Origin of the sequence: Saccharopolyspora sp. NPDC050389 (assembly GCF_040655595.1) — a bacterium.
Lineage (GTDB): Bacteria > Actinomycetota > Actinomycetes > Mycobacteriales > Pseudonocardiaceae > Saccharopolyspora.
This window is the reverse complement of record NZ_JBFAKG010000024.1, coordinates 1-55,844: the sequence shown is the minus strand read 5'-3', so window position 1 is coordinate 55,844 and position 55,844 is coordinate 1. Positions and strand designations below refer to the sequence as shown.

General features: G+C 70.5%; 54 protein-coding genes and 1 pseudogene (1 of these 55 running past the window's edge). 30 read left to right on the top strand and 25 right to left on the bottom strand.

Translation table 11 applies throughout. The annotated features are described in order from the left end of the window. The 5 genes from AB0I53_RS17825 to paaI all read right to left on the bottom strand — a co-directional run. A protein-coding gene (locus tag AB0I53_RS17825) for a phytoene/squalene synthase family protein (protein ID WP_358603546.1) crosses the window boundary here: on the bottom strand, positions 1 to 511 show its 5' portion. Its footprint begins 461 nt before the window's first position; the window shows 511 of its 972 coding nt (coding positions 1-511); the start codon lies at positions 509 to 511; the stop codon falls past the left edge of the window. A 126-nt stretch (positions 512 to 637) separates the two neighbouring features. Then, the gene (locus tag AB0I53_RS17820) at positions 638 to 1,273 is read right to left on the bottom strand and encodes a hypothetical protein (protein ID WP_358603543.1); all 636 of its coding nucleotides are present in this window, start codon (positions 1,271 to 1,273) and stop codon (positions 638 to 640) included. Between the two features lie 468 nt (positions 1,274 to 1,741). Continuing rightward, the gene (locus tag AB0I53_RS17815; RefSeq protein ID WP_358603540.1) at positions 1,742 to 2,389 is read right to left on the bottom strand and encodes a TetR/AcrR family transcriptional regulator; all 648 of its coding nucleotides are present in this window, start codon (positions 2,387 to 2,389) and stop codon (positions 1,742 to 1,744) included. Between the two features lie 13 nt (positions 2,390 to 2,402). Next, positions 2,403 to 3,746: a phenylacetate--CoA ligase PaaK gene (paaK, locus tag AB0I53_RS17810; protein WP_358603538.1), complete on the bottom strand. Its 1,344-nt coding sequence runs from the start codon at positions 3,744 to 3,746 to the stop codon at positions 2,403 to 2,405. Beyond that, complete coding sequence (gene paaI / locus AB0I53_RS17805; RefSeq protein WP_358603711.1) at positions 3,743 to 4,144, bottom strand: hydroxyphenylacetyl-CoA thioesterase PaaI; 402 nt, start codon at positions 4,142 to 4,144, stop codon at positions 3,743 to 3,745. Before paaI ends, paaK begins: the two co-directional genes overlap by 4 nt. Positions 4,145 to 4,391: 247 nt before the next feature. On the opposite strand from paaI, the gene paaZ reads away from it, so the two are divergent. Genes paaZ through paaE form a run of 6 tightly spaced genes read left to right on the top strand, consistent with a single transcriptional unit; the run spans position 4,392 to position 10,243 of the window. Beyond that, positions 4,392 to 6,440: a phenylacetic acid degradation bifunctional protein PaaZ gene (gene paaZ, locus AB0I53_RS17800; protein ID WP_358603535.1), complete on the top strand. Its 2,049-nt coding sequence runs from the start codon at positions 4,392 to 4,394 to the stop codon at positions 6,438 to 6,440. Beyond that, entirely contained in the window at positions 6,437 to 7,402 is a 966-nt protein-coding gene (gene paaA, locus AB0I53_RS17795; RefSeq protein ID WP_358603532.1) for a 1,2-phenylacetyl-CoA epoxidase subunit PaaA, read from the top strand. Before paaZ ends, paaA begins: the two co-directional genes overlap by 4 nt. After that, entirely contained in the window at positions 7,399 to 7,710 is a 312-nt protein-coding gene (gene paaB / locus AB0I53_RS17790; protein ID WP_358603529.1) for a 1,2-phenylacetyl-CoA epoxidase subunit PaaB, read from the top strand. Before paaA ends, paaB begins: the two co-directional genes overlap by 4 nt. Before the next feature lie 10 nt (positions 7,711 to 7,720). Then, a complete protein-coding gene (gene paaC, locus AB0I53_RS17785; RefSeq protein ID WP_358603526.1) occupies positions 7,721 to 8,611 on the top strand; it encodes a 1,2-phenylacetyl-CoA epoxidase subunit PaaC in 891 nt (296 codons plus the stop codon). Then, complete coding sequence (paaD, locus tag AB0I53_RS17780; protein ID WP_358603524.1) at positions 8,605 to 9,123, top strand: 1,2-phenylacetyl-CoA epoxidase subunit PaaD; 519 nt, start codon at positions 8,605 to 8,607, stop codon at positions 9,121 to 9,123. The genes paaC and paaD overlap by 7 nt, the downstream gene beginning before the upstream one ends. A gap of 1 nt (position 9,124) precedes the next feature. After that, positions 9,125 to 10,243: a 1,2-phenylacetyl-CoA epoxidase subunit PaaE gene (paaE, locus tag AB0I53_RS17775; RefSeq protein WP_358603522.1), complete on the top strand. Its 1,119-nt coding sequence runs from the start codon at positions 9,125 to 9,127 to the stop codon at positions 10,241 to 10,243. 19 nt (positions 10,244 to 10,262) lie between these two features. Here the strand turns inward: paaE and AB0I53_RS17770 are convergent, their stop codons facing one another. The 5 genes from AB0I53_RS17770 to AB0I53_RS17750 form a co-directional block, all read right to left on the bottom strand. Next, complete coding sequence (locus AB0I53_RS17770) at positions 10,263 to 10,805, bottom strand: FAD-dependent oxidoreductase (protein ID WP_358603519.1); 543 nt, start codon at positions 10,803 to 10,805, stop codon at positions 10,263 to 10,265. Positions 10,806 to 10,924: 119 nt separating this feature from the next. After that, a complete protein-coding gene (locus tag AB0I53_RS17765) occupies positions 10,925 to 11,890 on the bottom strand; it encodes a Ku protein (protein WP_358603516.1) in 966 nt (321 codons plus the stop codon). A gap of 81 nt (positions 11,891 to 11,971) precedes the next feature. Continuing rightward, complete coding sequence (selB, locus tag AB0I53_RS17760; protein WP_358603513.1) at positions 11,972 to 13,792, bottom strand: selenocysteine-specific translation elongation factor; 1,821 nt, start codon at positions 13,790 to 13,792, stop codon at positions 11,972 to 11,974. After that, complete coding sequence (gene selA / locus AB0I53_RS17755) at positions 13,792 to 15,081, bottom strand: L-seryl-tRNA(Sec) selenium transferase (protein WP_358603510.1); 1,290 nt, start codon at positions 15,079 to 15,081, stop codon at positions 13,792 to 13,794. Before selA ends, selB begins: the two co-directional genes overlap by 1 nt. A gap of 325 nt (positions 15,082 to 15,406) precedes the next feature. Next, a complete protein-coding gene (locus AB0I53_RS17750) occupies positions 15,407 to 15,769 on the bottom strand; it encodes a helix-turn-helix domain-containing protein (protein ID WP_358603507.1) in 363 nt (120 codons plus the stop codon). 243 nt (positions 15,770 to 16,012) lie between these two features. Between AB0I53_RS17750 and AB0I53_RS17745 the strand changes: the two genes are divergently transcribed. The 4 genes from AB0I53_RS17745 to AB0I53_RS17730 all read left to right on the top strand — a co-directional run bounded on the left by AB0I53_RS17745 (position 16,013) and on the right by AB0I53_RS17730 (position 20,448). Next, positions 16,013 to 17,782, top strand: coding sequence for an SDR family oxidoreductase (locus AB0I53_RS17745; RefSeq protein ID WP_358603504.1), 1,770 nt, complete (start codon positions 16,013 to 16,015; stop codon positions 17,780 to 17,782). Positions 17,783 to 17,798: 16 nt separating this feature from the next. After that, positions 17,799 to 18,680 carry a metal-dependent hydrolase gene (locus AB0I53_RS17740; protein WP_358603501.1) on the top strand — a complete coding sequence of 294 codons (882 nt, stop codon included), beginning with the start codon at positions 17,799 to 17,801 and terminating at the stop codon, positions 18,678 to 18,680. Further along, positions 18,680 to 19,735 carry a PDR/VanB family oxidoreductase gene (locus tag AB0I53_RS17735; protein ID WP_358603498.1) on the top strand — a complete coding sequence of 352 codons (1,056 nt, stop codon included), beginning with the start codon at positions 18,680 to 18,682 and terminating at the stop codon, positions 19,733 to 19,735. Before AB0I53_RS17740 ends, AB0I53_RS17735 begins: the two co-directional genes overlap by 1 nt. An 86-nt stretch (positions 19,736 to 19,821) precedes the next feature. Next, complete coding sequence (locus tag AB0I53_RS17730) at positions 19,822 to 20,448, top strand: pyridoxamine 5'-phosphate oxidase family protein (RefSeq protein ID WP_358603495.1); 627 nt, start codon at positions 19,822 to 19,824, stop codon at positions 20,446 to 20,448. Here the strand turns inward: AB0I53_RS17730 and AB0I53_RS17725 are convergent. Then, positions 20,442 to 21,047: a helix-turn-helix domain-containing protein gene (locus tag AB0I53_RS17725; protein WP_358603493.1), complete on the bottom strand. Its 606-nt coding sequence runs from the start codon at positions 21,045 to 21,047 to the stop codon at positions 20,442 to 20,444. The genes AB0I53_RS17730 and AB0I53_RS17725 overlap by 7 nt on opposite strands. A 170-nt stretch (positions 21,048 to 21,217) precedes the next feature. Here AB0I53_RS17725 and AB0I53_RS17720 point away from each other — a divergent pair, with 170 nt between their 5' ends. The 7 genes from AB0I53_RS17720 (at position 21,218) to AB0I53_RS17690 (ending at position 31,578) form a co-directional block, all read left to right on the top strand. Continuing rightward, positions 21,218 to 22,795, top strand: coding sequence for an MFS transporter (locus tag AB0I53_RS17720; RefSeq protein WP_358603490.1), 1,578 nt, complete (start codon positions 21,218 to 21,220; stop codon positions 22,793 to 22,795). Between the two features lie 112 nt (positions 22,796 to 22,907). Next, positions 22,908 to 26,183: a formate dehydrogenase gene (gene fdh / locus AB0I53_RS17715; RefSeq protein WP_358603487.1), complete on the top strand. Its 3,276-nt coding sequence runs from the start codon at positions 22,908 to 22,910 to the stop codon at positions 26,181 to 26,183. 4 nt (positions 26,184 to 26,187) lie between these two features. Continuing rightward, positions 26,188 to 27,048 carry a 4Fe-4S dicluster domain-containing protein gene (locus AB0I53_RS17710; RefSeq protein WP_358603484.1) on the top strand — a complete coding sequence of 287 codons (861 nt, stop codon included), beginning with the start codon at positions 26,188 to 26,190 and terminating at the stop codon, positions 27,046 to 27,048. After that, a complete protein-coding gene (nrfD, locus tag AB0I53_RS17705; protein WP_358603481.1) occupies positions 27,045 to 27,944 on the top strand; it encodes an NrfD/PsrC family molybdoenzyme membrane anchor subunit in 900 nt (299 codons plus the stop codon). The genes AB0I53_RS17710 and nrfD overlap by 4 nt, the downstream gene beginning before the upstream one ends. 66 nt (positions 27,945 to 28,010) lie before the next feature. Then, entirely contained in the window at positions 28,011 to 28,535 is a 525-nt protein-coding gene (locus AB0I53_RS17700; protein ID WP_358603479.1) for a PadR family transcriptional regulator, read from the top strand. Then, entirely contained in the window at positions 28,532 to 29,242 is a 711-nt protein-coding gene (locus tag AB0I53_RS17695; protein WP_358603477.1) for an ABC transporter ATP-binding protein, read from the top strand. Before AB0I53_RS17700 ends, AB0I53_RS17695 begins: the two co-directional genes overlap by 4 nt. Next, a complete protein-coding gene (locus tag AB0I53_RS17690) occupies positions 29,239 to 31,578 on the top strand; it encodes an FtsX-like permease family protein (RefSeq protein ID WP_358603474.1) in 2,340 nt (779 codons plus the stop codon). The genes AB0I53_RS17695 and AB0I53_RS17690 overlap by 4 nt, the downstream gene beginning before the upstream one ends. A gap of 169 nt (positions 31,579 to 31,747) precedes the next feature. On the opposite strand, the gene AB0I53_RS17685 is transcribed toward AB0I53_RS17690, so the two are convergent. Further along, on the bottom strand, positions 31,748 to 32,203 hold the full coding sequence (locus AB0I53_RS17685) for an NUDIX domain-containing protein (protein WP_358603471.1): 456 nt from the start codon (positions 32,201 to 32,203) through the stop codon (positions 31,748 to 31,750). 542 nt (positions 32,204 to 32,745) lie between these two features. Here AB0I53_RS17685 and AB0I53_RS17680 point away from each other — a divergent pair. From AB0I53_RS17680 to AB0I53_RS17665, 4 genes are all read left to right on the top strand, one after another. Then, entirely contained in the window at positions 32,746 to 33,384 is a 639-nt protein-coding gene (locus AB0I53_RS17680; protein ID WP_358603468.1) for a transglycosylase family protein, read from the top strand. Positions 33,385 to 33,956: 572 nt separating this feature from the next. Then, a complete protein-coding gene (locus AB0I53_RS17675; protein WP_358603465.1) occupies positions 33,957 to 34,133 on the top strand; it encodes a hypothetical protein in 177 nt (58 codons plus the stop codon). A gap of 64 nt (positions 34,134 to 34,197) precedes the next feature. Continuing rightward, positions 34,198 to 35,535 (top strand): MurT ligase domain-containing protein, encoded by a 1,338-nt coding sequence (locus AB0I53_RS17670; protein ID WP_358603462.1) that lies wholly within the window; start codon positions 34,198 to 34,200, stop codon positions 35,533 to 35,535. Next, positions 35,535 to 36,257: a glutamine amidotransferase gene (locus AB0I53_RS17665; protein ID WP_358603708.1), complete on the top strand. Its 723-nt coding sequence runs from the start codon at positions 35,535 to 35,537 to the stop codon at positions 36,255 to 36,257. Before AB0I53_RS17670 ends, AB0I53_RS17665 begins: the two co-directional genes overlap by 1 nt. 3 nt (positions 36,258 to 36,260) lie before the next feature. Here AB0I53_RS17665 and murJ read toward each other — a convergent pair whose 3' ends face one another. After that, positions 36,261 to 37,886, bottom strand: a complete 1,626-nt coding sequence (gene murJ / locus AB0I53_RS17660; protein ID WP_358603459.1) for a murein biosynthesis integral membrane protein MurJ — start codon at positions 37,884 to 37,886, stop codon at positions 36,261 to 36,263. 121 nt (positions 37,887 to 38,007) lie between these two features. Here murJ and AB0I53_RS17655 point away from each other — a divergent pair, with 121 nt between their 5' ends. Further along, a complete protein-coding gene (locus AB0I53_RS17655) occupies positions 38,008 to 38,481 on the top strand; it encodes a DUF1232 domain-containing protein (RefSeq protein WP_358603456.1) in 474 nt (157 codons plus the stop codon). 3 nt (positions 38,482 to 38,484) lie between these two features. Here the strand turns inward: AB0I53_RS17655 and AB0I53_RS17650 are convergent, their stop codons facing one another. After that, entirely contained in the window at positions 38,485 to 38,916 is a 432-nt protein-coding gene (locus tag AB0I53_RS17650; protein ID WP_358603453.1) for a DoxX family protein, read from the bottom strand. Between the two features lie 142 nt (positions 38,917 to 39,058). Beyond that, the gene (locus tag AB0I53_RS17645; RefSeq protein ID WP_358603450.1) at positions 39,059 to 40,216 is read right to left on the bottom strand and encodes an acyl-CoA dehydrogenase; all 1,158 of its coding nucleotides are present in this window, start codon (positions 40,214 to 40,216) and stop codon (positions 39,059 to 39,061) included. Between the two features lie 134 nt (positions 40,217 to 40,350). Here AB0I53_RS17645 and AB0I53_RS17640 point away from each other — a divergent pair, with 134 nt between their 5' ends. Continuing rightward, complete coding sequence (locus AB0I53_RS17640; protein WP_358603447.1) at positions 40,351 to 41,094, top strand: TetR family transcriptional regulator; 744 nt, start codon at positions 40,351 to 40,353, stop codon at positions 41,092 to 41,094. A 156-nt stretch (positions 41,095 to 41,250) separates the two neighbouring features. On the opposite strand, the gene AB0I53_RS17635 is transcribed toward AB0I53_RS17640, so the two are convergent. Beyond that, on the bottom strand, positions 41,251 to 42,210 hold the full coding sequence (locus tag AB0I53_RS17635) for an LLM class F420-dependent oxidoreductase (RefSeq protein ID WP_358603444.1): 960 nt from the start codon (positions 42,208 to 42,210) through the stop codon (positions 41,251 to 41,253). Positions 42,211 to 42,420: 210 nt separating this feature from the next. Between AB0I53_RS17635 and AB0I53_RS17630 the strand changes: the two genes are divergently transcribed. Both AB0I53_RS17630 and AB0I53_RS17625 read left to right on the top strand, forming a co-directional pair. After that, positions 42,421 to 42,936 (top strand): GNAT family N-acetyltransferase, encoded by a 516-nt coding sequence (locus tag AB0I53_RS17630; protein ID WP_358603441.1) that lies wholly within the window; start codon positions 42,421 to 42,423, stop codon positions 42,934 to 42,936. 134 nt (positions 42,937 to 43,070) lie between these two features. Further along, the gene (locus AB0I53_RS17625) at positions 43,071 to 43,586 is read left to right on the top strand and encodes a GNAT family N-acetyltransferase (RefSeq protein ID WP_358603438.1); all 516 of its coding nucleotides are present in this window, start codon (positions 43,071 to 43,073) and stop codon (positions 43,584 to 43,586) included. Between the two features lie 9 nt (positions 43,587 to 43,595). On the opposite strand, the gene AB0I53_RS17620 is transcribed toward AB0I53_RS17625, so the two are convergent. From AB0I53_RS17620 to AB0I53_RS17610, 3 genes are all read right to left on the bottom strand, one after another. After that, a complete protein-coding gene (locus AB0I53_RS17620; RefSeq protein ID WP_358603436.1) occupies positions 43,596 to 44,807 on the bottom strand; it encodes a pyridoxal-phosphate dependent enzyme in 1,212 nt (403 codons plus the stop codon). A gap of 53 nt (positions 44,808 to 44,860) precedes the next feature. Then, entirely contained in the window at positions 44,861 to 45,022 is a 162-nt protein-coding gene (locus AB0I53_RS17615; RefSeq protein ID WP_358603433.1) for a hypothetical protein, read from the bottom strand. 210 nt (positions 45,023 to 45,232) lie between these two features. Continuing rightward, positions 45,233 to 46,783 carry a D-aminoacylase gene (locus AB0I53_RS17610; RefSeq protein WP_358603430.1) on the bottom strand — a complete coding sequence of 517 codons (1,551 nt, stop codon included), beginning with the start codon at positions 46,781 to 46,783 and terminating at the stop codon, positions 45,233 to 45,235. A gap of 84 nt (positions 46,784 to 46,867) precedes the next feature. Here AB0I53_RS17610 and AB0I53_RS17605 point away from each other — a divergent pair, with 84 nt between their 5' ends. Beyond that, positions 46,868 to 47,917 (top strand): biotin/lipoate A/B protein ligase family protein, encoded by a 1,050-nt coding sequence (locus AB0I53_RS17605; protein ID WP_358603427.1) that lies wholly within the window; start codon positions 46,868 to 46,870, stop codon positions 47,915 to 47,917. A gap of 49 nt (positions 47,918 to 47,966) precedes the next feature. On the opposite strand, the gene AB0I53_RS17600 is transcribed toward AB0I53_RS17605, so the two are convergent. The 3 genes from AB0I53_RS17600 to AB0I53_RS17590 all read right to left on the bottom strand — a co-directional run bounded on the left by AB0I53_RS17600 (position 47,967) and on the right by AB0I53_RS17590 (position 50,248). After that, a complete protein-coding gene (locus tag AB0I53_RS17600; RefSeq protein ID WP_358603424.1) occupies positions 47,967 to 48,185 on the bottom strand; it encodes a DUF5703 family protein in 219 nt (72 codons plus the stop codon). Continuing rightward, positions 48,182 to 49,162 (bottom strand): hypothetical protein, encoded by a 981-nt coding sequence (locus AB0I53_RS17595; RefSeq protein ID WP_358603422.1) that lies wholly within the window; start codon positions 49,160 to 49,162, stop codon positions 48,182 to 48,184. Before AB0I53_RS17595 ends, AB0I53_RS17600 begins: the two co-directional genes overlap by 4 nt. 102 nt (positions 49,163 to 49,264) lie before the next feature. Then, entirely contained in the window at positions 49,265 to 50,248 is a 984-nt protein-coding gene (locus AB0I53_RS17590; protein ID WP_358603419.1) for an aldo/keto reductase, read from the bottom strand. Between the two features lie 281 nt (positions 50,249 to 50,529). Between AB0I53_RS17590 and AB0I53_RS17585 the strand changes: the two genes are divergently transcribed. Together AB0I53_RS17585 and AB0I53_RS17580 are read left to right on the top strand one after the other, a co-directional pair. Beyond that, positions 50,530 to 51,360: an undecaprenyl-diphosphate phosphatase gene (locus AB0I53_RS17585; protein ID WP_358603705.1), complete on the top strand. Its 831-nt coding sequence runs from the start codon at positions 50,530 to 50,532 to the stop codon at positions 51,358 to 51,360. Between the two features lie 107 nt (positions 51,361 to 51,467). Further along, positions 51,468 to 52,148 (top strand): histidine phosphatase family protein, encoded by a 681-nt coding sequence (locus AB0I53_RS17580; RefSeq protein ID WP_358603416.1) that lies wholly within the window; start codon positions 51,468 to 51,470, stop codon positions 52,146 to 52,148. Between the two features lie 6 nt (positions 52,149 to 52,154). Here the strand turns inward: AB0I53_RS17580 and AB0I53_RS17575 are convergent, their stop codons facing one another. The 3 genes from AB0I53_RS17575 to AB0I53_RS17565 all read right to left on the bottom strand — a co-directional run bounded on the left by AB0I53_RS17575 (position 52,155) and on the right by AB0I53_RS17565 (position 54,170). Beyond that, entirely contained in the window at positions 52,155 to 53,000 is an 846-nt protein-coding gene (locus AB0I53_RS17575; protein WP_358603413.1) for a hypothetical protein, read from the bottom strand. Beyond that, positions 52,994 to 53,527 (bottom strand): hypothetical protein, encoded by a 534-nt coding sequence (locus AB0I53_RS17570; protein WP_358603410.1) that lies wholly within the window; start codon positions 53,525 to 53,527, stop codon positions 52,994 to 52,996. The genes AB0I53_RS17575 and AB0I53_RS17570 overlap by 7 nt, the downstream gene beginning before the upstream one ends. 370 nt (positions 53,528 to 53,897) lie before the next feature. Then, positions 53,898 to 54,170 (bottom strand): helix-turn-helix transcriptional regulator, encoded by a 273-nt coding sequence (locus AB0I53_RS17565; protein ID WP_358603407.1) that lies wholly within the window; start codon positions 54,168 to 54,170, stop codon positions 53,898 to 53,900. Between the two features lie 57 nt (positions 54,171 to 54,227). Here AB0I53_RS17565 and map point away from each other — a divergent pair, with 57 nt between their 5' ends. Together map and AB0I53_RS17555 are read left to right on the top strand one after the other, a co-directional pair. After that, positions 54,228 to 54,995 carry a type I methionyl aminopeptidase gene (gene map, locus AB0I53_RS17560; RefSeq protein WP_358603404.1) on the top strand — a complete coding sequence of 256 codons (768 nt, stop codon included), beginning with the start codon at positions 54,228 to 54,230 and terminating at the stop codon, positions 54,993 to 54,995. Positions 54,996 to 55,325: 330 nt separating this feature from the next. Beyond that, a pseudogene (locus AB0I53_RS17555) lies at positions 55,326 to 55,844 on the top strand (glycosyl transferase); the annotation flags it as partial.

Sequence of the window (55,844 nt, the reverse complement as noted above, 5' to 3'; positions counted from 1 at the left end):
GGCACACCGTGCCGAGCACCGGGAGCAGCTGGAGGCCGATCACCGCCGCCGAGCCGTGGATGTAGGCGTCCAGCGCCGCCCGCGTCGGGTAGCCGTGGACGGTCAGGTCCATCCGCATCGAGGCCATGAAGTCGGTGAACAGCGCCGGGTCGATGCCGTGCCGGGCGACGGTGTCGATGAGCGCGGCCAGGATCGGGTCGTCGCTGCGTCCGGCGCGCAGGCCCGCGCGCAGCTCGCCGTCCAGCTGGTCCAGCGCCTGCTGCCGGTCCGGCACGGTCCGCTGCTGGTCGGTGTCGTCGACGATGTCGTCCACCCACCGTGCGAAACCGTAGAGCGCGTGCACCGAAGGCCGCTGCGGCGGCGTCAGCAGCCGGGTCGCGAGGAAGTAGGTGCGCCCATGCGCGGCGTTGAGCATCCGGCACCGCTGGTAGGCGGGGCGCAGCTGCGGCCGGACGCCCGCGGCGTCGAGCTCGCGGCGCGCCGCCACTCGCGGCCAGGTGCCCGTGTCCATACCGGGCATCTCAGCACACGGAGTGCGCGAGCGTGCGCACGGTGGGCATCCGCGGTGAACCCGGTCACTACGGTCTGAGTCCTATTAGGACGGTTCAGCTGGCTCGTTGCGCGCGCGCCGCCGGATTCAGCCGAGCCCGCTCTCGGCCAGGGCCTCGTCGAGGCCGTCGAGCAGGACGACGCCCAGGGTGTTCGCCACCGAACCGGAGGCCAGTTCGCCGCGCAGCCGGAAGGCGAGCAGCCGCACCCGGCGCGGATCCGGCCGGTCCTGCCGCACGGCCTCGCACAGCCGCCTGGCGATGAGTTCGATCTCGACGGTGTCGCCGTAGCGGGCGTGCACCGTGGGCAACGCCAGCAACACGACCTTGGCCACCCGGGTCAGCCCGGTGAAGTCCGGGCGTGCCGCGGGAGCGGGCGCAGGCTGGGCGGGCACCACCGGATCCGCCGGGCGCTCGTCGAGCACCGCGACCGACTGCGACCTGGCCCATGAGCCGACGTCGCCGCCGTGCCTGCCCGCGCAGATCAGCCCGGATCCGGTCAGCCCGGCGCGGGCGGGCGCGCCCTGCCACCCGGTGCCGCTGGTGGCGATCAGCTCCTGTTCGCGCAGGGTCTGCACGACGTCGGCGAGCTCCGCCCACGAAGGCTGCAGCGCGGCCGCCTCGGCCGCCGGGCTGCCGAAGAAATCCGCGACCTCGGGCCGGAAGCGGTCGTCCTCGTACAGGTACCGGAGGAAGGCGCGAGCGATCGACTCAAGCCTGGACACGGTTGGCCTCCAGAATGCTCGTCCAGAGTGCAGGGCGAGAGGGAGGGCGGACCCGGGTCCTGCCGAAGACCGCACCGGCACGCAGCCGGTTCCGGATTTTTGGTGCCGCTGTCCCCAGTTTCAGCGGATCCGCCGCGCGGCCGCCGGGTCCCGGGCGGCCACATCGGAGGAGCCTAAGCGGACCAGGGCCGTGATCGCAGGGGTCTTTCGTCACCCACAAGCTGCGGATTTCGGCGCCGCCGCGTAACTGTCCACTGTGTTCAACACGGTCGGGAACCGCGCCGCTGCGGCGAACGTGACTGGAGTGACTCGGGGGACCGCCGGTCGCAACCCACATCCAAGCCACGACCGACGGCCGGTCGCGCGCACGAAATCCCCTCTGCGTTCCGCGCGCGCGGCGGGCGCTCCAGATCGCCCACGGGATCGGGACCCGCGTGGGAGATCGTCATGACGCCAAGATCGGGAAATTTATTTCGCGCGAGTCCCGGGGGTTTCCGGCGCGCGGTCGTCGGCGCCGGTGCGCAGCCCGTCGAAGGCGATCTTGGTGACCGCGTCGGCGACCTGCGCGGCCCGCAGGCCGCGGCTGGGCCGGTACCACTCGATGATCGAGTTGACCATGCCGAACAGCAGGCGGCTGGTCAGCGCCGGGTCGACGTCCGGGCGGATGCTGCCCTCCGCCTCGGCCTGCCGGACCAGCTCGCTGACCACCTGGTCGAACTCGCGGCGCCGGGTCAGCGCCTGCCGCTCGATCCTGGTGTTGCCGCGCACCCGCAGCAGCAGCGTGACGAACGGCAGCTCGTCGACCAGCACCTCGATGCTGCGCCGGACCACGTGTTCGAGCCGGTCGATGGCCTTGCCGGTGGTCGACGCCTCTTCCTCGGTGACCGCGAACAGCGCGTCCAGGGCCCGGTTGACGCTCAGCCGCAGCAGCTCGTCCTTGCTGGACACGTGGTAGTAGATCGCCGACTTGGTGATGCCCAGCCGCTGGGAGAGGTCCTCCATGCTGGTGCCCTCGTAGCCGCGTTCGTTGAACACCCGGACGGAGACGTCCAGCAGCCTGCCGAGGTCGTAGCCCGGCCGGCCTCGGCGATTCGCGCGACCAGTGTTCCCCGACATGGCTCGCAGTATTTCAGCCGGCGGATCGGGGTTCGCGGCGGTCCACCACGCGGCGCAACTTGCCGACCGAACGCTCCAGCGTGTCCGGGTCCACCACGGCGACCTCGGTGCTGACGCCGACGCCGTCCTTGATCGCGCGGACCAGCTCGGCGGCGGCCGGATCCCGGCGGTCGGCGGGGCAGTCGGTGCGCGCCTCGACGCGCACCGTCATCTCGTCCATCCGGCCCGCGCGGGTGAGTACCAGCTGGAAGTGCGGCGACAGCCCCTCGGTGCGCAGCACCAGCTCCTCGATCTGGGTGGGGTAGACGTTGACGCCGCGCAGGATGATCATGTCGTCGGTGCGGCCGGTCACCTTGGTCATCCGGCGCATCGGCCGGGCCGTGCCGGGCAGCAGCCGGGTGAGGTCGCGGGTGCGGTAGCGGATGACCGGCATGGCCTCCTTGGTCAGCGAGGTGAACACCAGCTCGCCTTCGACGCCGTCGGGCAGCACCTCCTCGGTGAACGGGTCGATCACCTCGGGGTAGAAGTGGTCCTCCCAGATGTGCAGCCCGTCCTTGGTCTCCACGCACTCGTTGGCCACGCCGGGCCCCATCACCTCGGACAGGCCGTAGATGTCGACCGCGTCGATGTCCAGCCGCTCCTCGATCTCCTGCCGCATCTGCTCGGTCCACGGCTCGGCGCCGAAGATGCCGATCTTCAGCGACGTGCCGCGCGGGTCGATGCCCTGGCGCTCGAACTCGTCGACGAGGGTGAGCAGGTAGGACGGGGTGACCATGATGATCTCGGGCCGGAAGTCCTGGATGATCTGCACCTGCCGGGCGGTCATCCCGCCGGAGGCCGGGATCACGGTGCAGCCGAGCCGCTCGGCGCCGTAGTGCGCGCCGAGCCCGCCGGTGAACAGGCCGTACCCGTATGCGACGTGCACCTTGTGGCCCGGCCGCCCGCCGGCGGCGCGGATGGAGCGCGCCACCATGTCGGCCCAGATGTCCAGGTCCGGCTCGGTGTAGCCGACGACGGTGGGGTTGCCGGTGGTGCCGCTGGAGGCGTGCAGCCGGCGGACCTGCTCCATCGGCACGGCGAACATGCCGAACGGGTAGCTCTCGCGCAGGTCCTGCTTGGTGGTGTGCGGGAACTTCGCCAGGTCGGCCAGGCTCCGGCAGTCCTCCGGCCGGACGCCCGCCGCGTCGAACTTGCGGCGGTACAGCGGCACGTTCTCGTAGGCGTGGCGCAGGGTGCGCTGCAGCCGCTCCAGCTGCACCGCGGCGAGCTCGTCGGCGGAGTACCGCTCGGCGGGGTCGAGATCGGCCGGATCCGGCGCGGCGCCGAGCCGGCGCGGGGCGCCCGTCGTCGCTGTCATGGCTTGGCTCCCTCGGGCTGGTTGTCGGGCGCGCCGTTCAGCGACCGGCTGTGGCCCCGGAATTCGGCGATCAGCTCGTCGCCGCGGTGCACCGACACGTCGTAGATCCCGCTGCGGCCGAAGCGGGTTCGCTCCTCGGCGCGGGCGACCAGCAGGTCGCCGCCGCGGGCGGGGCGGATGAAAGTGATGTCCGCGCGCGCCGCGACGGTCGTCGGGCCGTGGCTGTTGCAGGCGCAGGCGAAGGTCGTGTCGGCCAGCAGGAAGATGTAGCCGCCGTGGGCGATCCCGTGGCCGTTGACCATCGCGTCGGTGATCCGCATCCGGGCCCGGGCGAATCCGCTGCCGGTCTCGACGAGCTCGATGCCCAGCGCCTGCGAGGCGCGGTCGTCGTCGAACATGGCCTGGGCCGGGTTGCGCGTCGTCGCGCCGGGCTCCTGCACTGGGGTTCACCGCCTCGTTACCGAACGAATAGTCGGTAATTAATACCGCGCAGTCGGACGCTGTCAAGGGTTCTCGCCTGGGCCGGTGTTTCTGGCTCGGTAAAGCAGAATTTAGCTGCATCGGGTGGTGTGCGACACCGGTCGCCGGTGGTACTTTTTCGAACGAACGGTCAGTTAAAGAACCAGCCTGAGGAGGTCGGGCCGCATGGCTGCCCTGCGGAGCTACGTCAACGGTGCCTGGCACGCGCCAGCGGACAACGGGGTGCCGTTGCGCGATGCGGTGACCGGTGAGGAGGTCGCGCGGGTCTCCTCGGCCGGGATCGACATGGCCGCGGTGCTGGCCCACGGGCGCGGCAGCGGCGGCCCGGCGCTGGCCGAGCTGACGTTCCACCAGCGCGCCGCGCTGCTGAAGAGCCTCGCGTCGCACCTGCGCGAGCACCGCGAGGAGCTGTACGCGCTGTCGGCCCGCACCGGGGCCACGCTCGGCGACTCCAAGTTCGACATCGACGGCGGCATCGGGGTGCTGTTCGGCTACTCCAGCAAGGGCCGCCGGGAGCTGCCCAACGGCACCGTCTACGTCGACGGCGCGATCGAGCCGCTGAGCAAGGGCGGCACGTTCGTCGGGCAGCACGTCTGCACGCCGCTGCGGGGCGTCGCGGTGCAGATCAACGCGTTCAACTTCCCGGTGTGGGGGCCGCTGGAGAAGTTCGCGCCCGCGTTCCTGGCCGGGGTGCCCAGCCTGATCAAGCCGGCCAGCCAGACCGCGTACCTCACGCACCGGCTGGTGGAGCTGATGGTCGGCTCCGGGCTCCTGCCGGAGGGCTCGCTGCAGCTGATCTGCGGCGGCGTCGGCGACCTGTTCGAGCACCTCACCGACCAGGACCTGGTGTCGTTCACCGGTTCGGCCGCGACCGGGCAGCGGTTGCGCGCCCACCCCGTGGTGGCGGCGAACTCGGTGCGGTTCAACGTGGAGGCCGACTCGCTGAACTGCTCGATCCTGGGCCCGGACGCCGCGCCCGGCACCGAGGAGTTCGACCTGTTCGTCAAGCAGCTGGTCACCGAGATGACGGTCAAGGCCGGGCAGAAGTGCACCGCGATCCGGCGGGCGCTGGTGCCGGCGAACCGGATCGACGACGTGGTGGCGGCCGCCAAGGCGCGGCTGGAGAAGGTCGTCGTCGGCAATCCCGCCTCGCCGGAGGTGCGGATGGGCGCGCTGGCGAGCCTGGAGCAGCGCGAGGAGGTCCGGCGGTCGCTGAAGGCGCTGCTGGAGACCGGGACCCTGGTGCATGGCGACCCCGAGCGCGTCGAAGTGGTCGACGCCGACGCGGAGCGCGGCGCGTTCCTGCCGCCGCTGCTGGTCCGCTGCGACGACCCGGACCAGCCGCAGCCGCACGAGGTGGAGGCCTTCGGCCCGGTGAGCACAGTGCTGCCGTACGAGACGACGGCGCAGGCCGTGGAGCTGGCGCGGCGCGGCATGGGCAGCCTCGTCGGTTCCGTGGTGACCGCCGATGCGGAGTTCGCCCGCGAGGTGGTGCTGGGCGCGGCGTCGCGGCACGGCCGGATGCTCGTGCTGAACCGGGACAACGCCAAGGAGAACACCGGGCACGGCTCGCCGCTGCCCGCCTTGGTCCACGGTGGACCGGGCCGGGCCGGCGGCGGCGAGGAGATGGGCGGCGTTCGCGGCGTGCTGCACCACATGCAGCGGACCGCGGTGCAGGCCGACCCGGCGACGCTGACCGCGATCACCGGGCAGTGGGTGCCCGGAACTCCGCGCAACACCACCGAAGAGCACCCGTTCCGCAAGCACCTCGACGAGCTGCGCATCGGCGACACGGTGGTCGCCGGGCCGCGCACCGTGACGCTGGCGGACGTCGAGCACTTCGCCGAGTTCACCGGCGACACCTTCTACGCGCACACCGACGAGGAAGCGGCGAAGGCAAACCCGTTCTTCGACGGCCGGGTCGCGCACGGCTACCTGGTGGTGTCCTTCGCCGCCGGGCTGTTCGTGGACCCGGACCCGGGGCCGGTGCTGGCCAACTACGGGCTGGAGAACCTCCGGTTCCTCACACCGACCTACCCGGGCGACGAGATCACCGTGACGATGACCGCCAAGCAGATCACGCCGCGGGTCGGCGCCGAGCACGGCGAGGTCCGCTGGGACGTGGACGTGACCAACCAGGACGGCGCCTCGGTGGCCAAGTACGACGTGCTGACGCTGGTCGCCAAGCGGCCGGGGGAGCAGGGGGCGTCATGACGAGCACCGTGGACCGGCTCGGCGACGCCGAGCTGCAGCAGCACTTCGACGAGCGGATCGCGCACGATCAGCGCATCGAGCCGCGGGACTGGATGCCGGAGGGCTACCGCAAGAACCTGGTGCGCCAGATCGCCCAGCACGCGCACTCCGAGATCATCGGCATGCAGCCGGAGGGCAACTGGCTGACCAGGGCCCCGAGCCTGCGGCGCAAGGCGATCCTGCTGGCGAAGGTGCAGGACGAGGCCGGGCACGGGCTCTACCTGTACTCGGCGGCCGAGACGCTCGGCGTGGACCGCGCGGAGCTGACCGAGAAGCTCATCGACCGCCGGCAGAAGTACTCGTCGATCTTCAACTACCCGACGCTGACCTTCGCCGACATCGGCGTCATCGGATGGCTGGTCGACGGGGCGGCGATCTGCAACCAGGTGCCGCTGTGCCGCAGCTCCTTCGGGCCCTACGCGCGGGCCATGGTGCGGATCTGCAAGGAGGAGTCGTTCCACCAGCGGCAGGGCTACGAGCTGCTGATGACGATGATGCGCGGCACCGACGAGCAGCGGGAGATGGTGCAGGACGCGACGAACCGCTGGTGGTGGCCGTCGCTGATGATGTTCGGCCCGCCGGACGGCGACTCGCCCAACACCCAGCAGTCCATGGCCTGGCGGATCAAGCGGCACACCAACGACGAGCTCCGGCAGAAGTTCGTCGACATGTCCGTGCCGCAGGCGGAAGCGCTGGGCGTCACGCTGCCCGATCCCGCACTGCGCTGGAACGACGAGCGCGGGCACTACGACTTCGGCGAGCCGGACTGGTCCGAGCTCAAGCGGGTGATCGCCGGGCACGGGCCGTGCAACGAGGAGCGGCTGGCCCGGCGCCGGGCCGCGCACGAGGAGGGGCAGTGGGTGCGCGACGCGGCGACCGCCCACGCCGCCAAGCAAGCCGCACGCGAGGAGGTCGCGCGATGAGTTGGGACGCCGAGACCGGTGCGCCGCGGTCCGCGTGGCCGCTGTTCGAGGTTTTCGTCCGCGGCAAGCGGGGTTTGAACCACGTGCACGTGGGCTCCCTGCACGCCGCGGACGAGGAGATGGCGCTGCACAACGCCCGCAACCTCTACACGCGCCGCAACGAGGGCGTGAGCATCTGGGTGGTGCGGGCGGACGCGATCACCGCGTCCAGCCCGGACGAGAAGGACCCGTTCTTCGCGCCCAGCGGCGACAAGGTGTACCGGCACCCAACGTTCTACCGCATTCCCGACAACGTCCCGCACATGTGAGGTCGGCCTGATGTCGTTCGACAACGCCTACGAGGCGCTGACCGCAGCGGAGCCCGACGGCGAGTCCCGCTGGGCCTTCGGCACCGGCTTCGACGACCCGCTGTCCGGAGTGGACACCACGCTGCCGGACGGCGTCGACGGCGCCGCGTTCGCCCGGTACTGCCTGATGCTCGGCGACGACGCGCTGATCGCCTCGCAGCGGCTGACCGAGTGGGTCACCCGCGCGCCTGAGCTGGAGGACGAGCTAGCGCTGGCCAACATCGCGCTCGACCTGCTGGGCCAGGCGCGGCTGCTGCTGGCCCGCGCCGGGCAGGCGGACGGCAGCGGGCGCGGGGAGGACGAGCTCGCGTACTTCCGCGATGAGCGGGAGTTCCGCAACGTGCGGCTGATCGAGCCGCCGAACGGCGACTTCGCGCAGACCATCGCCCGGCTGCTGGTGTTCGCGACGTGGCGGCTGGCGTTGTTCGCCCGGCTCGCCGAGTCCCGCGACCCGGTGCTGGCGGCGATCGCGGCCAAGGGCGTCAAGGAGCTGGCCTACCACCGCGAGTACGTGGCGCAGTGGACGGTCCGGCTCGGCGACGGCACCGAGGTGTCGCACGCGCGGATGCAGCAGGGGCTCGACGAGGTGTGGCCGCTGGTCGACGAGCTGTTCGCGCCGAACGCGACCGACCGGGAGATGGTCGCGGCCGGTGTCGGCACCGACCCGGCGCAGGCGCGCGCCGAGTTCGACGACGTCCTGGACCAGGTCATCGCCGCGGCCACGCTCCGGCGTCCCGACGCATCGGCGCTGGCCGGCGTGGCCGGGCGGACCGGCCGGGACGGCATCCACACCGAACACCTGGGCTACCTGCTGGCCGAACTGCAGAGCCTGGCCCGAGCACACCCGGAGGCGACGTGGTGACGAGCACGAAGCCGGACCTCCGGCACGCCCGCGCGGTCGCCGAGTCGGTCACCGACCCGGAGCTGCCGGTGCTGACGCTGGCCGACCTCGGAGTCCTGCGCGACGTCGAGATGGCCGGGGACGGAACGGTGGTCGTGTCGATCACGCCCACCTACTCCGGTTGCCCGGCGATGCGCGAGATGCGCGCGGACCTCAGCAGCCGGCTGCGCGAAGCCGGTTTCGCCGACGTCGAGGTGCGCACGGTGCTGGACCCGCCGTGGACCACCGACTGGATCAGCGCGACTGGCCGGCGGAAGCTCGCCGAGTACGGCATCGCCCCGCCGGGCGCCGCCCCTCGGCACGCGCCCGGCCCGGTGCCGCTGACGCTGACGGCGCCGCGCACCCGGGTCCGCTGCCCGCAGTGCGGTTCGCCGGACACCGAGCAGGTCTCGCAGTTCGGCGCGACGGCGTGCAAGGCGCTGCGCCGATGCCGCTCGTGCCGCGAACCCTTCGAGCACATCAAGGAGATCTGACGTGGTCCGTCCCGCCTCCGTCGACGCGCCCGCACCGGCCGCCACCGCGCGGCCCGGCCGCCGTCGCACGACCTTCCACCCGCTGCGGGTCAGCCACGTGGAGCGGCTGTGCGAGGACGCGGTCGCGGTCAGCTTCGACGTCCCGCCGGAGCTCACCGAGGAGTTCGCGTTCCGGCCGGGCCAGTCGCTGACGCTGCGCCGCCGGGTGGACGGCCGCGAGGAGCGCCGGTCGTATTCGATCTGCGCCCCGCACGGCGCCGCGCCGCGGATCGGCGTGCGCCACGTGCCGGGCGGGCTGTTCTCCAGCTGGCTGGTGCGAGAGGTGCGGCCCGGCGACGAGATCGAGGTGCTCCCGCCGGTCGGCAGCTTCAGCCCGGACCTGACCGCGCACGAACGGCATGTGTGCGTCGTCGCCGGATCGGGCATCACGCCCGTGCTGTCCATCGCCGCGTCGGTGCTGCGCGAGACGGACGCGACCGTGACGTTGCTCTACGGGAACCGGCGCAGCGACACGGTGATGTTCGCCGACGAGCTCGCCGACCTGAAGGACCGCTATCCGGCGCGGTTGGAGCTGGTGCACGTGCTCTCGCGGGAGCCGCGCGAGTCGGAGCTGTTCACCGGCCGGCTGGACGCGGCGAAGATCCGGGCGATGCTGTCCACAGTGGTCGATGCCGATTCGGTGGACCAGTGGTGGCTGTGCGGGCCGTACGGCATGGTCAGCGACGCCCAGGACGTGCTGCGCGAATGCGGCGTCGCCACCGGGCGGATCCACCAGGAGCTGTTCTACGTCGAGGACGTGCCGCCGGAGCCGGCGCGCCACGAGGAACCGGCGGTCGAGGGCCCGACCAGCGAGGTCACGGTGGTGCTCGACGGCCGGTCGACGCCGATGTCCCTGCCCCGCGACGTCCCGGTCCTGGACGCGGCCCAACGGGTCCGCCCCGACCTGCCGTTCGCGTGCAAGGGCGGCGTCTGCGGCACCTGCCGGGCGAAGGTCACCTGCGGCGAGGTCCGGATGCGCCGCAACTTCGCCCTGGAGGAATCCGAGGTCGCGGAAGGTTTCGTCCTGACCTGCCAGTCGTTGCCGACCACCGACGAGGTCACGGTCGACTTCGACGCCTGACGGCCGGCCCGGCCGCGAGCTAGCCCTGCAGGGCAGGGCTGACTTCCTCCGCCGCGCGTCGGCCGGATTCCACCGCGGCGTCGAAGTAGCCGTTCCACCGCACCGCACCGCGGTTTCGGTGCAGGGCCCAGTGCAGCGTCCCGACGGGCTTGCGCAGCGCCGCCCCGAACGCGGTCCAGCCGCCCGGGATGAAGTGCCCGGAGAAGCATCCGCGAGTCCATTCCTCGGCGAGCCAGTCGAATTCGACGAGTTCGTCGGGGCGGAGCGCTCGGCTGCCGAAGAGGTCACCAAGCTGTTCCAGGATGAGCCGGCGGCGTTCTTCGGGGGCGCATCGGCGCAGCGTGATGGCTTCGTCGCCGTAGGCGAACGCGGTCAGCACGGCCCTGGGCGCACCCGGCGGCGTGTTGTCCACCGTTTCGGTGAGCACGCCGGAGGTCGACCGGGCCACCCCGGACAGGCCGTCGGCACGCCAGAACGGCTCCGGGTAGATGGCGTGCACCTTCATCGCCGTTCCCGCGGGCATCCGCTGGAACACGCCTCCGCTGCCGAACCGCGTCGTCATCCCGCTTCGACGTGCTTCTGCCGCGGCCGGGCGGAGAGGTGGTCACCCGCACGAGTGTCAGCGGCGTGCCAACATCGGGCAACTTCAGGCAGATCGGCTCGGCGGGATGTCCACTGTGGTCAGGAGGCCTTGCGGGAACGGCGGCCTTCGGTGCCGCTGGGTTTCCGGGCGGCCGCGGCGACCGCCTCTTCGAGCTCGGCGCGCTTCATCTTGGAGCGGCCCCTGATGCCCAGCTGCTTCGCCCGCTCTTCGAGCTCGGCCTTGTTCAGCTCCGCGAGATCCTCCTCGGCGCGCTCGGGCCTGCGGCCCTTGCGGGCCTCGTCGACGCTGCGCCGCAACGCCTCGGTGAGGTCGATGACGTCCGTCGGCTTCGGCGGCGCCTCCGCCGCCGCCACCTCGCCGCCGTGCGCCTTCTCCGCCAGCAGCTCCTCGACCTTCGCGGTGTAGGTGTCCTCGTACTGCTCCGGCTCCCACGACCCGCTCATCGACTCGATGATCGTGGTCGCCATCTGCAGTTCCTTCTCCGACGGCTTCGCCTGCTCGCCCTCGTCGCCGATCAGCTCGCCCGGGTCGCGGACCTCGTCGGCGAAGTAGAGGGTGTTCAGCGCCAGCACGGTGTCGTCGGCGCGCACCGCGGTGAGGTACTGCTTGCCGCGCAGCACGAAGGTCGCGATCCCGGCCTGGCTGGTCTCGTGCATCGCCCGGCGCAGCAGGTTGTAGGGCCGGTAGTGCTCCTTGCTGTTGGGTGCCAGCCAATAGGTCTTCTGGAAGTGCACCGGGTCGATCTCGGTGATGTCGACGAACGTGGTGATGTCGATGGTGCGGGAGCGGCCGGGCGCGATCTCGTCGAGCTCGGCCTGCTCCACGGTGATGACCCCGCCGTCGAACTCGCGGCCCTTGACGATGTCGTTGTAGCCGACCTCGTCGCCGGTGCGCTCGTTGACCCGCTTGTAGCGGATCCGGTCGGCGGTGCCGCGCTCGTACTGGTGGAACTGGATGGTGTGGTCCTCGGTCGCGGCGTAGAGCCCGACCGGGATGGTGACGAGGCCGAAGTTGATGGAGCCGGTCCAGATCTTCCGCGGCATGGCTGCCTCCCATCGCCCCGGCGCCCGAGCGCCGCCGGTGTTCACCATGCGGTGGCGGGCGCAAGATCGCAGAGTTCCTGCTCATCGCAGTGGCGTCGAGTTGCCCTCGGTATTTCCCGGGGTCCGGTGTGGAGAAACAACGCGGTGGGTGCCGTCGGCCAGCCGTTGCGTCCGGCCGTGGCGAGCGAGCAGTTCCAGCAAGGGAACCGCAACGCGGCGCGAGGTGTCCAGCGCCTGCCTGGCCTGGCTGAGCGTGAACGGCTCGGGCAGGCGTGCCAGGCGCGGCACGGCGACGTCATCGGCGTCTGGCAGGAGCACCAGGCCGGGAGCAAGGCGCAGCAGTGCGCCGGTGTGCGCGGCTGCCGCGAGTTCCTTCTCACCGAGGCCCAGTTCGGCGAGCTCGTCGGCGGTCGGAGCTTGGAACGGGTGGTCGATGAGCGCCCGCTGGATCGCCTCCACCGCGCGCTGCACGCGTTCGGGCAACTGGCTCCGTCCCTTGTGCAGCCGCCCTTCGTGCAGGGCGATCCCGGCGGCTCCAGCGATCGCGGGCAGGAGGTCCGGATCGGGCAGGTCCAGGGCGCGGCGGGCGGCTTCGGCGGGCATGCCGTCGTCCAGCGGGTGCGTCTCGTGGTGCCGTGCCAGCAGTTCGTCGAGGCGGCCGCCGAGTTCGTCGCGGTGCTTCTCGTCCAGCAGCCACGGCCCGGGGCCGGGCGGGGTGGCGCCCATCGCGCGCAGGTCGTCGGCGCGGATCAGGCGTCGGCGCCGCAGTTCGGCCGCGCCGTCGGGGCGGCCGTCCATGGTGTCCAGTTCGGCCGCTCGTGCGCGGGCAGCGCCGCGCCTGGTCAACTGCGGTGGGCGGACGTCGAGCACCACGAGTCCGCCGCAGATGCGCCGGCTTCCCGGATCCCGCAGCAGCGCTCGGTCGCCGATGCGGAGGGGCAGCGGGGTGCGCAACGTCAGCCGCGCCGTGTCATGGCCGAGCGGCCGGACGCGCGCCCCAACCGCCGCCGCGCCGATGTGCAGCACCAGGTCGTGGGGCAGACGCGGTGTCGCCCCGGTTTCAACGGAAGTCGGCGACGTCGCCCGGTGGATCCGGACGTCGAGAACATCGGTGGCCAGCCAGCGGCCCGGGGTCAGCAGCGCGTCTCCGCGCCGCACCTGGTCGAGGTCCACGCCGCGGAGGTTGACCGCCACTCGCGCGACAGCGCCGACCTGCTGTTCGGATGATCCGAGCGCCTGCAGGCCGCGGACCGTCACCTCCACGCCGGCGGGATGCAGCTGCAGCCGGGCATCTTTGCGGAGGATTCCTGCCGAGAGGGTTCCGGTCACGACGGTTCCGGCACCGCGAATGGTGAACGCGCGGTCCACCCACAGCCGCACATCGGCATCCCGGTCCGGCGGCGGCAGCCGGTGGATGAGCTCGTTGAGCTGCCGGCGCAGTTCGTCCAGGCCGGCCCCGGTGCGGCCGCTGACGTGCACGGCCGGGATGCCGGCGAGCGTGGTGCCGCGCAGCCGTTCGCGGGCCTGTTCGGTGGCGGGGCCGGGATCGGCCAGGTCGCAGCGGGTGACGGCGAGCAGGCCGTGCCGGACGCCGAGGGCGGCCAGGGCGTCCAGGTGCTCGCCGGATTGCGGCATCCAGCCCTCGTCGGCGGCGACGACGAACAGCACCGCGGGCACCGGGCCGATCCCAGCCAGCATGTTCGGCACGAACCGCTCGTGGCCGGGCACGTCGACGAACGCGGCGGTGCAGCCGTCGGGCAGCCGGGTCCACGCGAACCCGAGGTCGATGGTCAGGCCCCGGCGGCGTTCCTCCGCCCAGCGGTCCGGCTCCATGCCGGTCAGCACGCGGATCAGCGTCGACTTGCCGTGATCCACGTGCCCGGCGGTGGCGATGACGTGCATCAGCACACCTCCAGCACCGCGCGACGCAGATCGTCGTCGTGCTCAGGGGAGAGGGCGGCCAGGTCCAGCAGGCAGCGATCGCGTTCGATGCGGGCGAGGACGGGCGGGCGGCCTTCGCGCAGGAGTTTCGCGAAGCGTTCGGGGAGCACGACCGCCGCGCTGGGCAGCGTGACATCAGGAGCGCCACCACCGCCGACTGTCGCCTCGCTGCGTTGCGCCGAGGCCGGGACACCGGCCGCGTTGAGCGCATCCGCGAGCCGTTCGGCGCGGGTCAGCAGCAGAGCCTGGTCCTGACGCAGTCGCTGCGCGGTCGGCGTGCTCGGGCCGCGAACGGTGGCTTCCAGCGCGGCGAGGGTGAGCTTGTCGACGCGCAGCGCGCGGGCCAGCGGATGTCGCCGAAGCCGGTGCACGATCTCGGCACGGCCCAGCAGCAGTCCCGCTTGAGGTCCGCCCAGCAGCTTGTCGCCGCTGGCGATGACCAGTTCCGCTCCGTCGGCGAGAGTCGTGGTCGCGTCGGGTTCCTGCGGCAGGGCCGGATGCGGGTGCAGCAGCCCCGAACCGATGTCGACCACCACGGGCACCCCGAGTTCGCGCAGCGCGGAGACCGGCACGGCAGCGGTGAAGCCCGTGATCACGAAGTTCGACGGGTGCACCTTGAGGACGAAGCCGGTGTCCGGGCCCAGTGCCGCCCGGTAGTCGTCCAGCCGGACCCGGTTGGTGGTGCCTATCTCGCGCAGCCGCGCGCCGGTGGCGGTGAGGAGCTCGGGAATGCGGAATCCGTCGCCGATCTCGACCATTTCGCCGCGCGCCAACACGATTTCGCGGCCTTGGGCGAGCGCGGTCGCCGCGAGGGCGAGCGCTGCGGCGCCGTTGTTGACCACGTGCGCGGCCTCCGCGCGCGGCACGGCGGCGAGCAGTGCGGCGATGGCGGCCGCACCGCGCGGGCCGCGTCGGCCGGTGTGCAGGTCGAGTTCGACGTTCGTGGTCCCGGCGGCCTGCTGCAGGGCGTGGATCGCCGCGTCCGACAGTGGTGCGCGCCCGAGATTGGTGTGCAGCAGCACGCCGGTCGCGTTGAGCACCGGCCGGATGCTCGAAGCGGAATCCGGTAGCGCGGCCAGGGTTTCCGGGACGACCTGCTCCGGCTCGATCTCGCCGTTGCGGGCGCGCTCCTGCGCCGTGTGCACGGCGTGCTTGACCAGCCGGTGGCCCAGCCGCGCGGTCGCGGCGGCCACCTCGGGATCGGCCAGCACCCGGTCGGTGCCCGGCACACGCCGCCGCGGATCGGCCATGACCGGACTATAGAGACTGTTTTGGATGTGGTGGAGTGCGGATGTGGTAACGCGGGGCTTTGTCTTTGAAGCGGCGTAGCCGCTTAGCCCACCTATGCGACTTGCACCTCCGCGGGTTCTCAGACTGTGCCCGCCCGAAGGGGCTCTCGGCGAGGCCAGTCCCCGACGTGGTGAATTGGCATTCATGATGTCGGGGATCCCACAGCGAGAAGGCGACCGTAATTCCCGCAGGGGGCCGCCACCCGCACCGCCACGCAGATCGAGTTTGGAAGCAACCTCTATAGGACTGTCGCCGGACTCGTTTCGGATGGCGCCGACCCGCTACTCAGCCGGCGGCGACGTGCACCTTCTCCGCGCCGATGCGGCGGATGCGTTCGCTGCCCCAGGTACCGAGCGCCGTCAGCGCCCGGTTGAGCGACTCGCCGTGTTCGGTCAGGGAGTACTCCACCTTGGGCGGCACCTCCCGGTAGACCTCGCGGTGCACGAGCTCGTCCTGCTCCATCTCCCGGAGGTGCTGGGTCAGCATCTTCTCGGTCACGCCGGGAAGGCCGCGCCGGAGCTCGGCGAACCGCCGGGTTCCGTGCTCCTGCAGCTCCCAGAGGATCAGCACCTTCCACTTGCCGGACACCACGTCCATCGCGGCGTCGATGCCGCAGAAGTACGGCCCGCGCCGGGCTGACTTCACCATCCGCACTCCTCGCTTCCCAGAAGGTAAGTACCGCACTGATCAGCCGGTACTTGTCGATCTTATCGGTTGCGGAAACGATTCCAGCACTGGAAAACAGCACCGAGGAGCTTCGAAGCCGAGCAACAACAAGGATTCCCGCGGCACCGTTCTCGCGCGAAGTCGCCGACCCCCGCTTCGGCCGAAAGACTCCGGAACAAGCCGACTGTGACAATGACTGTTGACAAGGTCTGTACTCTGCGGTGTATGGCTCGCACCCCGCGCGAAACGGATTCCGGCAGGTGGATCGACACCGGTGATGGGCTGCGGTTGGCCGTGCGGGAGCACGGCGATCCGGCCGCCCCGACGCTGCTCGCGGTGCACGGCTATCCCGACGACCGCACGGTCTGGGACGGCGTGGTCGAGGCGCTGTCCGCGCGGTACCGGGTGGTCACCTACGACGTGCGCGGGGCGGGGGAGTCCGACAAGCCACGCCGCACCGACGCCTACCTGCTGGACCGGCTCACCGATGATCTGCGCCGCGTCGCCGACGCGGTGAGCCCGGACCGGCCGGTGCACCTGCTCGCCCACGACTGGGGCTCGGTCCAGGCCTGGCACGCGGTCACCGATCCGCGGCTGGCCCACCGGATCGCCTCGTTCACGTCGATCTCCGGGCCCTGCCTGGATCACGTGGGCCGATGGATGCGGGCCAAGCTGCACCGGCCGACGCCACGCGGGTTGCGCGAACTGGTCGTGCAGATGTTCTTCTCCGGCTACATCGGTTTCTTCCAGCTCCCGGTCCTGCCCGAGCTGGCGTGGCGAACCGGGGCGCTGCCCAAGTTGATCGGCGTGCTGGAGCGGCTCGACCCGTGGGCGGCGCAGAACCCGACGCGACCCGCGCTGTCCGACGGACTGCACGGTTTGCAGCTGTACCGGGCGAACATGCGGTCTCGGCTGGGGAAGCCGGGGGAGCGCCGCACCGACATCCCGGTGCAGGTGCTCGCGCCCGGTGGCGATCCGTTCGTGTCGACGCCGCTGCAGACCGGGATCGCGCCGTGGGTGCCGAACCTGCGGGTTCGGCGGCTGCCGGGCGGCCACTGGCTACCGCGAACCCGGCCCGAGCTCGTCGCGCGGTGCGCCGCGGAACTGGTCGACCACGTCGAAGGTGGCGCGGAACCGCGCGCCCTGCGGGCCGGCCGGGTTCGCCCGGGACGGCACCACTTCCAGGACCGGCTGGTGGTGGTCACCGGCGCGGGCGGCGGGATCGGCCGGGCGACGGCGCTGGCCTTCGCGGCGCAAGGCGCGCACGTGGTCACCGCCGACATCGACGAGTCCGCCGCCAAGGGCACCGCGGACCTGGTCGCGCGCACCGGCGCGGGCGCCACGCCGTTCCACGTCGACGTGGCCGACCAGGCGGGCATGGAGCGGTTCGCCGAGCACGTGCGCGCCGAACTCGGCACCCCGGACGTGGTGGTGAACAACGCCGGAATCGGCATCGCCGGGTCCTTCGTGGACACCGAGGTGGCGGACTGGGAACGCGTCATCGACATCAACCTGTGGGGCGTCATCCACGGTTGCCGGCTGTTCGCCGAGCAGATGATCGACCGCGGCGAAGGCGGGCGGATCGTCAACGTCGCCTCCGCCGCCGCGTACCTGCCGTCGAAGCTGCTCCCGGCCTACAGCACCACGAAGGCCGCGGTGCTCGCGCTCAGCGAATGCCTGCGCGCCGAGCTGGCCGCTGAGGGGATCAAGGTGACCGCGATCTGCCCCGGGCTGATCAACACCGGCATCACCGGCAGCACCAGGTTCGTCGGCGTCGCCGACGACGAACAGGACCGGCGCCGCCGCGCGGCAAAGCAGCTCTACCAGCGGCGGAACTTCACGCCGGAGCGCGCCGCCGCGGAGATCCTGCGCGCGGTGCGGCGCGACGCCGCGGTCGCGCCGATCACCGCCGAAGCCAAGGTCGGCCTGGTGCTGTCCCGCCTGACCCCCGGGCTGCTGCGCGCGGCGGCCAGGGCCGACCTGACGCCCCGCTGATTCGAGGAGGCCGGAGATGTCGCAGATCGATCCAGGCGAGCCGGACCGCATCGCGTTGCAGGCCCGCGACGTCGCCTTCGACTGGGCGCAGCTGCCGATGCACTGGATTCCCGGCGAACCGTTCGCCACGCACATGATCAACTTCCTGCATCTGGTGCTGCCGGAGGGCGAGCGCTGGTTCGTGGAGGTCTTCAAGCAGGCGCTGCCGCTGATCAAGGACGAGCAGCTGCTGGAGGACGTGCGCGGCTTCGTCGGCCAGGAGGCGATGCACGCCGAGTCGCACCAGGGCGTGCTGGACCACTTCGACGCGCACGGCCTGGACACCCGGCCGTACGTCGCGCAGGTCGGCTGGATGTTCCGCAAGATCCTCGGCGACCGGCCCCACGGCGGCAAGCGCGCCGAGTCGTGGCTGGTGCAGCGGCTGGCGATGATCGCGGCGATCGAGCACTACACGGCGTTCCTCGGCCAGTGGGTGCTGGACGCGAAGGAGCTCGACGCGGCAGGCGCAGACCCGACGATGCTCGATCTGCTGCGCTGGCACGGCGCCGAGGAGGTCGAGCACCGGTCGGTCGCCTTCGACCTCTACATGCACGTCGACGGCGGCTACCTGCAGCGCTGCCGGGCGATGGTGATCGCGATCTCGGTGCTGGCCATTCTGTGGGCGCGAGGTGTCCGCTTCCTGATGGCGGGCGACCCGGTGCTGCGCGGCCGCCGCAAGCCGCGCTTCCGCGACATGCTGCGCACCGGGCGGCTCGGGCTGACGCCCAGCTACTGGCAGATGCTGCGGTCGATCCCGCCCTACTTCCGCCGCTCCTACCACCCGTCGCAGCACGGTTCGACCAGCCAGGCGGTGGCATACCTGGCGAAATCGCCCGCCGCGCAGGCGGCCGAGCACTGATGGCCGAGACCGATCGCGCCGTGCCGCCGGCGCTGACCCACGCCGGCCCCGACCGGTTCCTCTGGGCGCTGGACAAGGTGACCACCGCCGTGGAATGGCTGCACCGCAACGATCGCCGCAACCGCCCGCCGGTCCGGCCGGTGGACCGCGACATCCCGCTGCTGGTGTCGGAGGTCCGCGCCGAAGCGGACGAGGTGATCAGCCTGCGGTTGACGAGCCCGGGCGGCGCGCCGCTACCGGCCTGGCAGCCCGGCGCGCACCTCGACGTCGTGCTGCCCTCCGGCCGCAAGCGGCAGTACTCGTTGTGCGGGGATCTCGGCGAGCGCGGCCACTATCGGATCGCGGTCCGGCGGCTGGCCGACGGCGGCGGATCTCGCGAGATCCACGACGAGCTCCGCTCCGGCAGCCGGATCGTCGCGCGCGGACCGCGCAACGCCTTCCCGTTCGTCACCGCACCGCGGTACCTGTTCATCGCGGGCGGTATCGGCATCACGCCGATCCTGCCGATGGCCCGCACCGCCGCGGCGCGCGGCGCGGACTGGCGGCTGGTCTACACCGGACGGTCGCGCGAGTCGATGCCGTTCCTCGCCGAGCTGGCGGCGCTGGATCCGGCGCGGGTCTGGATCCGCCCGGACACCGAGTTCGGCATCCCGGCCTCCGGCTCGGAACTGCTGGAGCACGCGCCGCCGGACGCGGCGGTGTACTGCTGCGGGCCGATCCCGATGATCACCGGCGTCCGGGTCGACTTGCCCGGCAGCGCGGCGGATTCGCTGCACTGGGAGCGGTTCTCGGCTCCGCCGATCGTCGACGGCCGCCCGTTCACCGTCGAACTGGCCCGCACCGGCGAAACCGTCGAGGTGCCCGCTGACCGGTCGGCCCTGGACGTGATCGGCAAGGTCCTGCCGCAGGTGCCCTACTCCTGCCGCCAGGGCTTCTGCGGCACCTGCCACGTCCGGGTCCTTGCCGGGGAGGTCGACCGCCGGGCCCGCGCCGAGGACGACCGGATGGCGATCTGCACCTCCCGCGCGACGGGCCGGATCGTGCTCGACCTCTGAACCGATCACCGCGACGAAAACCACTCTTGGCGGGGCTTCTCGTTGCCGTACGGTCTGAGTTGGGAGACCGATCTTGGGGAGAAGCCATGGAGCTCACTGGTCTGGTGGAGATCACTTCGGTCGACGAACTGCGCGAGATCGTCGGCGAACCACTGCAGCGCGTCGTGGACAAGTCGCGCCCCGGCCTGCACGAGCTGGACCGGCAGTGGCTCGCGGCCTCGCCGTTCTGCCTGATCGCCACCTCCGCCTCGGACGGCACGTGCGACGTCTCGCCGAAGGGCGACCCGGTCGGGTTCACGCTGGCGCTGGACGACCGGACGATCGCCATCCCGGACCGGGCGGGCAACCGGCGCGTCGACGGCTTCCGCAACGTGCTGTCGAACCCGCACGTCGGCCTGATCTACTTCATCCCCGGCCGCGGTGACACCCTGCGCATCAACGGCCGCGCGCGGCTGGTGCGCGACGCGCCGTTCTTCGATGAGATGGTGGTCAAGGGCCACCGCCCGGCGCTGGCGCTGGTGGTGGAGATCGACGAGGTCTTCCACCACTGCTCGAAGGCCTTCCTGCGTTCCAAGCTGTGGAAGTCCGAAACGTGGGAGCCGGACGCCGTGGCCTCCCGCGCGCAGATCGCCAAGTTCCTGGAGCGCCCGGAGGACTCGCTGGCGGAACTGGAACGCTACTACGGCCCGTCCTACGCCAACGGCCTCTACTGACGAGCCGCGCCCCGGACCGCCGAACTGACCACGTCGGCGGCCTGCGCCAGACCGCCGGCGGTTTCGTCCAGCACCTGGGCGAGGATCTCGCGCAGCGGCGTGCCGTTGGTGCGGACCAGCCAGCTGTGCATGGCCGAGCCGAAGCAGCTCATCAGGGTGATCGACCAGGCGATCGTGCGCGGATCGTCGCTGCCGGTGCCCGCCCGTTCCGCGACCAGTTCGGCCATGTCCTGGACCCAGCGCTGCTTGATTAGGTGCATCTCGTAGTCGCCGGCGTGCTCCAGGCTGTCCAGCAGCTCGGCACGCATCAGGTGCTGCGCGCGGTCCTGCTCGATGCGTTCGGCCGCGTCCAGCAGCGCCGCGGCCAGCGATCGCATCGGGTGCTCGCCGGCGGGCCGGGCGGCCAGCACTTCGCGCATCCGCTCGGCCTCCCGGCTCGGGTCGCCGAAAAGCACGGCGTCCTTGCTGGGGAAGTGGCGGAAGAACGTGCGCGGGGCGATGTCGGCGGCCTCGGCGATCTGCTCCACCGTGGTGTTGGCGAAACCCTGCTCGGCGAACAGCTTCAGCGCCGCCGCCTCGATGGCCGCGCGAGTGCGCATGGTCCGCCGATGGCGGCGGTCCTGGGGGCGGGAAGCGGGGTTCTGCGCCGCAGCGGCCGTCATACCTGCCAGATTCGTCCCGGCTCCAGCCCAGGTCAAGCGTGTACGGCTGACAAATGTCAGCACTGACATAACCTGGAGGAGGAACCGGTACGACGGGGGTGGCGAACGTGTCCGAAGTGGCCGCGCCGGCGGGCAAGGCGCTGACGGCGGGGGAGCAGCAAGCGCTCGCGGAGGGCATCGAGCTGCCGGTCTACCGGCGGCGGTGGGCGACGCTGCTGGTGCTGTGCCTGGCGTTGTCGGCGACGATGCTGGCCAACACCTCGCTCGGCGTCGCGCTGCCGTTCCTGTCGCAGGACCTCGGCGCCTCGCTCGCCGCGCAGCAGTGGTTCAACAACGCCTACGCCCTGGTGTTCGCCGGGCTGCTGTTCACCACCTCGGCGATCGCCGACCGCTACGGCCGGAAGCCGATGCTGCAGGCCGGTCTGGTGCTCTTCGGCGCCGCCTCGGCGTACGTGTGGCTGTTCGTCGGAACCAGCGGCGAGCTGATCGCGGCACGAGCGCTGCTCGGGCTCGGCGCGGCCATGATCATGCCCGTCACGCTGTCCATCCTGACCAGCGTCTTCCCCAGCAGCGAGCGGACCCGCGCGGTGAGCCTGTGGGCGGCGGTGTCCGGCGCCGGGACCGCGCTCGGGCCGGTGATCGCCGGGCTGCTGCTGGAGGTCACCACCTGGCACGCGGTGTTCGCGATCAACATCCCGGTCGTGGTGGTCGGCGTGCTGGCCGGGATCCGCTACGTGCCCGGGCACCACGGCAAGCGGGACACCACGCTCGGCGGGATCGACCTCGGCGGCGCCGTGCTGTCCACCGCGGGGATCACGCTGGTGGTCTACGCGCTGATCGAGGCGCAGCACATCGGGTGGACCGCGCCGCGCACGCTGCTGATGGTGGCCGGCGGACTGGTGCTGGTGGCGCTGTTCGTGTGGTGGGAGCGGCGGGCCAAGGACCCGATGCTGGACGTGTCGCTGTTCCACAACCGCGCGTTCTCGGCGTCCGCGGTGTCGCTGACGCTGGTGTTCTTCGCGCTGATCGGCGTGTTCTTCTCGCTCAGCCAGACGCTGATCCTGGTTTTCCAGTACTCGCCGCTGAGCGCGTCGGTGTCGCTGCTGCCGATGTCGGTGGTGATGGTGCTGATCGCCCCGCAGGTGCCCAAGCTAGTGCAACGCTTCGGGCCGCGGGCGATGATCGCGGTCGGCCTGGTGGTGTCGGCGCTGGGCATGGCGACACTGAGCACGCTTACGGCCGAGTCCGGTTACTGGCATCTGCTCGGCGGGCTGTCGCTGGCCGCTCTGAGCATGTCGGTCGCGATGACGCCCGCGACCGACCAGCTGATGGCCAACGTGCCGCGCGAACGGGCCGGGATGGGTTCGGCCACCAACGACGTGACCCGCGAGGTCGGCGCATCGCTGGGCGTGGCGGTGCTGGGCAGCGTGCTCGGCACCTCGTACGCGGCGCAGCTGGCCGGCTCGGTCGCCCACCTGCCCGCGGAGCTGCAGGAGGTGGCGAAGTCCTCGCTGGCCGGCGGCCTGCAGGTGGCGAAGTCGCTCGGCGCGGGCGGCGCCGAGCTGGCGCACCAGACGATGGCCGCCTGGATGTCCGGCATGCAGGTGTCGAACCTCGTCGGCGCCGGGCTGATCCTCCTCGCGGCGCTGATCGCCTGGACCTGGCTGCCGCGCCGCGAACTCTGAGCTTGCACCACCTCGCCTGCGGGTTTCTCCTGGAACCACGCGCGCGAGCCTCGTGAGTGGTCGCTCCGGTAAGAACCGGATTCAGCACTCACGAGCGGTGGGGAGAAGCCCGATGGCGGAGTGGTTGCGTTGGCCGGTGGTCCGCCAGCTGACCGGGACGGACCCGCTGGGCAGGGGCCCGGCGGCCCGGTCGCGGCGCACCGATGAGCGGCGGGCGCGCACCGAGGACGCCGACGCGGTGGTCCGGTCGGTGTGCCCGTACTGCGCGGTGGGCTGCGGCCAGCGGGTCTTCGTCCAGGACGGCGCGGTCACCCAGATCGAGGGCGATCCCGATTCGCCGATCAGCCGCGGCCGGCTGTGCCCGAAGGGCTCGGCGAGCCGCGAGCTGGTGGCCTCGCCGCTGCGGCAGACCAAGGTCCGCTACCGCCGCCCGCACGGCACCGGGTGGGAGGACCTCGACCTCGGCACCGCGCTGGACATGATCGCCGACCGGGTGCTGGCCACCCGGGCCGCCACCTGGCAGGACGCCGACGCCGACGGCCGGCCGCTGCGGCGCACGACGGGCATCGCGAGCCTCGGAGGAGCGACCCTCGACAACGAGGAGAACTACCTCATGAAGAAGCTCTACACCGCCCTCGGCGCGATCCAGGTGGAGAACCAGGCCCGCATTTGACACTCCTCCACGGTGCCCGGTCTGGGCACCTCGTTCGGGCGCGGCGGCGCCACCACCTTCCAGCAGGACCTCGCCAACGCCGACTGCGTCCTCATCCAGGGGTCCAACATGGCCGAGGCGCATCCGGTCGGCTTCCAGTGGGTGATGGAGGCGAAGCGGCGCGGCGCGACGATCATCCACGTCGACCCGCGCTTCACCCGCACCTCGGCGTTGGCGCACCGGCACGTCGCGCTGCGCGCGGGCAGCGACATCGCGTTCCTCGGCGCGCTGATCAACCACGTGCTGACCAACGACGCCTACTTCCACGACTACGTCGTGGCCTACACGAACGCCCCGATGATCGTCGGCGAGGAGTTCCGCGACACCGAGGACCTCGACGGCGTCTTCTCCGGCTTCGACACCGAGGCAGGCAGCTACGACACGACGACCTGGCAGTACGAGGGCAGCACCGCCGTGCCGTCGGTCGGCAGCCACGGCCCGGAGACCGCGCCGCCCACGACGATGCACGGGCGTGAGCGCGAAGCGAGCCGCCCCGAGCGCGCCGGATCGGGTGGGCCGGTCTACCACGGTCGAGCCGAAACCGACCCGTCGCTGCAGCATCCCCGCTGCGTGTTCCAGCTGCTCAAGCGGCACTACGCCCGCTACACGCCGGAGATGGTGGAGGAGGTGTGCGGGGTTTCGCGCGAGGACTTCCAGTGGGTGGCCGAGCAGCTCGTGGCGAACTCCGGCCGGGAGCGCACCACGGCGATCGCCTACGCGGTCGGCTGGACGCACCACACCGTGGGCGTGCAGTACATCCGCGCCGCCTCGATCCTGCAGCTGCTGCTGGGCAACATCGGCCGGCCTGGTGGCGGAATCCTGGCGCTGCGCGGGCACGCCAGCATCCAGGGCTCGACCGACATCCCGACGCTGTTCAACCTGCTGCCCGGCTACATCCCGATGCCGCACGCGCACGTCGACTTCGATCTCGACACCTTCGTCGCGCCCGACGAACTCGCGTGCGGCTACTGGGGGAACATGCGGTCCTACCTGGTCAGCTTGCTCAAGGCGTGGTGGGGCGAGCACGCCACGGCCGACAACGACTTCTGCTTCGACAGGCTGCCGCGGCTGACCGGCGACCACGGCACCTTCCAGACCGTGATCGACCAGATCGAAGGGCGCTGCAAGGGCTACTTCGTCGTCGGGGAGAACCCGGCCGTGGGCACCGCGAACGCCCGCCAGCAGCGGATGGGCCTGGCGAACCTGGACTGGCTCGTGGTGCGCGACCTCAACCTGATCGAGACGGCCACCTTCTGGCAGGACGGCCCGGAGATCGAGACCGGCGAGATGCGCACCGAGGACATCGGCACCGAGGTGTTCTTCCTGCCCGCGGCAGCGCACACCGAGAAGGACGGCACCTTCACCAACACCCAGCGGCTGCTGCAGTGGCACCACAAAGCCGTTGAACCGCAAGGAGATCAGCGCAGCGACCTGTGGTTCTTCTACCACCTGGGGAGGCTGCTGCGGGAGAAGCTCGAACCCGGCGATGAGCGGGACCGGGCGCTGTTGGAGCTGACCTGGGACTACCCGGTCGAGGGCGAAATCGACGAGCCGAGCGCGGCGGCTGTGCTGCAGGAGATCAACGGTTACGACGCCGAGGGCGACCCGCTGTCGTCCTACACCCAGCTGCGCCCGGACGGCTCGACCAGCTGCGGTTGCTGGATCTACTGCGGCGTTTTCGCCGACGGGATCAACCAGTCCGCGCGGCGTCGCCCGGGCCGGGAGCAGTCGTGGGTCGCGCCGGAGTGGGGCTGGGCGTGGCCGGCGAACCGGCGGCTGCTCTACAACCGGGCATCGGCCGATCCCGACGGCCGGCCGTGGAGCGACCGCAAGGCCTACGTCTGGTGGGACGACGAGCGCGGCGAGTGGACCGGCCACGACATCCCGGACTTCGACCGGGCCAAGCGACCGGACTACCTGCCCGACCCGGGCGCCACCGGGCCCGAGGGCATCGCGGGCACCGAGCCGTTCATCATGCAGAGCGACGGGCGCGGCTGGCTCTACGTCCCGGCCGGGCTGGTCGACGGCCCGCTGCCAGCGCATTACGAGCCGCAGGAATCGCCGCTGGAGAACCGGATCCACGCCAACCAGCAGCGGAACCCGGCGCGGCAGGTGCTCTCGCGGCCGGAGAACCGATACCAGCCGAGCGGCGCCGAACCCGGCAGCGACGTGTTCCCGTACGTGTTCACCACGTTCCGGCTCACCGAGCACCACACCGCTGGCGGCATGAGCCGGTGGCTGGCGCACCTGTCCGAGCTGGCGCCGGCGATGTTCCTGGAGGTCTCCCCGGCGCTGGCGGCCGAGCGCGGGCTGCGGCACCTGGACTGGGCGACCGTGGTCACCGCCCGCAGCGCCATCGAAGGCCGCGTCCTGGTGACCGCCCGGATGCGGCCGCTGCGCCACGGCGAGCGCACCATCCACCAGATCGGCATCCCGTGGCACTGGGGCCCGAACGGCCTGACCACGGGCGACGCGGCGAACGAGCTGATCAACGTGGCGCTGGACCCGAACGTGCACATCATGGAGACCAAGGCGGGCGCCTGCGACATCCGGCCGGGCCGCCGCCCGCGCGGCGCGGCGCTGGTCCGCTACGTCGCCGAATACCGCAGGCGCGCCGGCATCACCGAACGAACCGGCGTGGAGAGCAGCGACGACCCGCGGCGCCGAGGGGAGTGAGCTCGTGGATTCGAACCGGTTGAGCGGCCCGCTGGCGGACCCGGCGGGGGAGGCGGGGTATCCGCCGGAGCACCCGGAACGCGTCGGGTTCTTCACCGACACCAGCGTGTGCATCGGGTGCAAGGCGTGCGAGGTCGCCTGCAAGGAGTGGAACCTGCTGCCTGAGGACGGCCTCGACCTCACCGGGATGTCCTACGACAACACCGGTGCGCTCGGCGCGACGACGTGGCGGCACGTGGCCTTCGTCGAACAGCACGGATCCACTGTGGATCTGGGGATGCCGGGCATGGGCGAGGACCAGGTCCGCTGGCTGATGTCCTCGGACGTCTGCAAGCACTGCACGCACGCGGCATGCCTCGACGTCTGCCCGACGGGCGCGCTGATCCGCACCGAGTACGGCACGGTGCTGGTGCAGGACGACGTGTGCAACGGCTGCGGTTACTGCGTGCCCGCCTGTCCGTACGGGGTGATCGACGTCCGGCCGGACACCGGCGGCGCGGCCAAGTGCACGATGTGCCAGGACCGGCTGGGTGCCGGGCTGATGCCCGCCTGCGCGACGGCGTGCCCGACGGAGTCCATCCAGTTCGGCCCGCTCGACGAGCTCCGCCACCGCGCCGAAGCGCGCGTCGCGGAGCTGCACGACCAGGGCGTCGCCGAGGCCCGGCTGTACGGGCACGACCCGGCGGACGGGGTCGGCGGCGACGGCGCGTTCTTCCTGCTGCTGGACGAGCCCGAGGTGTACGGGCTGCCGCCGGACCCGGTGGTGACGACGCGCGATCTGCCGTCGATGTGGCGGCATGCGGCGGGCGCGGCGCTGACCGCGGCAGCGGTGATCGCCGGGTGCTTCCTCGGAGGCAAGCGGTGAAGCGCGGCGACCGGCTGATGGTGCCGGACGCGGAGTTCCGGTCCTACTACGGGCGCCCGGTGCTCAAGCAGCCGGTGTGGAAGGTGCCGGACGTACCCGCGTACCTCTACCTCGGCGGGCTGGCGGGGGCGTCGTCGGCGATGGCGCTGTGCGCGGACCTCACCGGGCGCAGGCGGCTGGCGCGCTCCGGCAGGCTGGCAGCGGCGGTGGGGGCGACGGCCAGCGTCGCGGCGCTGATCCACGACCTCGGCCGCCCGACGAGGTTCCTGAACATGCTTCGAGTGCTGAAGCCGACCTCGCCGCTGAGCGTCGGTTCCTGGATCCTGGCGCTGTTCTCGGCGTTGTCGGGCGCGGGCGCGGCCAGCGAACTCACCGGAAAGCTCCCGGTTCTCGGCCGCGCCGCAGCCACCACGGCCGGGGTGATCGCGCCCGCGATGACGACCTACACCGCGGTGCTGCTGGCCGACACGGCGGTCCCGGGCTGGCACGAGGCCTACCGCGAGCTGCCGTTCCTGTTCGCCGGGAGCGCCGTGTCGAGCGCGGGAGCGATCGGCATGCTCGCCGCGCCCGGCGAGTCGGGTCCGGCGCGCCGGATGGCGGTGGCCGGGGCGGCGCTGGAGTTCGCCGCCGGGCAGCGCATGCACCGGCGGATCGGGCTGGTCGGCGAGGTGTACCGGCAGGGGCGTGCGGGCGCGGTGTGGCGCGCCGCCCGGGCGCTGACCGGCCTCGGCGCGGGCGCGGCGCTGTTCGCCGGGCGCAGCAGGGCGGCCGAGATCGCCTCGGGGCTAAGCCTGACCGCCGCGGCCGTCGCGACGCGGTACGCCGTCTTCGAGGCCGGTCGCGCGTCGGTCCGGGATCCCCGCTACACCGTCGTGCCGCAACGCGATCGCGCCTGACCAGCAGATTCACTTGATTCGAGCATCTATGCACTCGGTATATACACCGCGTGTATAGTTGCCGACATGTCGATCAGTCTCACCTTGCTGGGGCTGCTGGAAAGTGGCCCCAGCTACGGATACGACCTGAAGCGCGCCTACGACGAGAGCTTCGGGCACGCGAAGTCGCTGGCCTACGGGCAGGTCTACTCGACGCTGTCCCGGCTGCTGCGGGACGAACTGGTCGAAGTGGACGGAGTCGAGTCCGGCGGGGGACCGGACCGCAAGCGCTACTCGATCACCGAGACCGGCCGGCGCCGGATCGAGGAGTGGCTGTCCACTCCGGAGAAGCCCGTGGCAGAACTGCACAACACGCTCTACGCCAAGGTCGTCCTCGCCGTCCGCTCCGGTCGCGACGCGACGGAGGTGCTCGACCGCCAGCGCGGCGCCCACCTGGCCCGCATGCGCGAACTGACCCGCCGCAAGGCCGAAGCCGAACCCGGCGAGCAGTTGGTGCACGACTACGCCCTCTTCCACCTGGAGGCGGACCTGCGGTGGCTCGAACTCGCCGTGACCCGCCTCGAACCGCTCGCCCAGGAGGTTTCCCAGTGACCGAACCAGCGGTGACCCAGGCGCCCGCAGCCGAACCGCTGCTGCGCGGCACGGACCTGCACCTGTCCTTCGGTCCGACGCCGGCGCTGCGCGGCGTCTCCCTGTCCATCTCGGCGGGGGAGATCGTCGCGGTGATGGGCGCGTCCGGTTCCGGCAAGTCGACCCTGCTGCACTGCCTGGCTGGCATCCGACTGCCGGACTCGGGGCAGATCACCTACCGCGACACGGAGCTGACGACGCTGTCCGACGAGCGGCGGAGCGCCCTGCGCCGGGAGAAATTCGGCTTCGTCTTCCAGTTCGGGCAGCTGGTGCCGGAGCTGACGGTGCGGGAGAACGTGGCGCTGCCGCTGCGGCTGTCCGGGGTGGCGCGCCGCGAAGCGGAGTCCAAGGCCGCGTTGTGGCTGGAAGAGCTGGGGATCGCCGGCGTGGCCGGTTCGCGGCCCGGCGACATCTCCGGCGGGCAGGGCCAGCGCGCGGCGCTGGCCAGGGCACTGGTCGCCGAGCCCGCGGTGATCTTCGCCGACGAGCCGACCGGGGCGCTGGACTCCGCCGGCGGCGAGCAGGTGATGAAGCTGCTGACGCGCGCCGCGCGAGGCGCCCGCGCGGCGGTGGTGCTGGTGACCCACGAACCGCGCGTCGCCGCCTACGCGGACCGGGAGGTCGTGCTCCGCGACGGCAGCACCCAGCTCACCGGGGTGGCGCGATGACGACTGTGCAGGATTGGATGCGGGACCTGGCCTTCGGGCTCCGCCTGGCGGTGACCGGCCGGCGGCCGTGGGGGCGGCTGCTGGTCACCTCCGTGGGAGTCGGGCTCGGCGTGGCGCTGCTGCTGGCGGCGGCATCGATCCCGAACGTCAACTCCTCCCGAGACGCCCGATCCGACGCGAGGTGGGGTCCCCGCGGTGCCGCCGGGGACGCCGCCTCGGTGCTGGTGGCGGAGACGTCGACGGTGTTCCGGAACGAGCATGTCCAGGGGATGTGGGTGCAGAACCAGCGTCCCGACGGGCCGGTGGCTCCCGGGCTGCTCCAGAACCCGCGACCGGGAGAGGTGGTGGTCTCGCCGGCGCTGCGGGAGATCCTCTCCGGGCCGGACGGCGCGCTGCTGCAACCGAGGTTCCCCCACGTGGTCGGTGTGGTCGGCGACGAGGGCCTGCTCTACCCCAATGAGGTCTTCTACTACGCCGGAACCGACGCGCTGTCGCCGCAGAGCAGCAACGTCAGCGGGGTAGTGGACCACTTCGGGGAGGCGCTGGGGCACAGCCGCTCGACGTTCTCCACGAGCGAGTGGCTCATCCTCGCCCTCGGTCTGGCCGCGCTGCTGGTGCCGGTCGTGGTGTACGTCGCGGCCACCGCGCGACTGGCCGAGACCGCGAGGCAGCGCCGGCTGTCGGCAATGCGGCTGGTCGGTGCCAGCGGCGAGCAGATCCGCCGGATGGCGGCGGGCGAAGCGCTGGCGGGCGCGCTGCTGGGCGTCGTGCTGGGCTGGGCGCTGTTCCTCTTCGGACGGACGTTCGCCAGCGGAGTGACCATCGCGAAGTCCGCCGTCTTCGACTTCGACATCACCCCGGTGTGGTGGCTCGCGGCGCTCGTGACCATCGGCATTCCGGCCGTCGCCGTCGCCGTCACGATCGGTTCGCTGACGCACGCCATCACCGACCCGCTGGACGTGTCTCGCCGGACGGTCTCGCGGCGGCGTCGCCTGGGCTGGCGCCTGGTGCCGCTCGGACTGGGCCTGCTGGGATTGCTGGCCGTCATCTTCGGCTTCGACGGAATGGACGACCTGCCGCTGTTCGTCGTCTCGGTGGTGCTCGTCCTGGTCGGGATCCCGGTGCTGCTGCCGTGGTGTGTCGAGCGCGCGGTCGGCCGCTTGCGAGGCGGCCCTACGGCGTGGCAGCTGGCGATCGGGCGGCTGAAGCTGACCAGCGGTCCCGCTGCGCGGTCGGTCAGCGCGATCGCTGTCGTGGTGGCCGGCGTGATCGCTCTGCAGACGATGCTGGCCACGGTCGAAGGCGAACGTGCGGACCGCAGCGATCTACGGGAAGTGGTGCCACCAGTGTCGGCCAGCGCACTGATCGGAGGCGAACGACCGTCCGATCCCGCCGAGATCGGGCGGATCGAGCAGGAGGTGCGATCGCTGCCAGGCATCGACGACGTGCGGGGCGCGGCGATGGTCACGATCGTGGGGCAGGACCGAACGGCCGCGCCGTTGCTCATCGTCGACTGCGCCCGGATCGCCCGGCTGATCCCGGCGCCGGACTGCCGGGATGGCGACGCGTTCGTCCCGCCCGGGCACAGCCCACTGCGGCCCGGCGAGCGCGTGGAGCTGGCGGAATCGTCGTACGGCGGGGAGTTCCAGCCCAGCACGCCACCACCGACCTGGAACGTGCCGGAGTCGGTGCGGCCGGCATCCGCCCCGGTCGTGTTCGTCGACGACGAGGTCGCGATGGTGCTGACTCCGGCCGCGGCCGCAGGCATCCCGGAAGGCGCTCAGTACCTGCAGGTGGACATCCGCCTCAATCCGGCGGCCCCGCACGACCTGGACGAGCGCCTCCGCAACATCGCCGCGGCACACCTCGCCGATTCCAGCGTCTGGGGCTCGGCGGCCGGCGGGCGGGCCGCGGCCGCAGAAGCGGAACCGGTCATGGGCGTGATCCGCGCCGCGTTGCTGGCGGGCGCGCTGCTCACCTTCGCGCTCATCGGATGCAGCCTGTTCGTCTCGGCGGCCGAGCAGATCCAGGAACGGCGCAGGCCGCTGGCCGTGCTCGGGGCGGTGGGCGTCCCGAGGCGAACCCAGTGGTGGTCGCAACTCCTGCAGAACGCGGTACCGATGCTCGTCGCAACGGCGCTGGCGACGGTGGTCGGCATGCTGCTCGGCGCGCTGACGACGGTGGCCACGAACAACGGGAGGGGACAGATCGTCTTCGACCTGCCCGGCATGCTCGGCCTCTTCGCGTTCGCGGCAGCGGCGGTCCTCGTCGTAACGGCCCTGGCCCTCCCGGCGCTCGGCCGAGCCGCCCACCCGACCGGCCTCCGCACCGAATGACCTGGCCGGACGAGTAGCGCGAGTCCAAGGGGGTTTCTGCCGGCTGTGCTGGCAGAAACCCCCTTCACGAGGTTCGTGGTATCTATAAATTCAGTGTTGAATGAAATTAATCATCCCGGGCCCGGTCCGACGGTGCCTGTATCCGGGACGACAGCCCGACACGGCTTGTCTACTGCGCGGCGAGTGCTGGCGAATCCCAGCCCATCACGCTGAAGGGAAGTCCGTTGCGGTAGGCGTGAATGCCGGCGGCGGGGTAGGGGATGAGCACTGCGGGGAGCCGGTCGAGTTCGAACCAGGCGATGGCGTGGCACTTGTCGGGTTCGCGGTTGACGGGCTCGCCGGTCCATCGGGTCGTTTCGAAGAAGATGCCCAACCGAGGTTCTGCGCCGGGGTCGTTTACGTGGATGGTGTGGACGTGCCGGAGCTCGGCGGGGTCGATCAGCACGCCGACTTCCTCTTCGGCTTCGCGCACTGCGGCGGTGAGTGCGGATTCGGCGGCGTCGAGCTTGCCGGACGGCAGGTGCCACATGCCATCGCCGTAGTCGCCGCGCCGCCGGCTCAGCAGGATCTCGTTGTTGTGGCGTACGAGCAGCACGTGCACGTCGATGATGGTGCGTTGAGGCATCCGGATGGTCCTCGGGGATCGCGGTCTTCGGGCCGGTACCGGATGCCACGAGGATCCGTTCTTCAAGCCCTCTGGAGTGGGTCGCAGAGCATACGCCGCGGCCTTTTCGATGTGCCCACATGAACTGATCGAATGCGTCCGAAAACGCTCTGTTAGCACTCAATAGGGTGAGTCGTGGCTCATGTCTCACCGTAGGTGATTGGATTTCCGAAGGTGATCTCATCGTCGATCAAGAAATGAGCTGGAAAAACCCTGTCATCGCGGCGATCTTGTCGATGTTTCTATGACGATGGCCACTCGCTGATGGTTTGGTCCTCGGTTTCCGGCTACGTAGCGTGGCCCCTCGTCGGCGCCCCCGAGTCGACGAGCAAGACCGGAAGCCCGCTTCGCCAAACCCTGCCCAGCGGGCCTTTCCGACCCCCGACACGTGCATCAGGGCAGGGGCCTGACGACGACGGCGAACCCGGCGTCCGGCTGAGAAGGCTCGGCCGCGTCGATCGCCGCCCCCGGCGTCAGCGCAGGCGTCGCTGGAGACGAAGAACATGGCTAGCTCCCGAGGCAAGCACCGCAAGTCCATCACCGGCCGCAACGTCGCGCGGGTCGCCCTCGCCGGCGCGGTCGTCGCCGCCCCGTTCGCGCTGGCCCTGCCGGCCAACGCCGCGTCGCAGTCCACCTGGGACGCCGTCGCGAAGTGCGAGAGCGGCGGCAACTGGTCGATCAACACGGGCAACGGCTACTACGGCGGCCTGCAGTTCAACCAGTCCACCTGGGCCGCCTACGGTGGCACCAGCTACGCCTCGAACGCCTCGCAGGCCAGCCGCGAGCAGCAGATCGCGGTCGCCGAGCGCGTGCTGCAGAAGCAGGGCCCGGGCGCCTGGCCGGTGTGCTCGAAGAAGGCCGGTCTGTCGGCCGGTAGCGGCCTGCAGAACCAGGACGTCGCTTCGGGCACCACGAAGAAGACCACTCCGAAGACGGAGACCAAGACCAAGCCCGAGACCAAGAAGACGCAGGTCAAGAAGACCGTGCAGGTCGAGGGCGCCTACACCGTGCAGGCCGGCGACACGCTGAGCTCGATCGGTGGCAAGTTCGACGTCAGTTGGGAGTCGATCTTCGAGAAGAACCACGGCGTCGTCAGCGACGCCAACCTGATCTTCCCGGGTCAGCAGCTGACCGTGAAGTGACCCGTCCGGTCCGCGTGACCGGGCGACAGCAAGGGACCCCGCCTGCCTCTCTCCGGCGGGGTCCCTTGCGTTTTCGGTCGAGGCGTCCGCGCCGGGCTCATTTCAGCTTGCGGCGGCGCAGGTCGCTGCGGATGTCCCAGGCGGTCCAGCTGACGCCACCGAGGGCGAGGCCGGCCATCAGGATCAGCACCAGGGCTTCGGTCACGGCGGGCTCCCTTCGACCGGGACCGTCGGATTGCTTCCCGAGCCTAACGACCGTTTCGTTGATCGCCGAACGTGTCGAATTATCAAACCCGATCGGGCGAAGTGTCCAAATCGGCCGGTCGCCGCGGTCATCTCGAATTCCGCGTGTCTGAGGCGAATTCGGTGTGCGGTTCGAATATGCGCCCCGCAGTTGGCCTTGCACGTTCCGTGTTTTCCGATCATCACCCGGGATGAATGTTCCTCGGCAGGGTGATCCACCGGCATGTTGGGGACGAGCTCATCGCCTGTTGCCCCGATCATTTTCGTGATCAAGCCCGGCCGCGTGCTCGGTGCGGGAAGACACGTGCCGCGGAAAGGGGGAGCGTCCGATGGACGCCGATCATCACGCCGCATTGGCCGAGTCGACCGCCCTCGGCGGGTGGGTCGGCCCGGCGGCGATCGTCGCAGGTGCCCTGCTGCTGATCGTCGCGCTGTTTCGCCGAACGCGCGCCACACTGGCGAAGAAGCGACGGGCGGCGCGCTCGAGTGCGGCCAATTGGTGGTGACGCGTCGACCGGAGCCGGCCTAGGCGTGTCGCGCGTGTGCGGGCGCCGAGGGGGGGAGGGACGCATGACCGACACCACGCGGGACTCCAGGGAGGCGGCGGAGCGCGCCCCGACCGAAGACCGGCCGGCCGATCAGAGCTGGCGGGTCGTCCCGGCACCGCCGCCGACGCGCAGGGCGCACCGCCAAGACCTGCGCACCACGATCGCGGTCGATCTGGGGCGGCTGGCGGCGTCGATGTCGCGGCGGCTCGGCATGGGCAGCGGCGGGATGATCGGCGGCCGACTCGCGCTGAGCGTACAACCGCGAGCCCTGCGAAGGCTGGCAACCGGGCGGCGTGTCGTGATGGTTACTGGCACGAATGGCAAGACGACGACCACGCAGATGGTGGCGGAGGCGCTGCGGTCGCAGGCTCCCGCCGTCAGCAACGGCACCGGCGCGAACATGCTCGACGGGCACGTCGCCGCGCTGATGACCAGGCCGGACGCCCCGTTTGCCGCGCTCGAGGTCGACGAGCTGCACCTGGCGCAGGTGACCGAGCAGTTCGAGCCGGCCGTGATCCTGCTGCTCAACCTCAGCAGGGACCAGCTCGACCGGGTAGGCGAGATCCGCACCGTCGCCGCGAGCCTGCGGCGTGCTCTGGCGCAGGCTCCGGGCGCGCAGGTGATCGCGAACCGGGACGACCCGAACATCGTCTTCGCCGCCGCCGATCATCCCGCGGTCACGTGGGTCTCCGGTGGCGTGCGCTGGAAGGACGACGCGCTGAACTGCCCGAACTGCGGCGCGTTCATCGGCGACACCGACCGGGACTGGCAATGCGCCTGCGGCCTGGCTCGTCCGGCCGCGGACTGGACGGTCACCGGAACCGGGGCGGTGTCGGCGGACGGCGCCCACCACGAGCTCGCACTGTCCTTGCCGGGCCACGTGAACCGGGTCAACGCGACGTTCGCGCTGGCCGCGGCGCTGCACCTGGGCTGTGGCGAGGACGCGTCGCTGGCCCGGATCGGGCGGATCTCGCAGGCGGGCGGCCGGTACCAGACGGTCCAGCTCGCCGGCCGGGATGTCCGGCTGCTGCTGGCGAAGAATCCGGCCAGCTGGCTGGAGATGCTCGACCTCGTCGAGGGCGACGACGATCCGCTGGTGCTGGTGGTCAACAGCCGGGAGGCCGACGGCTACGACGTCTCCTGGCTGTGGGACGTGGATTTCGAGGTGCTGCGCGACCGGCCGGTCCGGGTGGCGGGGGACCGGGCGCTGGATCTGGCGGTGCGGCTGCGCTATGCCGAAGTGCCCTGCGCCGTGGCGTCCGATGTGGACGAGGCGCTGGCCGGGGCGGCGACCGGCGTGCCGGACGTGATAGCCAACTACACCGCCTTCCGCGACCTCGTGACCAGGAGCAGGCGATGATGCGCGACCGCGTCCGTCTCGCGCTCGTGCTGCCCGACCTGCTGGGTACCTACGGCGACCGCGGCAACGTGTTGGTGCTGGCGCAGCGGCTGAAGTGGCGCAACATCGACAGCGAGACGGTGACGGTGCTGTCCGAATCCGACTCCGTGCCGGAATCCTGTGACCTGTACTTGATCGGCGGCGGCGAGGACGTCGCGCAGGTCGCCGCGGTCAGGTTCCTGCACCGCGGTCCCGGGCTGCGGCGCGCGGTGGACCGCGGCTCCCCGGTGCTGGGCATCTGCGGCGGTCTGCAGGTGCTCGGGACGAGCTTCGTCACCGGCGACGGCGTGCAGCACGCCGGACTGGGCGTGGTCGACGCGGCCACCGAGCCGGGCAGCGGCCGCGCGATCGGCGAGGTGACCACGCAGTCCACGCTGGGCGGCGTCGGAATGCTCACCGGGTTCGAGAACCACCTCGGCCGGACCCGGGTCGGGCCCGGTTCGCAGCCGCTGGGCCGGGTGACGCGCGGCATCGGCAACGGTCACGACGATGCCGAAGGTGCGGTCCGCGGGCACGTCGTCTGCACCTACCTGCATGGACCGGTGCTGGCGCGCAATCCGAAGCTGGCCGATCTGCTGCTGGAATGGGCGATCGGCGAACCTTTGGAGCCGCTGCCCGATCCTCCGGAGCTGCGTGCGCTGCGCTCCGAACGGACCCGGCTGCACGTTCGAAACCGCAAGTGACCGTCAGCGGCGGATGATCCGGGCCAGCCGGTCGATCGCGGGTCGGAGCTCCGGGGCGCGGAAGAGCGCCAGCGCGCCGAAGCTGACGGCCATCACCACGACCGTGTGCACTACCAGCGAGAACCAAGCGTCGGCGACCGGCCCGAACGGGCCGAACGCGCTGCGCAGGCCGGCGAGGACGGCGAGTCCGCAAGCGCAGCCGAGCAGGGTGGCGGCGAGTGCGCGCCCGATGCCGGCGAGGGTGCGGCGGGTCTGGACCGGGCCGACCCGGCGATGCAACCAGATCTGGCCGGCGATCGAGCCGATCACGAAGCTCACCGACATCGCCCCGGTGACGCCGACGACCAGGTCGCGCGGATCCAGCACGGCGAGCGCGACGTAGCAAAGCACGCTGCGGACCACCACCATGATCACGTTGATCCAGGTGGGAGTGCGGGCGTCCTTCATCGCGTAGAACGCGCGGAGCTGCAACATCGTGATCGCGAAGGGGACCACGCCCAGCGCGGCGGCGGCCAGCGCCCAGCCGAGCCGGTCGGCCGCCGCGACATCGCTGGCGCCCAGCGAGAAGAACGCCACGCCGATCGCGCCACCGGCGACTGCCAGCAGTGCGCTGATCGGCATCAGCAGCACGGCGCTCAGCCGGCTGCCCAGCGAGACGTCGGCGACGAACTCCGTGGTGTCCTCGGCCGCGGCGGCCCGGCTGATCCTGGGCATCAGCGCGGTGAGCAGCGATACGCCGAGCACGCCGTAGGGGACCTGCGACAGCAGCCAGGCGTAGTTGAAGGTCGCGACGCTGCCGGTGGTGCCCTGCCCGGTGACGCGGGTGATCACCACCATGCCGGCCTGGCTGATCAGCGTGTAGAGCACGACCCACCCGGCCAGCCCGCCGAACTCCGACAGCCTGCGGTCCCAGCCCCACCGCCAGCGGAACCGGAAACCGCTGCGGCGCAGCGAAACGGCCATGATCGCCGCCTGGACGGCGATGCCCAGCGCGGTGCCGATGCCGAGGATCAGCAGCTTCGGCTCGCCCATGCGCACCGGATGCGTCGAGATCTCGCCGGGCACCAGCGCGTACACCACGACTGTGGTGATCACGACGACGTTGTTGAGCACCGGGGCCCAGGCCGGGATGCCGAACACACCGCGGACGTTGAGGATCGCCTGCAGCAGCGCGGACATCCCGTAGCAGACGATGCCGGGCAGCAGCAGGTAGGCGAACGCCGTGGTCAGCGCGGCGTTGGCGCGGGTGTCGGGGCCGAGGTAGAGCTCGGTGAGCAGCGGGGCGGCGGCCACCGCGGCGGTGGTGGCCGCGATCAGCAGCACCCCGCCCATGGTGATCATCCACTGCGCGTAGGCCTCGCCCTGCCGGGCGCCCTCCTGCTGCGCCCGCACCAGCAGCGGCACCGCGATGCTCGTGAGCACACCGCCGAGCAGCAGCTCGTTGACCACGGTCGGGAGTGTGTTCGCGACGGTGTAGGAGTCGTTGACCATGCCGAGCCCGAGAACGGCCACCAGCAGCACCTTCGCCAGCAGGCCGCTGGCCCGGCTGACGGTGGTCGCCACCGCCATCGCCGCGCTGGCCCGGGCCAGCGAAGTGCCGTGCACGCGGGAATCGGCCTGCTCGACCACGACGCTCCCCAGTTCTCGGCCTCACCTGCGCCGACCGTGCCACGAAAGTCCGGCCGCCGCCTCGCGACCGCTCGTTTCATGGCAACCTGATCACACCGACGTGGACGGGGGAGGCGCAGCGATGATCGTGATCGGCGGGCTGTTGCTGGTGGCCGGGGTGGTCGTGGCGATCGTCACCGGCGGGGACATGGTGGGCGGCTGGCTGCTGCCGGTCGGCCTGATCGCCGCCGGTATCGGGATGCTCTTGGCCGGAACGGTCGCTGCGGCTCGCCGTCGGCTCCCGCTGCGGGCGGCTGTCCGTGCGCACCGGGTGGCGCCGGTGGGCGGTCCGCTGCGGAGGGCCCGCGCGGTTCCGTCGATGGTCGTCTCCACCGCGCGGGGCCGGAACCCGGTGCTGCCGCGCTACCAGCTCGCGCTCTGGCTGCTGGCCGCGGTGTACGTGGTCTCGCCGATCGACTTCATCCCGGACTTCCTGCCGCTGCTGGGCATCGGCGACGACATCGGCGTCGGCACCTGGCTGCTGACCAGCCTGTACGCCGAATCGGGCAACTTCCTCGCCGCCCGGGAGCAGCGGCCTGAGACGGACGCCGAGTAGTCCTCAGGTCGCGGTCGGCGCGGGCTCGGCGGGAGTGCGACGGCGGCGGAAGAGGCCGTGGTCGAGAGACCAGTTGCCGCCGTTGAAGCCCAGCGCGAGCGCGGCGACGCCGATGGCCAGCGGCAACTCGAAGCCCATGGGGGAGAACAGGCCGTGGGGCAGGTGCACGAGGAGCACCGCGCCGGCCATGTCGATGGCGACCAGGACGCCGACCAGCGGCAGCAGCAGTCCGAGGACCAGGAACACGCCGCCGATCAGTTCGACCAGCCCCGCGTACCAGGCGGACACCTGCGGGAACGGGATCTGCATGCTGGTGAAGCTCTGCGCGACTGCGCCCAGCCCGTAGTCGACGACCTTCTGCCAGCCGTGCGCGATCAGGATGATCCCGATGCCGAGCCGGCCGATGAAGGCGAAGAAATCACGAACGACGTGCATGACGTGCCTCCTGTCCTGCGTCGACCCCGTTGGCGGCGCGGGCCCACCTCAAGTCTGGTGGGTGGCCGGGCCGCAGTCATCTCGGCGGAGTTCTCGCCAGGCAGGGAGGTTGGGGGCCGCGGTCGGCCCCCAACCCGGTGGCTCAGCCCTTGAGCAGGGAGCGGGCCATCACCATGCGCTGGATCTGGTTGGTGCCCTCGTAGATCTGGGTGATCTTGGCGTCGCGCATCATCCGCTCCACCGGGAAGTCCCGGGTGTAGCCGGCGCCGCCGAAGAGCTGCACCGCGTCGGTGGTGACCTCCATGGCCACGTCGGAGGCGAAGCACTTCGCGGCGGCGGAGATGAACCCGAGGTTCGCCTCGCCGCGCTCGGCGCGGGCCGCGGCGATGTAGACCATGTGCCGCGCGGCTTCGACCTTCATCGCCATGTCGGCCAGCATGAACTGGACGCCCTGGAAGTCGGAGATGGCCTTGCCGAACTGCTTGCGCTCCTTGACGTAGGCCAGCGCCTGCTCCAGCGCGCCCTGCGCGATGCCGACGGCCTGGGCGCCGATGGTGGGCCGGGTGTGGTCCAGCGTGCGCAGCGCGGTCTTGAACCCGGTGCCGGGCTCGCCGATGATCCGGTCGGCCGGGATGGTGCAGTCCTCGAAGTACAGCTCCACGGTCGGCGAGCCCTTGATGCCGAGCTTCTTCTCCTTCGGGCCCACCGCGAATCCGGGGTCGTCGGCGTGCACCACGAACGCGCTGATGCCGTTGGCGCCCTTGTCCGAGTCGGTCACCGCCATCACGGTGTACCACTTGGATTCGCCGCCGTTGGTGATCCAGCACTTGCTGCCGTTGAGCACCCAGTGGTCGCCGTCGAGGTGCGCGCGGGTCTTCATCGCCGCTGCGTCCGAGCCCGCCTCGCGCTCGGACAGCGCGTAGGACGCGGTCGCCTCGCCGTTGGCGATCGAGGGCATCACCTGCTTCTTGAGCTCTTCGGAAGCGGAGAGCAGGATCGGCATGGTGCCGAGCTTGTTGACGGCCGGGATCAGCGACGACGAGGCGCACACCCGGGCGACCTCCTCGATCACGATGCAGGTGGCGACGGAGTCGGCGCCCTGCCCGTCGTAGGCCTCCGGTACGTGCACGGCGGCGAAGCCCGCCTTCGTGAGCGCGTCGCGCGCCTCGCGCGGGTACCGCTCCTGCTCGTCGACCTCGGCCGCGTACGGCGCGATCTCCTTGTTGGCCAGGGCACGCACCGCCTCGCGCAGTGCTTCGTGCTCCTCGGCCAGCTGGTAGGTGCCGAAGCTCGGGTCCACCGGATGCCTCCTAGTTCCCCGACGCCATGGCCGGGTAGTTCCTCGCGGTCCGCGCCAGCGGACACCTGTTCGTGTCCGCCATCGTAACGGCACTGAGTGCCACTAGCAATCGCGGCCGGTGCTATATTCCGGCCATGTCCGAGGCAGCGACTCCGGCGCCCAGAACCCGTTCCGGCCGCACCCCGCACGGCCGCCGGCGGGTGCGCAGCTCCCTGGCGCTGGCCGCGATGGAGCTGTTCGGCGAGCAGGGCTTCGAAGCGACCACTGTGGACCAGATCGCCGAGGCGGCGGGCGTCGGGCGGCGCACCTTCTTCCGGTACTTCCGGTCCAAGGAGGACGTCGTCTTCCCCGGCCACGACGAGCGGCTGGCCGAGGTGGTCGAGCTGCTGGAGGCCGCCGACCCGGCGGCCGATCCGCTGGCGGTGCTCGGGCGGACCGCCGAGGTGGTGCTGGAGATGTACCTCGCGGAGCCGGAGGTGTCGCTCAGGCGGTTCGAGCTGACCCGTGAGGTTTCCGCGTTGCGGGACAAGGAAATCGCCAGCATCGACCGCTACCAGCGGGTGTTCGCGCGCTACCTGCGCGGCCGGTACGCCGGCGAGCCGGGCGGCGATCTGCGTGCCGCGGTCGTGGCCGCGGCGGTGGTCGCCGCGCACAACCACGTGCTCCGGCAGTGGCTGAAGAGCGGGGGAGCGCTGGATGCGAAGGCGCTGCTGCGTGAAGCGCTGCAGCAGGTAATGGTCGCGATGTCGGGGCAGTGGAGCCGCGAAGGTTCCGCCGACGAGGCGGGGGAGAACGTCGTCGTCGGCGTAGTGCGCACCGCGGCGCCCGCCGGTGTCGTGCTCAAGCATCTTGAAGAGGCGCTGCGGGACATCCGCTAGCGAGACTGCGGCACTCAGTGTCAGAAAGCATGCGTCGGAGACGGACCGAGAGGATCGATCAGATCTATTTGTTCAGTGTCAGTTGAAACATTTCTCCAGCGAAGCGCGGCGACACAGCAGCGGGGCCTGGACCGCAATGCTTTCGCTGTGTGGGTCTCAGCCGATGATGGCGCGGACCCGCTTGATCACCGGCGCGAACGCGTCCATGTACGGCTCGTGCACGGTGTAGTAGGTGAAGCCGTAGCGCTCGCGGTTGCGCAGCACTTGATCGGCGATCTGCTCGACACTGCCGATGAATGCGAACGGCGTCTCCAGGAGCTCCTCGGCGGTCATCATCGACCCGTACCGCTCCAGCAGTTTCTCGGCCGCGGCCGTTCGCTCATCGGTGATCACGACCAACTGCGTCAGGGCGTGCCACTGCACCCGATCCGCGCGTTCGCCCGCGCGTTCGCGGGCGTAGCGGACGCGTTCGGAGGCTTCTGCCGCCGTGCCGATGCGCAGCGTTCCCGGCGGTTGTCCCTTGATCTGGAAGGCCCCGGCGATGCCGATGATGTCGGCGGTTTCGGCGGCGGTCTGCAGGATCCGGTCTCCGGTGCCGCCGACGATCAGCGGGGGCCCGTAGCCGCCGAAGCCGATGCGTTGCACGGGGCGCGAGACCGGAATGCCGAGGTTCTCGCGCATGGCCGCCTGCTGGTCGTAGCCGTCCGCCGCGAACAGGCGGCCGAGTTCGTCGATGGTCGCCCGCAGGCGTTCGGCGCGCCTGCCGAACGGTTCCCACTCGATGCCTGCCTCGTCGAACTCCCATTTCATGTGGCCGGCGCCGAGACCGACTTCCAGGCGGCCGCCGGTGAGGATGTCGGTGGTGGCGATCTCGCGGGCCAGCAACGCGGGATTCCAGAACGGTGCGTTGAGCACGAGGGTGCCGACCTTGAGTCGTTCGGTGGCCTGAGCGGCGGCGACGAGAGTGGGGAAGGGCGACGCGATGCCGAGGTGGTCGGCGGCGAACACCGTGTCGTAGCCGTGCCGCTCGGCGCGGCGGCAGGTCTCGGCGAAGGCCGCGGGTGATTCCAGGCCGAAGATGTTGTAGGAGAAGCGGAAGTCCGTCATGCGGGTCATGCTGCGGCATGCTCCGGTCGATCACCAGAGGTTCAGCACTCTGCGAACTTCCCCTATCATTAAATTCTATCATTTCAGTGTTTAATGAAATAAATCCTAACCGGCCACCGCATTGCCCCGTCCGAAAAACCGCTAGGAAGCAGGGACGGGCGACTCTAGCCTTGCTCGGCAATGGTTTTCGTGAATCGAGGAGTGGGAATGGTCGGGTCGGTGCGTTTCGAACCGTTGTCCCGGCGGGATTTCGGGTTGCTGCGGAGCTGGCTGTCGGCACCGCACGTGCGGGAGTGGTGGCGCGGTGCCGAGCCGACCGCGGACCTGGTGGAGCAGGAGTACGGGCCGGCCGTGGACGGGGCGGATCCGGCGCGCTGCTTCGTGATCAACGTGGCAGGCGAGCGGGTCGGGATGATCCAGTGCTACCGGATGGCGGACGAACCGGAGTGGGACGCGCTCGTGGGGATTCCGGCGGCGGCGGGCGTCGATTACCTGATCGGGATGCCCGGCCGGTGTGGAAGCGGCATCGGGCCGGCGGCGATCGCGGCGTTCACGGAGCTGGTGTTCGACCTCTACGACGACGTCGACGCGATCGTCGCGGTGCCGCAGGCGGACAACCAGGCGTCCTGCCGGGCGCTGGAGCGGGCGGGGTTCGAGCTGGTCGAGGAGCGAGATCTGGAGTCGGACGACCCGTCGGACGCCGGCGTCAGCGCGATCTACGAGTTCCGCCGCTGACCGAGATGATCCACTGTGGATGCTGCGTCCGGCGTTGCGAGCAGGGCGACCCCGCTGTCGCCAGTGACCGTGAGCGAAGGCGGTAGCGACCTCGGCTCGCCCGGCTGTCGGGCCTCGTCGCTACCGTCGCGGTCATGACCGCGAAACCGGAGGAGATCCGCACCGACCGACTGCTGCTCAGGCAGGTCGCTGCCGGGGACCTGCAGGCCGCCGTGGCGATCCTGTCCGATCCGGAGACCAACCGCTTCAACCCGGCCGGGCCGCCATCTCCGGCGGAGGCGGCCGAGATGCTGGCGGAGTGGCAGGAGCACTGGGCGCGGGACGGCATCGGGTACTGGGCGGTGGTGCTGCCGGAGACCGGTGAGGTCGTCGGCTTCGGCGGGCTGCGCCACCATGTCGTGGCCGAGGAGCCGACGCTCAATCTGTTCTACCGGTTCCGGCCCGAGCACTGGGGCCGTGGATATGCCCCGGAGATGGCGCGTGCGGCCGTCGACTGGGCGGACCGGGTAGCGACCGGGCGCGCCGTGGTGATCCTGACCGACCTCGACAACAAGCCGTCCCAGCGCGTTGCGGAGAAGTTGGGCTTCGCGACCACGGGTGAGATCCAGCTAGCCGACGGTCCGATGCTGGTCTGGAAGCGGGTCATCTGACGCCTGCGGTCAGCACGCGATGTCGGCTGACCGCAGGCGTCGGCGCACCACATCCCAGTGCGGATCGATCAGTTCGGGCTGTTGCGCCCCGACGCCGATGTCCTTGAATCCGCTGGAGGTGGCTATGCATACCACGGGGCCGTCGAATTCTTCCTGGCCCCGCGCCTGCCGGAAGCCGGCCAGCCCAGCGGCCGCGGAGAGCTCGTACCACAGGCCGGCGCGGGCCAGATCGTGTTGCGCCCGCGCCATTTCCGAGTCGTCCACCAGCAGTGCGCGGCCGCGGCTGGCCCGGATCGCCGCCACCGGCCGGTAGCCACTGACACTGGAGCTGATCGCGTAGGCGGCGGTCTGGGCCACCTCGACTTCCGCCGCTGGGCGGCCTTCGGCGATGGACCGGGCCAGCGGGCCGCCTGCGGCGGGCTCGCAGGCGAACATCCGGGGCGTCGTTGTTGCCACGCCGAGGCGTGCCAGTTCGGCGAATCCCTTCCACACGCCGAAGAGCAGCTCGCCGTATCCGGTGGGCGCGAACACCGCTGCCGGGACGCCGAGTTCGGTGAAGATCTCGTACGCGATGGTCTTGTACCCCTCGGGCCCGAACGCGTGGCCGGTGTGCGTCGCCGTGACGTTGCTGACCGGGTGGAAGCCCGTTTCGGCCACGACCCGGCGCAGCAGCGGCCAGCGCGCTTCCGTGGGCACGGTCAGCACGACCGCGCCGTAGGCCCGCAGGAACGACGCGACCGCCGGCGGGGTTTCGGCGGAAGTGAGCACGATGCACTTCAGTCCGGCACGGGCGGCGTACGCGGCGGCGGATGCGCCGTGATTGCCGGACGATGCGACGACGATCCCGCTCGCGCCCGCGCCGAGCGCGGCGCTCACCGTGCAGCGGTTGAGCCGGTCCTTGTGGCTCCAGGTGGGATTTCGCGATTCGTCCTTGACGAATGCGCCGTCGGCGATTTCCACCAGCGGCGTGGCGCCTTCGGCCAGTCCCGGGGCGGTCAGGGGCGGCAGCAGCGGTGCCCAGCGGTCCAGGCCGGTGCCGATCGCGTGCTGGAACAGCCCCGGCGCTACCCGGTCGTAGTCGTAGTCGACTTCGACCGGGTAGGCGATCTCGTCGGTGCTCGTGGTGGGGCAGCCGGCGGTCAGCGGCGGCCACAGCGGATAGGCGATGTTCGGGTCGCCCATCGAGCGCTGGCCGATGGCCAGGGAGAGATCGGTTGTCACGCTTTCGGAGCGTAACGCCCGGTATCGGCGGTGCGGGTGGGGAGGGGTTCCGGTCAGTCGTAGCCGCGGATCAGGTGGCTTTCGTCGTGGTCGTCGTAGTCCGCGGCGGGGATGGTTTCCACTCGGTCCTGGGCGGGCAGACGGAGTTCTCCGAAGTCCGGGGTGGGGGAGTCGATTCGCTGCTGCGGGGCGGCGAAGTGGTCGGAGAGCGTCATGCCCGGCTCCTCTCGAAGCGGAAGTGATTGCCTGATGGTGCTTCTCGGGTTGGGAGATCGCATGTGCGACCCGCGATCGCTGATCGGAAATCGCCCGGTCGGGAGGAGTCCACGAAGAATATTAATTTCTATGATATCAGTGTGAATTGAAATTAACTTACGATCACGACGTCGCCTCAAGAACCGTTCAAAAATCGCCTAGACCGCCGATCAGGCCTTCGGCGTCAGGCGGATTCCGGTGCGTGGGCCGATGTATTCGCCGTTTTCGACGACGGTTCGCCCGGCCTGGCAGACCCAGGGGATGCCGGCCGGCGGGCGCATCGGGTCCTGGTAGTCGCCGACGTCGGTGACCGCGTCGGCGTCGAAGGCGACCAGGTCGGCGACGTGGCCGGGGGCGATCACGCCGCGATCGGGAATGCGGAAGCTCCGGGCGGGCAGCGAGGTCATCCGGCGGATCGCTTCGGGCAGGGCCAGGACGCCGCGTTCGCGGGTGTAGCGGCCGAGCACCCGGGGGAAGGTGCCGGTCAGCCGCGGGTGCGGTCTGCCGCCGGTGCCGGGCGGCAGACCGTCGGAGCCGATCATGGTGTGCGGGTCGGCCATGGCCAGTTCGAGGTCGTCCTCGTGCATCGAGAAGTTGATCATCGCGACGCGGAGCTGCTCCTCGACCAGCACCTCGATCAACGCGTCCACGGGTTCGATGCCGTCGTCCGCGGCGAGCTCGGCGATGGTGCGGCCTTCGAAGCGGTGGCTGGCGGTGGTGGCGATGAGGATGCGGTCCCAGGCGGTCCGCGCGCCGATGGTGGCGGCGAGGTCGTCGCGGCCGGCTCTGCTGCGCAGGCGGGCGAGGGTTTGTTCGGCGGTGCCGGCGAGGTACCGGGTGGGCAGCACGGCGGTGAGCATCGTCGAGGACGCGGTGTAGGGGTAGACGTCCTGGACCACGTCGTGGCCGGCGTCGCGGGCCTGGTTGATCTCGTCCAGGGCGGGGCGCATCTTGCCCCAGTTCTCCGGCTTGGTGGCTTTGAGGTGGGACAGGTGGGTGCGTCCCGCGGTGGCGCCGATGCGGAGTGCCTCGTCGATGGATTCGAGCAGGGCGTCGCCCTCGTCGCGCATGTGCGTGACGTAGAGGCCGATGCCGCCGAGGGCTTCGGCGACGGCGGTGAGTTCGCGGGTGGTGGAGAAGACCGCGGGTGGGTAGATGAGGCCGCTGGAGAGGCCGAACGCGCCGGCGGTCATGCCTTCTTCGAGGGCGGTTCGCATGGTTCGCAGGGCGTTGTCGTCGGGGGCGGTGTCTGCCATGCCCAGGGCGGCGATGCGGAGGGTGCCGTGGCCGATCAGGGGGCAGTAGTTGGTGACGTAGCCGGCGGCGTCGGTGGCGGCGAAGAGGTCGTGGAAGCCGGTCCAGGTGAAGTCCAGTGGCGGGAAGAGGCGTTGCAGGAAGGTCGCGAGGGTGTCGGCGTTGCCGGTGCTGCGCGGTGCGAGGCTGAAGCCGCAGTTGCCGACGATTTCGGTGGTGACGCCTTGCAGGATTTTGGTGGTGTCGTCGGTGGTGAGCAGCGGGGCGTTGTCGGCGTGGGAGTGGACGTCGATGAAGCCGGGGGCCAGGACGAGTCCGGTGAGGTCGCGTCGGGGTGTGTCGGCGGGGAGGGTGCCGGGGTGTTCGACGGCGGTGATGTGGTTGTCCTGGATGAGGATTTCGGCGGGGCGCAGTGGTGTTCCGGTGCCGTCGGCGAGGAGTGCGCCGGTGAGCAGTTCGGTGGTCACTCGGGCCTGCCTTTCGGGTGCGGTGGAATAACGGTCGTTGTGTGATGTTGTCGGGTTCGTTGGCGTCTATTTCAGGGGTGCGCGGTGCACGGTGAGTACAAGGTTCCCGGTGGGAAGCTGGTCGTGGTCGATCTGGACGTTGTGGACGGTCGGCTGGCCGATGTGCGGTTGAGCGGGGATTTCTTCTTGGAGCCGGATGAGGCTTTGGAGGACATCAACGGTGCGTTGACGGGTGCGCCGGCGGATGCCGATGGTGCGGAGTTGGCGGCGCGGATCCGGAGTGGTCTGCCTGCTGGTGCGCGGTTGGTGGGGTTCGATGCGGAGGCGGTCGGGGTCGCGGTGCGGCGGGCGTTGACGCGTGCGTCGGATTGGGCTGATCACGAGTGGCGGTTGATCCACGATGGGCCGCAGACGCCGTTGATGCACATGGCGTTGGATCAGGTGTTGGCCGAGGAGGTGGCGGCGGGGCGGCGTGCGCCGACGTTGCGGTTCTGGGAGTGGGCGGCGCCGGCGGTGATCATCGGGAGTTTCCAGTCGGTGCGCAATGAGGTGGACATGGCGGGTGCGCAGCGGCATGGGGTTGAGGTGGTGCGGCGGATCACCGGTGGTGGGGCGATGTTCGTGGAGCCGGGGAACACGGTGACGTATTCGTTGTACGCGCCGGGTTCGTTGGTGGCGGGGATGACGTTCGCGGAGTCGTACGCGTTCTTGGACGACTGGGTGCTGGGTGTGTTGCGGGATTTGGGGTTGAACGTGTGGTACCAGCCGTTGAACGACATCGCCTCGGATGGCGGGAAGATCGGTGGTGCGGCGCAGAAGCGGTTGGTGTCGGGTGCGGTGCTGCACCACGTGACGATGTCTTACAGCATCGATGCGGACAAGATGGGTGAGGTGTTGCGGGTGGGGAAGGAGAAGTTGTCCGACAAGGGGATCACGAGCGCGAAGAAGCGGGTGGATCCGTTGCGGCGGCAGACGGGGTTGGCTCGTGAGGTGATCATCGAGCGGTTGATCGAGGGGTTCCGCCGGCGGTTCGGGTTGTCGGATGGCCCGGTTTCGGAAGGTGAGCGGGCGCGGGCGCGCGAGTTGATCGAGTCGAAGTTCGCGACGCGGGAGTGGTTGCTGCGGGTGCCGTGAGCGGCTGCCTGAGCCGGTGTGCCGGGTTCAGGTGGTGGTTGTGGCCGCGTCAGGTGAGCAGGCCAGGTACGCCGGGGGTGGTTCGGCGGCGGCGTAGCCAGATCTTGCGGGTTCCGTCGGAGTAGAGGAGTACCCGGGAGAGTTCCCAGCCGGAGAATTCGGCGTGGATGCTGAGTTGGGTCGCTGCGCTCCAGCGGGTGACGCCTGGTGGGAGGCGCAGCGGCTGGTATTCCCAGTCGGTTTCGGTATCGGTTCCTTCTGCGTTCACACTCTCACCACCTGGTATCCGGCGCCGTTGGCGGAGGCGATGTAGATGTCTCCGGTGTCTGGGTCGACTGCGACCGAGTTGGGTTGGGTGATGGTGGGCAGCCGGTGGCGTTCTTGGGGTTCGCCGCCGGTGATGTCGTAGCCGACGAGTTCGTTGGTTGCGGTCAGCGTTACCCAGGCTAGGTCGCGGGTGGGGTCGTAGGCGAGGCCGTAGGGGGCGCCTGGGACGGGGTAGCGCTGTTTCATGATCAGCGGGTCGGTGCTGAAGGCGAGGAGTTCTTGGCCGCGGGTGTCGATGGTGATGATGCGGCCGTAGCGGTCGGTGATGGCGTTGGTGGCGCCTTGTCCGGCGCGTAGGCCGGCGCCTTTGGTGCCGGTTGCGGGGTCGATGGGGGTGATCGCGGTGGTGAGGCGGTCGAGGACTGCGATGCCGCCGTGGGTGGGCAGCAGTTGTGCTGGGCCTTGGAATTTTTCGGTGGTGGCGGTGGGGTTGCCGTTTTGGAGGACGGTGACGGTGGCGGTGTCGCGGAGGATGACGGCTGTTCGGTTGCCGTCGAGGTCGATGGCGTCGACCGGGCCGCCGGGGATCTGGGTGGGTTGTGCGGTGGCGGTGCGCAGGTCGATGCGGGTGATGAGGTTGGTGTCGGGGAGTGCGGCGGTGAGTTGGCCGCGGTCGGTGCGCAGGGTGGCGGGGGCGCTGGGGAGGGTGAGGGTGCGCTGGGTGTTGGTGCGCGGGTCCACGAGGGTGAGGTCGGGGCCGCTGGCGAGCACGAGGGTGTGGGTGTCGCGGTCGTAGGCGGTGTGTTGCACGGGGGGTGCGGGGTGGACCGTTCCTGCTGGTGGGGTTGTTGCGGGGGGTGCGGTGGCGGGTGTTGCGGCGGCGAGGGTGTCGGTGACCTGGAGAGGGTCGCTGGTGGTGTCCATTCCGCAGCCGGTGAGCAGGGCTGCGGAGAGGCAGATGATGGCCAGCCGACGCAACGGGGGTCCTCCTTGGTGCCGCGTGCCCCGCGGGTTGCGGTGCGTGTTGGTGGCTCCAGCATCCCTGATTCAGTCGGTTGGGTGGTGGTTGGCCCGGGGTTGTCAGGGCTGGGCGGGGTTGCGTTCGGGGTAGCTCTTGTCGGGTGCGCTGATGTCGTCGAGGGCGGCGCGGATGGCTGGGGGGAGGGTGAGGTCTTCGGCGTCGAGGGCGGTTTTGAGTTGGGTGTTGGTGCGGGCGCCGAGGATGGGTGCGGTGACGCCGGGGCGGTCGCGGACCCAGGCGAGGGCGACGTGGACGGGTGAGGTGCCGAGGCCTTCGGCGGCGGTGAGGACGGCGTGGACGATGCGGGCGGCGCGTTCGGTGCGGTGGTGTTCGACGTAGCTGCCGAGGTGGTTGGTGGCGCCGCGGGAGTCGGGTGGGGTGGCGTTGCGGTATTTGCCGGTGAGGACGCCGCGGCCGAGTGGTGCCCAGGCGAGGAGGCCGAGGCCGTGGTGTTCGGCGGCGGGGGTGACTTCGCGTTCGATGCCGCGTTCGAGGAGTGAGTATTCGACTTGGGTGGCGATGAGGGAGGTGCGGGTGGGGTGGGCGTTTTGGTGGGTGGCGGCGGTGGCGAGTTGCCAGCCTGCGTAGTTGGAGATGCCGGCGTAGCGGGCGCGGCCGCTGGTGATGGCGGTGTCGATGGCGGAGAGGGTTTCGTCGAGGGGGACGGCGGGGTCCCAGGCGTGGAGTTGCCAGAGGTCGACGTGGTCGGTGCGGAGGCGGCGGAGTGAGCCGTCGAGGGCGGTGAGGAGGGCGCCGCGGGAGGCGCCGCCGCCGAAGGGGCCGGGTTTGCGGCGGGCGACGGCTTTGGTGGCGAGGACGATTTCGTCGCGGGGGAGCCGGGTGGTGAGGAGGTCGCCGAGGATTTCTTCGGTGTGGCCGTCTTGGTAGACGTCGGCGGTGTCGATGAGGGTGCCGCCGGCTTCGTGGAAGGTGGACAGTTGCTCGGCGGCTTCGTCGGCGTCGGTGTCGAGTCCCCAGGTCATGGTGCCGAGGGCGAGTCGGGAGACGCGGAGGCCGCTGCGGCCGAGTTGTCGGTGTTCCACGGTGGGTGAGGGTATTGCCTGTGGCGGTTGTGGTCGGTGAGGCTGCAGCGGCGGGTCTGGTTCTGGGTGTTCCGGATCACAGTTCGCGTGGTGGTGCCGGTGGGTGCCGGGTTTGTTCGTTGCGCGCTGTGATCAGTCGTTCGCTGACCTGGTGGGATGTGGGTTCTGCGGGGTGGGGGTGGGCGGGTGGTGGGAATGCTGCAAGATTTGGGCTCCGGGCTTGGCGGCCGGTGGCCGGTGGGCGCACAAGAGTTTTCGTGATCGTGCTGGAGTGGGTTTCGTTGTCGTGGTTGCAGGCCATGGTGTTGGCCGTGGTCCAGGGGCTCACGGAGTTCCTTCCGATTTCTTCGTCCGGTCATCTGTCGATCGTGTCGAAGTTGTTCTTCGGTGACGACGCGGGTGCGTCGTTCACGGCGGTGACGCAGATCGGTACCGAGTTGGCGGTGGTGATCTTCTTCGCGAAGGACATCGTTCGGTTGGTGGCGGTGTGGTTCCGGGGTTTGGTGAACGCCGAGGTGCGGCGGACGCAGGATTACCGGTTGGCCTGGTATGTGATCGTCGGTAGTTTGCCGATCGGTGTGCTGGGGTTCCTGTTTCAGGACTTCATCCGGTCGACGTTCCGGAGCCTGTGGATCACGGGTACGACGTTGATCGTGTTCGGTGTGCTGATGGGGTTGGCGGAGCGGTTCGGTCAGCAGCAGCGGTCGCAGGACCGGTTGCGGTTGAGCGATGGTGTGGTGATGGGTTTCGCGCAGGCGTTGGCGTTGATCCCGGGTGTGTCGCGGTCGGGCGGCACGATCACGGCGGGTTTGTCGTTGGGGCTGGATCGGCCGACGGCGGTGCGGTTCTCGTTCTTGCTGGCGATTCCGGCGGTGTTCGCGGCGGGGTTGTCGGAGATTCCGCACGTGTTCGAGCCGAGTCCGTACGGGTTGCAGCCGTCGGCGGCGCAGATGATCGTGGCGACTGTGGTGGCCGGGGTCATCGGGTATGCGGTGATCGCCTGGTTGTTGCGGTTCGTGGAGCGGCACAGCGTGTACTTGTTCGTGTGGTACCGGATCGCGTTGGGTTTGTTGGTGTTCGGGTTGTTGGGTTTCGGCATCATGCAGCCGTGATCCGGTGATCGGGGAGGCGCGGTCGGCACCGTCGGGTGCGGGCCGCGTTTTCTTTTTGCCGGGGGTTGTGGTGGGTGGTGTCGGGGTGGGGCCTACAGTCGGCGAGCGTGGCGACTCTCATCCTGTTGCGGCATGCGCGGTCGGCGGCCAATGGTGCCGGTACGTTGGCGGGGCGTTCGCCCGGTGTCGGGTTGGACGAGACCGGGGTGGGCCAGGCGGCCGGCCTGGTGGACCGGTTGGCGGGGGTTCCGCTGGCCGGGATCGTGGTGTCGCCGTTGCAGCGGTGCCGGGAGACCGTGGCGGGGTTGGCCGCGCAGCGGGGGCTTTCGCCGGTGGTGGAGCCGGATCTGGCCGAGGTCGATTACGGCGAGTGGACCGGGCGGAAGATCAGCGAGTTGACCGGGGAGCCGCTGTGGAAGGTCGTGCAGCAGCATCCGTCGGCGGCGGTGTTCCCGGGCGGTGAGGGGTTGGCGCAGGTGCAGGCGCGGTCGGTGGCCGCGGTGCGGGCGCATGATCGCCGGTTCGGTGCGGATGCGGTGTGGTTGGCCTGCACGCATGGTGACGTGATCAAGTCGGTGTTGGCGGATGCGTTGGGGCTGCACCTGGATGGGTTCCAGCGGATCGTGGTGGATCCGTGTTCGGTGAGCGTGGTGCGCTACACCGAGACGCGGCCGTTCGTGTTGAAGGTCAACGACACCGGTGGGGATGTGTCGGGGTTGGTGCCGCCGGCGGATGCGGCGAAGTCGGATGCGGTCGTGGGCGGGACCACGGGCGGCGCGGCGCGCTGATCGGCGCTAGTTGCGCAGTGCGACGAGGTGGCAGCGGGCGTCTTCGGGCAGGAAACGCTGGGTGCCGCCGGTGAAGCGGACGAGGACCTGCTGATTTGTGGCAGGAGTGACCTGGTCGACGATGCCGACCGGCCCGATCGGGCCGTAGATGCGGATGGCGTCGCCGGGCAGGAGTTCGTCGGCGTGGAGGAGTTCGAGGTTGGTGGCGGCCGAGGCGGGCCGGATCCAGCGGATGGTGGCGAACCAGGTGGCGTAGGCGGCGGCGGGCAGGATCAGCGGCAGCCAGGTGTTCAGGTCGATCAGCGCGAGGCCGAGTGCGGCGCCGGCGAGTACGGCCCATAGCCCGGAGCTGATCGGCCGGCGGCCCAGCTGGAGCCAGCCGGTGGTGCGGATGGTGCCGTCGGGTTGCTGGCCGCGGGGCGGCGGCGGGACGTCGTCGAGGTCCGCTTCGTCGCTGTCGGCGTGGTCGTCGCGGATGTGTGCCGGGGTGATCTTGCCCAGTGGTTCGCGGGCGGTGTCTTCTGGCCGCACCCGGGGGATTTCGGTGGTGGCGGTCAGCGACGGGTTGTCGGTGGGCTCAGTGGGGCCGGTGGGGGTCGTCGTCAGCGGCTGGTCGAAGTCGGCGTTCTCGGGGTTGAGCAGGGTGCGCAGCATCGTGATCTCCATGCCGCGGCGTTGCCCGCATTCCGGGCAGGCCATCGCCACGCCGGTGGGGGCGGTGTGGTCGGTGATGGTGGTCAGCGGGCCGTGCCCGTGAGGGCATTGCGGGGCGTGGGGACCGTTTTCGAGGATGCGCAGGGCGCTGGCGTGATGGCGGTCGGTGGCGGGGGTTTTGTCGGGGTTGTTCACCATTGCGTGGTCCACCTCAGCTTGCCGTGATCGTCGCGTTCGCAGCTGGCGGCGGCACCTGAGGAGGTTCGGCCGACGTCGCCTTCGCGGGGGCAGCGTTCGCCTTCGGTGACTTCCGGGACCCAGTCGTCGTCGCCGGTGGAGGTGGTGGTGGGCCGGCCGTGGTCCCAGCCCGGGGGCGTGGGCGTGCGGGTGGGTTGCGGGCGGCTGCTGGTCGTGGTGACCGGTGCCGCCGTGGTGGTGGGTTGTTTCTGGCTGCTGCTGGTCGTCGGGGGTGCGACCGGTTCCGGTTCGGTGGTTTCCGCGGCCGTGGTGGTCGTGGTGACCTCCGTGGTGGTGGTCGGCGCGACGTAGTCGATGGGGGCGCGCGGGGGCTGCGGAACTGCGGCGAGGTCCTGGCTGCCGGCCGGCAGGGCGCTGAGGGCGCCGGCGCCGGTCGCGGTCAGCAGCGCGACGGCGGGCAGCAGGCGTGCCGTCAGCGGGGTCCGCCACCACCAGCGGCGCAACGGGTCGGGGTGCTCGGCGGGCAACTGGTCACTCCGTTCGTGTTGTGCCGGTTGTGTCCTGTCCCCGACCCGGCCGGCGAATCGTAGCGAATTCGTCATGAATTCGTGTCGGAACTTCCGCGCGTCCGGTGGGTTACCGATCGGTTGCCGGAGCGTACGCACACCGCAGGAGCCCGCTTGTGATCTCCATCGCAGCATTCGGAGAGCGTGGCTGGATCAACTGAAAACGCATGCGCGGACACGAAGGGTCGCCATGCGAGTGTCCGATGTGGACTGTCCGAAGCGGACCGCCGCCGGGATTCCCGGGCGGTCCGCGTCACCGGCTGTTTTCAACCGGGCTTAAGGAGCAGTTATGCCGGCCGGTCTCGTCCGGGGTGCGGCCGCCTGATCCGGGTCACGCCGGCATGCGCTGTTGCGCTTCCTGTGTCGCCGCAACGTCCTTGCGCAGCTCGTCCAGCGACAGCCCCACCGCGTCGGCCACGGCCGCGACGGTGAAGAACGCCGGCGTGGGGATGCGGCCCTTCTCGATCTTGCGGAGGGTCTCGGTGGAAATCCCGGACGCCGCGGCGATCTCGACCATGCTGCGCGCACCGCGGGCCTCCCGCAGCGCCTGGCCGAGCAGTTCGCCTCGTTGCCGTTCGTGCTCGTTCAGCGGCACACGCACCATGGCCGTGATACTAATATCGGTATAGTTATTGGGTCCAGTGGTGTGGGAGAGACGCACGTGATCGAACTGAAGACAACCGCCGAGATCGACGCACTGCGCGAAGCCGGCCGCATCGTGGCCCAAGCGCTGCAAGCCGTCCGCGAGCACGCCACCACCGGCATCACGCTGCGCGAACTCGACGAGCTCGCGCACACCACGATCACCGAAGCCGGCGCGCAACCGGTGTTCCTCGGCTACCGGCCCAACTGGGCGCCCACCCCGTTCCCCGGCACCATCTGCGCCTCGGTCAACGACGCGATCGTGCACGGCATCCCCAACGGGCAGCGACTCGCCGACGGCGACCTCGTCAGCATCGACTGCGGAGCCCGCCTGCAGGGCTGGGTCGGCGACGCGGCCATCACCTTCAGCGTCGGCACCGCCCGCCCCGAGGACACCCTGCTGACCGAGACCACCGCGCAGGCCCTCGCCGACGGCATCGCCGCAGCCCGGCCCGGAGCCCGCATCGGCGACATCTCCCGCTCCATCGGCGTCGTCGGGCGCAGCGCCGGCTACGGCATCCCCGACACCCTCGGCGGCCACGGCGTCGGCCGCGACATGCACGAAGCCCCGTTCGTGCCCAACGACGGCCCCGCCGGCCGCGGCACCCCGCTGCGCCCCGGACTGGTCCTGGCCATCGAGCCGATGTTCCTCGCCGGCGGCAGCGACGACATCCGCACCGCCGAGGACGGCTGGACCGTGCTCACTGGCGACGGCGGCCGCGCCGCCCACGTCGAGCACACCATCGCCATCACCGACGACGGCCCACTCGTGCTCACCCAGCTCTGATTCCCGAAGAACAACGCGAAACCGGGTGGTTCCGGAGCTTTTCCGGGCCGCCCGGGGCTCGTGGAACAACAGGCGCCGACACCGCATAGCGCGAAGAAGCCCGAGGCCGGGCTCCGGTGAAAACGGTGGCGCGCCGGGAATTACGACGAACGACCGATGCCGGGCACAATTCCTTCGTGGCGCGCGCAGCCTTCCCGATCCGGACTCGGACACCTTTTGCCCGGAATAGGCGAAAACGGTGATGATCAACGCCACATGCCGCCGCCGGAACAGATCCGGATACTGGACGGTGAGCCCCGCGCAAAACGCGCAAGTCCAGTACGAGGGATCATGAAAAAGCATTTCGCGTTCATCAGCATGCCCGCTGCCGGCCACATCAACCCGACCCTGCCCCTGGTGACCGAACTGCTGCGCCGCGGCCACCGGGTCAGCTACGCCACCGGCCCGAAGATGGTCCCGGCCGTGGAAGCCACCGGCGCCGACGTCGTCGAACTGCCCACCGACGTGCCGGAAGTACCGCCCCAGTCGCAAACAGGCCCGCCCCCGGTGGGGAGGTTGATGCAGTTCTTCATCGACGACATCAAGAACAGCTTCCCGCCGCTGCGCGAGCACTTCCGCGCCGACCCGCCGGACGCCGTCTGCGTCGACATCATGAGTCCCATCGGGCGCATGCTCGCCGACGACCTCGGCATCCCGCTGATCGCATTGGTGCCCAGCTTCGCCGCCAACGAGAAATTCTCCCTCCTCGACACCGTCGCCTCCGACGACGCCGAGTTCTCCGCCGAGGCCTTCGCCGAATTCGGCCAGCGGATCCAACAGATCGGCGCCGAGTTCGGTGTCCGTGCCGAA

Bases quoted from the DNA above. Each gene is read 5' to 3' on its own strand.
- AB0I53_RS17815 (WP_358603540.1), bottom strand. From the start codon at position 2,389: ATGTCGGGGAACACTGGTCGCGCGAATCGCCGAGGCCGGCCGGGCTAC.
- paaK (WP_358603538.1), bottom strand. From the start codon at position 3,746: ATGACAGCGACGACGGGCGCCCCGCGCCGGCTCGGCGCCGCGCCGGAT.
- paaI (WP_358603711.1), bottom strand. From the start codon at position 4,144: ATGTTCGACGACGACCGCGCCTCGCAGGCGCTGGGCATCGAGCTCGTC.
- paaZ (WP_358603535.1), top strand. From the start codon at position 4,392: ATGGCTGCCCTGCGGAGCTACGTCAACGGTGCCTGGCACGCGCCAGCG.
- paaA (WP_358603532.1), top strand. From the start codon at position 6,437: ATGACGAGCACCGTGGACCGGCTCGGCGACGCCGAGCTGCAGCAGCAC.
- paaB (WP_358603529.1), top strand. From the start codon at position 7,399: ATGAGTTGGGACGCCGAGACCGGTGCGCCGCGGTCCGCGTGGCCGCTG.
- paaC (WP_358603526.1), top strand. From the start codon at position 7,721: ATGTCGTTCGACAACGCCTACGAGGCGCTGACCGCAGCGGAGCCCGAC.
- AB0I53_RS17770 (WP_358603519.1), bottom strand. From the start codon at position 10,805: ATGACGACGCGGTTCGGCAGCGGAGGCGTGTTCCAGCGGATGCCCGCG.
- AB0I53_RS17765 (WP_358603516.1), bottom strand. From the start codon at position 11,890: ATGCCGCGGAAGATCTGGACCGGCTCCATCAACTTCGGCCTCGTCACC.
- selB (WP_358603513.1), bottom strand. From the start codon at position 13,792: ATGCACGTCATCGCCACCGCCGGGCACGTGGATCACGGCAAGTCGACG.
- selA (WP_358603510.1), bottom strand. From the start codon at position 15,081: ATGGCCGATCCGCGGCGGCGTGTGCCGGGCACCGACCGGGTGCTGGCC.
- AB0I53_RS17750 (WP_358603507.1), bottom strand. From the start codon at position 15,769: ATGGTGAAGTCAGCCCGGCGCGGGCCGTACTTCTGCGGCATCGACGCC.
- AB0I53_RS17745 (WP_358603504.1), top strand. From the start codon at position 16,013: ATGGCTCGCACCCCGCGCGAAACGGATTCCGGCAGGTGGATCGACACC.
- AB0I53_RS17740 (WP_358603501.1), top strand. From the start codon at position 17,799: ATGTCGCAGATCGATCCAGGCGAGCCGGACCGCATCGCGTTGCAGGCC.
- AB0I53_RS17735 (WP_358603498.1), top strand. From the start codon at position 18,680: ATGGCCGAGACCGATCGCGCCGTGCCGCCGGCGCTGACCCACGCCGGC.
- AB0I53_RS17730 (WP_358603495.1), top strand. From the start codon at position 19,822: ATGGAGCTCACTGGTCTGGTGGAGATCACTTCGGTCGACGAACTGCGC.
- AB0I53_RS17725 (WP_358603493.1), bottom strand. From the start codon at position 21,047: ATGCGCACTCGCGCGGCCATCGAGGCGGCGGCGCTGAAGCTGTTCGCC.
- AB0I53_RS17700 (WP_358603479.1), top strand. From the start codon at position 28,011: ATGTCGATCAGTCTCACCTTGCTGGGGCTGCTGGAAAGTGGCCCCAGC.
- AB0I53_RS17690 (WP_358603474.1), top strand. From the start codon at position 29,239: ATGACGACTGTGCAGGATTGGATGCGGGACCTGGCCTTCGGGCTCCGC.
- AB0I53_RS17685 (WP_358603471.1), bottom strand. From the start codon at position 32,203: ATGCCTCAACGCACCATCATCGACGTGCACGTGCTGCTCGTACGCCAC.
- AB0I53_RS17680 (WP_358603468.1), top strand. From the start codon at position 32,746: ATGGCTAGCTCCCGAGGCAAGCACCGCAAGTCCATCACCGGCCGCAAC.
- AB0I53_RS17675 (WP_358603465.1), top strand. From the start codon at position 33,957: ATGGACGCCGATCATCACGCCGCATTGGCCGAGTCGACCGCCCTCGGC.
- AB0I53_RS17670 (WP_358603462.1), top strand. From the start codon at position 34,198: ATGACCGACACCACGCGGGACTCCAGGGAGGCGGCGGAGCGCGCCCCG.
- AB0I53_RS17665 (WP_358603708.1), top strand. From the start codon at position 35,535: ATGCGCGACCGCGTCCGTCTCGCGCTCGTGCTGCCCGACCTGCTGGGT.
- AB0I53_RS17655 (WP_358603456.1), top strand. From the start codon at position 38,008: ATGATCGTGATCGGCGGGCTGTTGCTGGTGGCCGGGGTGGTCGTGGCG.
- AB0I53_RS17650 (WP_358603453.1), bottom strand. From the start codon at position 38,916: ATGCACGTCGTTCGTGATTTCTTCGCCTTCATCGGCCGGCTCGGCATC.
- AB0I53_RS17640 (WP_358603447.1), top strand. From the start codon at position 40,351: ATGTCCGAGGCAGCGACTCCGGCGCCCAGAACCCGTTCCGGCCGCACC.
- AB0I53_RS17635 (WP_358603444.1), bottom strand. From the start codon at position 42,210: ATGACCCGCATGACGGACTTCCGCTTCTCCTACAACATCTTCGGCCTG.
- AB0I53_RS17625 (WP_358603438.1), top strand. From the start codon at position 43,071: ATGACCGCGAAACCGGAGGAGATCCGCACCGACCGACTGCTGCTCAGG.
- AB0I53_RS17615 (WP_358603433.1), bottom strand. From the start codon at position 45,022: ATGACGCTCTCCGACCACTTCGCCGCCCCGCAGCAGCGAATCGACTCC.
- AB0I53_RS17575 (WP_358603413.1), bottom strand. From the start codon at position 53,000: ATGGTGAACAACCCCGACAAAACCCCCGCCACCGACCGCCATCACGCC.
- AB0I53_RS17565 (WP_358603407.1), bottom strand. From the start codon at position 54,170: ATGGTGCGTGTGCCGCTGAACGAGCACGAACGGCAACGAGGCGAACTG.